The organism is Rossellomorea oryzaecorticis, from assembly GCF_038405515.1.
Classification (GTDB): domain Bacteria; phylum Bacillota; class Bacilli; order Bacillales; family Bacillaceae_B; genus Rossellomorea; species Rossellomorea oryzaecorticis_A.
This window is the reverse complement of the sequence record NZ_JBBYAF010000001.1, coordinates 1-57,472: the sequence shown is the minus strand read 5'-3', so window position 1 is coordinate 57,472 and position 57,472 is coordinate 1. Positions and strand designations below refer to the sequence as shown.

Here is a 57,472-nt window from a genome sequence, read left to right as displayed (position 1 = left end):
GGTCAGCGAAGTACTGAGCTTTGATCGGGCGGTCGGTGAAGCGCTGGAATTTGCGGAGCTTGACGGCAATACCATGGTCGTCGCAGTGACAGATCATGGAAACAGCGGCTTGACCCTCGGGAATGGCGATACAGATAAAACATATAAAAATCAGCCAATTGAAACATTCATAAAACCATTGAAAAAAGCTGAGTATACGGTAAAAGGCGCTACTTCTCAATTGAAGGATGACCGTTCGAATTTAAAAGAAGTGTTGAATTCCTACGGGCTTTCTGGTTTGAGCAGGAATGAATATTGTGCCATGGAAGAAGCCAATGATGCCGAGGACTTGGAGAATGAAATGGTCAAGCTGATGGCGAAGCGGGCGAACTTAGGGTTCTCCACTCACGGTCATACCGGTGAAGATGTTTTCTTATATGCGTATGGACCGGGGAAGCCAGCCGGGTTGATCGAAAATACAGAATTACCTGGGATCATGGCAGAATTTCTTGGGTATTCACTTGATTCCGGACCTTTTTCTGATTGGTATTTGGACGGAAAGAAATTTTTCAAAGACCGCGGTTATAAGGTTTTGATTGATAAACGGGATGTTGATAATCCTGAGTTGGTTGCGACGTTTGGTGATGAGGAGCTTCGTTTTCCGGAGAATAAGAACTATTATCTGAGGAACGGTGAGGCCGTAGGGTTGGAGAGTGTGAATGTTCACAGCGGCGGGACTTTTTATATTCATTGGGTGGAGTAGAGGTATTTGAGGTTGGGTGGTGGTGCTTGAGTGCGGGTGCCTGGCTCGAATTCGCTGTTTTGAGCCTGGCTCGATTGTGCCGATTTGAGCCTGGCTCAGAGTAGAGGTATTGAGCCTGGCTCAAATCACTCCGGCACGCCACGTTAAAGTGTACCTGGTACACTCCCCTACCAAATATCCCTCCCCACCTTTCGACATTTCCCGAGAAATATCTCCACAGCCATTCCCGAACTTCCGCACTTTTCCCCTCTCTTATTCCATTCCCCCCTCCTTTTACGTTATAATATAAGAATGCGATTTTATAGATGGGAGAGATTGTTGGATGGCGATTCGAATTGAAGAATTGAATGATAAATTGATTCCGATGAGTCGGTCGATACAGGGTGAGCTGAACCCCGGGACTGACGAAGGACGTAATATTGTCTCAAAAGGGCTTCTTTTGTTTCGTCAAAACCTGGTCTCGAATGTAAAGGTGCGCGAGGAGGAAGCAAGCGCCGATGTTCAGGACGTCACGCCTGTTTCGGTGCGCCTTGATTTACAATTTCCTCTGCTGAGTAAGTGCTCATGCCCATACTCAGGCTGGTGCCGGCATCAGATGGCCGTATTTTTCATGATTTACAACAAGGTGGCCCGTGTCAGTGAATGGATTCAGGACTGGCGCAGCCAGGAAAGCTCTCCCGCTTCGGTTACAGATGACAAATCTTCACTGGAAGATTTATTGAAGAAACACAGCAGCACTGGTGCCCTCCGGAAAGCCAGTGACTTATTGCAGGAACGAAAAACACGAGGTGATTCGCCTGACGAGTGGTGGGAGTTTTTCGAGACGCTTTTAAAAAATGACGATTTGCAGCTTCTCGAACGACAGCCTTATCTGATGGACGTCATTATGCAGAATATCTACAAGCGCTTTAGAAAAGAAGCACCATTTGAACGTGAATGGAAGCCTCTTTATCAGCTGTTCGCCACCTTCTTTCTCACGCTGAAAGTGGATTTATTTATACAAAATAGGGGCCTCGAATTGAATCGGGAGCAGTATGCCCTGTTCGATTATCTATTGGATGAAATGGAGGACGCGGTCGAGAAGCTTTCCGTACATGCGATGCCGTTCAGCTTCGACCCGTTCATTGCCTTCTTAAAAGAAAAGTCAGCAGGGATGACTGAGGACCCAGCACATAGTACTACGATCAAAGCCGAGGTGTACCGCTTCATTTGGTACTATCTGTTTAAACAAAAGGCTTGGCGGCGTGATGAAGTAAGTCGATTGGAGGCTTCTGATACGCTTGATGATCCATTCATCAAAATTGCCCTGCTTCATCAATATCTGTTGCTTGATGATTTGGAAAAAGCAGAGGAAATGGTTGAACGGATTGGAACGGAGCTTGTCGTTTATTCAGAGTTCTGGCTGGTGAAATTCGTGCTGTCGAAAAGATACGAAGCACTGCTGCTTTTGTTAAAGGCGATTTTAAAAAGGCTTCCGTCTTATATCGAAGAGCGTGAACATTATGAAGCGTCAAGCTTCGTCCGCTGGTTCGTCCGCAAGCTTCCGACAGAATGGCTGATGGAAAGGGACCCTGCATTTTTAAGGGAACTCCTGCTCTCGATGCTACCGTTCAGTTACTACAGCTACACAGAGTTTCTGCTTAACTCGAAATCCTATCGCGAATGGGTGGAGCTGCAGAAATACATGGGCTACTCAATCCCTGAAATGGAAAACATGGGCCTGCCTCAGGTGTACAAAGAGTCACCTGAGCTCGCACTGCCGCTCTACTATAATGGAGTGACTGATGCGATCGAGCAGAAAAACCGTGACAGCTACAAGTACGCTGTCCGCTATATGAAGAAGATTCGGACGATTTATAAGAAGCTGAAGCAAACGGATAAATGGGATGCTTATCTTGAGTATACCCTTGAAAAATACAAGCGATTACGTGCGTTTCAAGAAGAATGCAGAAAGGGAAAGTTGATTGATGCTTAAACTGTCTTCCGTGAAAATCAATGTAGACGCAACTAAATATGAAGACCGTTTCTATCTGACTGCGGAAAACGGTGATGGTGACCTGCTGCAGCCTTCAGAGTGGATGAGCCAACTGTTCCTTTGGCATGAAGACACTCACTACGGGACGCTGCTTAACGACACGATCGTAAGCGACGGGCTCGTTGTGTCTCAGTGGCAGCTTCTTACCCTGCTTGCACAGGAACATTTCAGCGGGATGGTCGATTGGGACTGGGACGAAACCGGCCAGGCCTGTAACGCCATTGCGCCCGTCATTTATGAAGCGATCGAAGCCGGACGCTGGCTCCCCCGCTTCCAGGAATGGCAGGAAAAAGGACTCCAGTTCCACATCCCCGATGAAGTCTGGGAAAACTTTAACGAAGAATTCTGGCAGGAGGACCTCCCTGAAGGCCCGTCCCTCGCCGCTTTAACGCAGCAGTGGTTTGAAGGGTCGCTGAATGAGGCGATGGCTGCCGGCGGATCCGATGCGATGAAGAGGATTCAGAAGCTGAAAGAAAGTACGCTCACTTCCGAGGAGCTTCATGCTTATTTTGATGAGAAGCGCTGGAGTGAGTGGATCCGCGGTGAAGAGGATGAGGAACTGCCGTTTTCGATCGGTCTACGGATCTCGGAGCCTCTCGATGAGGATGAAACGTGGCAGCTCGAGACGATTTTACGGGACCGCAAGAAGGCAAAGCGGGTTATTTCATTAGCGCAAGATACTGTGCCGCCTTCCTGGAAAGGTCATTTGCCTCAGGTGCGTGAAGAGCAGGAACGCTGGCTGAAGATGATGCCGATGCTCCGTGACAGCGACGGCAATTTGACCGATTCCCTCAGCGAGCATGATGCGTGGGATTTCCTATCGGTTTTGAGTGAAAAGCTGATCGACCTAGATATTGAAATCCTCCTCCCTTCCTGGTGGGAAGCGATGAAAGATGCACAGGTGTTGGTGAAGGCTAAGTTGAAAAATACGGACACCAGCTACCGGCCGTCGTTTGTCGGCTTGAATGCCATGCTCGATTTTGACTGGCGCCTGTCCATGAACGGGGTCAATTTATCAGAAGATGATTTTAATAAGCTGGTAGATGACCAGCGGAGGCTGGTGAAAATCCGCGGTCAGTGGATGAAGCTGGACCCGGCGATGATCCGGCGCATCCAGCAGATGATGACGAAAGCGAAACAGGAAGGCATCTCGATTCAGGATATGCTGGAGCAGGAACTGCTTCCGCGTGATGACGAGGATGATGCGGCAGAGGATGATGACGAGCACGATCCGTATAAGTACGCCCGGATTCAGCTTGAATTGAACCGTTCGTTAAAGAAGCTTGTCAGCCAGCTGACGAATGTATCATCGATTCCTTTAGTGGATACGCCTGAGGCATTCCACGGGGAGCTTCGACCGTATCAGCAGCTCGGTATGAGCTGGATGCTCTTTTTACGGAAATTCAGTTTCGGTGCCTGCCTTGCCGACGACATGGGGCTTGGTAAAACGGTTCAGCTGATCACATACTTACTTCATGTAAAGGCTGAGGAGAACCCTGAGACACCGGCTCTGATCATTGCTCCTACTTCCGTGCTTGGGAACTGGCAGCGTGAAATTGAGAAATTCGCTCCTGATTTGAAGGTTCATCTTCATTATGGATCTTCTCGTGCGAAAGAGGAGAAATTTTCTGAGCGGACCGCAGGTATGGATATCGTCCTGACCTCATACGGCTTGTCTCACATCGATTTTGATGAGCTGTCCCAAGTTGAATGGAGCTCGATCTCCCTGGATGAAGCACAGAACATCAAGAATGCGAATACAAAACAATCCCGTGCCATCCGCAAGCTGGAAGGAAAGCATCATATCGCGCTGACTGGAACGCCGATGGAAAATCGCCTCTCAGAGCTTTGGGCCATCTTTGATTTCCTGAACCATGGATACCTCGGTGGATTCACGCAGTATCAGAAAAACTATATTGCACCGATCGAAAAAGACGAGTCTCAGGAAAAGGTCCGAGAGCTTCAGGCAAAAATCAAGCCGTTCCTGCTGCGCAGAACGAAGAAGGATCCTGAAGTCGAGCTTAATCTTCCCGAGAAAATCGAGCAAAAGGAATACTGCAGCTTAACGGCTGAGCAAGCCGCACTCTATGAACAGCTCGTGCAGGAAACATTGACGAAGGTCGAGACGCTGAGCGGGTTCGAACGTAAGGGCCTGATTTTGCAAATGCTGAATCAGTTGAAGCAGCTCTGTAACCACCCTGCTCTCTACCTGAAAGAACCTGCGCCAAGGTCGATCCTGACCCGTTCCGAAAAAATGCAGAAGCTGAAGGATATCGTGGAAACCGCCCTGGAATCAGGCGAGGGTACCTTGATATTCACCCAGTATATTTCAATGGGTGAAATGATTCAGGAAGTCATGAAAAAGGAATTCAATGTCGATGTTCCATTCCTGAATGGAAGCATGCCCAAAGGAAAACGCGATCAACTCGTGGAACAATTCCAAAACGGTGAATTCCCGGTCTTCCTTCTTTCCCTGAAGGCCGGCGGAACCGGATTGAACCTGACAGCCGCCAACCACGTCGTCCACTACGACCGCTGGTGGAATCCCGCTGTGGAGAACCAGGCCACCGACCGTGCGTATCGGATTGGGCAGAAGCGATTCGTCCATGTCCATAAGCTGGTGTCATCAGGGACGCTTGAAGAGAAAATCGATGCGATGCTTGAGAAGAAACAGGCATTGAATGACGAAATTATCAGAAGCGACCAGTGGGTTACCGAATTGTCGGATCAGGATCTGGAGTCGTTGTTGGTGTTGGAATAGATTTAGTGGTAGACCCCCTTTCTTTTAATATCCCGTTCGGTTAAGGTGGAGAAAGCGATAATAAACCCCTGAATTAACAATCAAAATCACAATGAAAAAAGCCGTCGATTTCACACTAGAAATCACGGCTCTTTTCTTTGATTAAAACAGAGCTGTCTATAATAGAAAAATTGAAATGTGACTTATACAATCTTTTCCCTGTTAGTAGGACCAGCCACTTTGTAAACTAATCTTTAAAGATAGGCTCTTAAGCCTATCTCTTGCTGATTGCTTGCCAGCCGTTTCTCTTAGCGTTTCACAGGGTGATTAGGTTTATTAATATCAATTACACCATTGTCTACTGGATCAGTTTGATTCCCACTGACCCCAAGGTGGTATTCCCAACTCCCCCACACCGGAGTTCCTTCTCCCGTGTAACGCGGGTCAGTTTCATGAACAATAAGGTAGAAATACTTTTCACCCGTTTCCATGTTAGTGATGTGATTGATCATCCATCCACTGTCTAGATAAGGGTCTCCTCCAAAGTCACCACGATATTGAACGTTATAATGATAAACGCCATTCTCTTCAGTATACTTGCCTGTTACATCTCCCACTGGAATACTGCCATCATCTGTCTGGTGACCAGGAACGATGGTACTCTTAGCCGATACACCCGATACCAGTAAACTCATTGCAAAACCTATACCCAATGTAGCTGTTAATAATTTCTTCATGTTAAAAGTTCCTCCTTCAATAATAAATAGAAAATTCACTTATAGCTCTAATTATGTATGATTCATGATGATGGTCATAAGATTAGTTTACAAAGGGATGCACCAATACTACCACAAACAGAAAGAATATTTTGTCAATTTTTGTTGTATTTCACTTTTAAATTAGTAATAAAGGCTTACATGCTAATATTTCCTTTCTATTTGCATTTTAGATTGAGTAAGAATAGTTTTCATGGAAGTAGCTCACCTCCTTGTGAGAAAAGTCTGTTCCAGCAATTGATTGGAGTGCAAGGCGAAGACTCCTATTAGAGGGAATGGCTTTGTTCATAGGCAGGTTATAAGATGAATTGGCCACGAAGACGTTCTTTGCCTTCTTGGTCGATTTGGGTTATTCAATATGCCTCTATACCCCTCCAACTAAATTAGACAGTCCCCCCCTTGACCGAGGAGGCTCACTGGTCACCTACGTAAAGCGAAGTCTTGCACGAAAATCAACAGCGGTGATCAGCAGAACAAATCCACAAAACTGCTACTAAATTAGAATAATTCTTAAAAGATCATATATTTCTAAAATGGATCGTATTTTTCTCGAATGGATCATAAAATTTGAAAACGGATCATAAAATTTGAAAACGGATCATAAATTCCGGAAATGGATCATAAATCCCCAGAACGGATCATAAACTAGGGTTCCCCTCCGTTTGCCCTCTCTCCCACCCTATTAAACAACCGATTCTTAACGCAAAATTCCCCTTCTCCTCAAAAAAATCCACAAAAAAACAGCCGGCTCCCAAGGAAACCGACCCTACATGAAGACATATTGGGGAACTTACAAAACTACTTCACTACTTACTTACAATAATCTATTTCTAACGAGGTATGTTAGAGGGATGACGCGGTGACATGATGACAATTGGACTTTGAGACAAATGCTTATAGGTTGGACAGAAATTATAACGAATAGGGTGTACGTTTGAAGAATTCTAAGTTGGAGACATATGCGAAGGATTCCTTAAGATGTGGTTTGCAGGACAGCTTTCGGGTACTCGTAGCCTTGTTCTAGGGCGGTGACCCGTTGTGAAAGATAGAAATTCTCGACATTGGCCCTTGCTACTTTTTTGATCAAATCTTCATTCAATTTTTCCAGTCGATCGATTCGTTGTTCCAGGGATTCCAGCGTTGCCACTTGCTTCCCTCCCTTCTTTTAAAATGGCAGTTCAACCGGTTCTTTCTTCTCTTCCCTTTCAGCCGGCGGTTTCGTATCAAGGAACCGAATCGATTCCGCGACTACTTCCGTGACGTAGATCCGCTTTCCTTGATCATTTTCATAATTGCGGGTTTGAATCCGGCCCGTGATTCCGACAACCGAGCCTTTGCGGCAGTATTTCTCCGTGTTATCCGCAGCCTTATTCCAAATCTTACACAATACGAAATCTGCGTCGGTTTGTCCCTGCTGATTTTTAAACTGGCGGTTCACGGCAACCGTTACATTGAGGACCGATTTGCCTTCCGTCGTCTTCCTTGCTTCAGGATCTTTGGTCAGCCTGCCCACCAGGGTTACTTGATTGATCACCTTCGTTCAACACTCCCTTCTCTTTGGAATGATTTCATCTTACACCTCTCCTTTCAGGCTTGTAAAATGGCAAATTTCTTAAATTTGGAGCCCAAACTGCCTCAGATTAGGCAAATTCCCCTAGGGAGATTTCCTATTTTCACATTAAAAAAAGTTCAAATATTCGAAATTTAACTTTTTTGACACTTTTTCTTATTAGGGATTCTTTTCTCACTGTGATATAATTTTTTTAACTAAAACCTATTTATAGGAGATGTTCGTTCATGAAAACCTTTAAAGTGATTTCACTTCAGGTAGTTGATAATGATGAACTCCAGGATTTCGAAATTGAGGACGGTCTGATCATCAATAAAGAGGATGAGAAGAGTACCTGGCTCGTCGAAACATATATGCCGCAAGATCACATTGAGTTTTTCCAAAATGCCCAGCAGAAAAAAAGTGATTTGGAAATACAGGTCGTGATCTCCCATAAAGCCAATGATCCTGCTGCTTTCATGACATCCATACGCTGCATCAAGAAAATGGACGGCCGCATGAGTATTTTATTTGAAGGGAAATTAAAGAAGCAGCGTAACGAATATGCCGAGCTTTTATTGGATGACTTGCTGCAAAGAGGATATTCGGGTGACGAACTGATGAAAGAATTCCGGGAAAAAATGGTGTCTAAGCCGCGCATTCCGGCAACGTCAAAGCCGAGCGTCTAATTTCTAAGTGAATAAGCAAACTTCCTATAGAGTAGATGTTGACCTTTTGTTATAATAAGATTATCGAAACGATTTTATAGGCAGGTGTCCACCATGATCGGGGAAAGAGTGAAAAAATATAGACAGGAAAAAAGAATGTCTATGACAGAGCTGGCTGAAAAAGCTGGGGTTGCTAAGTCATATCTAAGCTCCATTGAGCGCAATATTCAACAAAACCCATCCATTCAGTTTTTAGAAAAAGTCTCTGCCGCTTTGGGTATTCCGATGGACGCTTTATTACATGATGAATCCGCGGAAACTGCAGTCGATCGCGAGTGGATCAAGATTGCAGAGGAAGCGATGGATTCAGGTATAACGAAGGAACAATTTCGTGAATTTATCGAATTTAATAAATGGAAATTAGGTAATAAATAAAGTCTTGCAAGCGGGTTGCAAGACTTTTTAAATTTACACGATTTTATATTCGTTAGCTGCTTTTTGGCTATGACTTTGTAAATATTCTCTAATATCTTTTTTTGAAATTCCTGCATCCAATGCTTGTTTGACTAGTTCAATCCATTCTAAATCCAGTTCACGCTTATCCAATTACATTCCTCCCAAAATACAAATATGTATTTCAGGCAATCCAGCCATCTTAGTCGTCCAATGTGCACTTTTTCTATGTAGGTTCCCTAATCGCACGCATTTTCTTACCTTAGATCTGTGACTTTGCGTCCCTACCTTTCAATAGGTTTGCCTTTGTCTGACTAATCACTTGGAACTATTCCCATTATACTAATGAAAAACTTTAAAAACTGTAGTTTTTTGTCTTTTCTGACAATTAATTATACACTTTTTTCCTACATAATTAGTTATGTTTTGACAGGAGTATACTTTATTACTCAAGATTATCTCCTTAAAAGAAAGAACAGAGGAAACTCGTGTCGAATTACCACGAATATTTATTACTATATTGATTGCGATAAGCCTCTAATTTCTTTTTTAAAGGAAGGACTTTGTCATTAATATTCTGGAAGGTATTGGAGTCATAAAAAGATTGATCAGTCAGGTCATGTCCGCATGATGGGCAAATCCATTGACCAGTTTCGGTACTGCTAAAGGAAGATCTTGTGCACCGTGTACATACTTTTTTATACATAATTATTTCACTTCCTTGTAAACTTTTAGAATATCGCTTCTTCTTTTTTTACTGTAGAAATAGAGAGTTACTCCACTTGTAAAAACAGCTACCCCCAATAGCAGGATCTTATAGTACTCCGTTCCGGTAACAGGAAGTTTTGGGCCATCTACGGGGAGTACCCCGCCTAAGGTACCTTCTACAAATACTTTAAATTGAAATTCGCTGTTAAGTCCTTGAAAATCGTTACCAAGCTCGAATGGTACCTCGACAGTGAAAATGAGGATTTCTGAAGAAGATGTTTTTAATTCACGCGACTCCAGCTTATGAAAATCTTTTAATTTACCCTTAAACAGACTACCCTTATTATCGCTCACTTCTAAACGCAGCTCGTTATAAAATTTTCCTGAGCCAGTAATAAATTTATTAGTGAAAAGGTAGGTGAAATCCTGAGTTCCTTTATTTAGCACAGTCAATTGTTTCGTGATCTTGTCGCCGGGTTTTAAATTACTAATATTAAAGAAGATTTTATGAGGGCTGGTTGAGATATCTAACTCTTTCTGTTCAATATAATGATCTTGCTCAGCTTGATATATATTTGGAGAGAAGATGAGGAAGGCTATGAAGAGAATGATTACTTTTCCAAAAAAATGTTTCATAGTAATTCTCCTTTTTTTAAAGAGAAGTAAGGAGAGGTGTTCTCCTTACTCCCTGATAAATAATTAGTTTGTTTGTGAGTTTGCTTTTTTGTTAGTCTCTACAACACCATTTTTCATATCGCTGTCCTTTACATTAAGACCTCCCCATTGACGTGCTTCGAATTGGAATGTAATGTCTGCAGAGTCACCTTGGAAGATATTTTGATCATGTGTCCCATCTGAATTTGTATCATCATTACTTTCTACAAATTCAATTTTTATTTGTAGATTATCATCATCCCCAGGAATAACTGGTAAACCAGTCCATTTATCCGGATTGATGGTAGATACATTTAGTCGGTCTGAATTATCATCTATATAAACTTGGTTAATACTGTTATAAACAAGAGTTTTGGCTGCACTAATCATAGCGTTGGTAGCACCATTATCAATTTTATGTTGATCTCCTGCAACTGAATCGGATGCTAAATAAAAATCAGCTAAGGTTACGTTTGCTGTACTCGGAATGATATCTAATGGAAAACCACCCGCTCCACCTTCAGCTCCAACTTTAATTACCGATACTTTGAATTGCTGTAGATATTCAATTGCAGTATTATCTCCCCATGTGTCAGTATCACCATATCCTGCATCTTCTACTGTATCAGGAGCATAGTTTTCAAATTCAACCCCTTCTATTGACATAAGAACATCCTTAATCGCTAGGCTTCCAATATTGTCTAACTTGATTGTTCTTGTCATATGGTCGCCTGGCTTTAAATTAGAAATCTTAAAATCAATTGGACCATTACCAAGCTGCTTAAGATCCAAGTTTAACTCCCCTGCTCCAACTTTCGCTTGCACAGACTCAATATCATTAAAAGCAGCCCAAGTACCAGTACCAATTAATGATAGTCCCATTACAGCGGACATTGCTCCTAAACCTAATCTCTTTTTAATACTCATTTATATTCTCCTCCTATTGTTTGATTAATAAAATATCAGGCTATTTATTCAGAAATGTTATTAGAACGATCTTGGCCAGGCATTTGTGTAGCTTCAAATACGAATTTCAGGTTTGAGCTTTCGCCTTGGAATTTGTTTTGTTGGTGTAAGCGGCTACCCGAAAATGGAGTTGAATCCTCCACAAACTCTACCTTAACCTCATATGTTTTTTGAGAATTAGGCCCCGCTGCTAGACCAATTTCTTGATCGGTTGAATCTGTTAGTTCACCCACACCGGTTCCACTTACCAATTCCTCTAATGTTCCATCATAGACTGACTCTGTTTCTCCTTGAGGTGTAATTGTAATTTTAAATTGGGATAAGAAATCTTCTTGTGAATTTGTTGTATCCACTCCTGGGAACTTAGAGGCCAAATCTAATTCATCCTTATCTTCCCACTTATTCGGTCCTTCTTCCATTGTTGCATGTACGTTAATCTGGTTAATATCTAATGAACCATTATTGCTCAATACAAGTTCTTTTGTAAAATAATCCCCTGGCTTTAAATTTTTCACTACGAAGTCCATTGTAGTTGCTTCACCGACAACAAGATCCAACGTCCCTGCAGCAAACGTATTGGAAGTTTCCTCCACGTCATTAAACGCTGCCCAAGTTCCTCCACCAATCAATGACACACCAAGTGCTCCAGCCATGATGCCTAAGCCCATTTTCTTTTTAATACTCATCTAAAATTCCTCCCTAATAGTTTTCACCCTTGAATTGGGTATGTATGTGAACCCTTGAAAAAGGGACTCAACCTAAGAAACGATTTTTTCTGCGTCTTCTGGCTTTGCTGCTTCTTTCATTTTGGTTTCAAGTTCTTTAATCGCTTGGCGAATGGTCCAGCCTGCGTAACCAAGAAGAAGCACGCCTGGAACAATCAATAAGATGCCTGTTCCCAATGGAGAACTTGCCCATTGTAAGAAGTAGCCGATTAATGGAATGGTGAAGCCGCTGTATTTCGCTACGATGTTTTGCGATAGGACCGGGTTGGTGTCAGCATCCTGATTGTTATCTCCTTGTGTTCGATAAAAAGTATTGTCACCTTGCTTAAGAACTTCTATGATTCTATGAGTAACTACATTGGCTTCATCCTGCTGAAAGGTGATTACATCACCTTTCTTGAGATTTGTAGGGTTTTCTAACTTTTCTACAAGAATAAGAGATCCAGTTTTAAATGTCGGCTCCATTGATCCGGATAAAACTGTTTTTAGTTGATAACCAAACAATTCGGGTTCTCCTCCTGATGCCCTTGAAGACATCACAATGATGATCATTGTTAGTAAGAAAATAAACATTACGCCGTAGAGAATATTCGAAGTCCATTTCCACCATTTTGTTTTTGTCATTTTACTCTTCCTTTCCTCCATCTTTTGTACTTGGTTCTGTTGGTGATGTGCTACTCGTTTGTTCCTCTTCTGTTTCAGGGTCAGGTTCGACAGGTGGCTCTACTTCCTCATCCTTTTTATCATCATCTGCATTATCCTGACCCTCTGACTCTACTTCACTAGAAGGAGGCTCTTGGGCTGGTGCTTCTTGTTCTTCGGTTGTTTCTGTATCAGGAGTAATAGGGATCCTTTCTTCTTTTGTTTCTGTTTCACTAGGTGAAATTGTTTCATCCTTATTGTTTGATGTATCTTCAGAGGATTCTTGTTTTCGTTCTTCTTTTGGTGTTGCAAGTGGTTCTACACAATCTTTAACTTCGATAACCCCTTCATTCCACATATAAGAATATCCTTGTTCATCCGGTTGATTGTCCCCGGGGTGCCCGAGTGGTCTTTTTACTCTAAATTGATACTTACCATTTTCAGTTATTTTCTCTGAAACGAGTCTAGCAGTTCGATCTGATTGATTTATCTCATTTTTTGAAATGACCCCTGAATCGATTGCCTCCCCTATTGGTGTTTTACTTTTGGATACTTTAAATACTTCATACACCCATGTAGAGAAAATAATTTTATTTTCCCCTCTTGAAATATCAGCGAAAATCTTTCCGCATTGACCGCCTTTTTGCATTCCATCGAAACTTAAAGAACTTTTATCCCAGTCATCTATGTACCAACTTACATGGAGTGAGGCATCCTGTTCTTCAACATCATTGAATGCTGCATTTGTAAACGAATTAAGCTGTAGTGCAGATATCATCATGAAGTACCAGATCGTCAATATTTGGAATGCAACAAGAAAAGATCTATACCTACTCTTAAACTTTTTCAATCTAGTCACCCGCATGTTATCCCCTCTTCTTTAATGGATAATTATCTGGCATTGTTTTTTGCAAAGTACTTTTTGTTCTTTTTAAAGAACTCATAAGGCAAGTATATGGGATTTAAATACAGGAAAAAAGTCTCAAATTACTCCAAATGTTCTATAAAACAGTATGAATACGTTCTTTATTTCGAAATATCTCTGTATTTCTCACTATTTTGTTTTTTATAAAATACGAAATGTTCTATATAATGAATAAAAGGAACAAGGAAGGAATGAGTGAATTGGTAGGTGAATTATTAAAGCATTATCGAGAAGATCGAGGGATGACAATCAATGAACTTTCTCAACAAGCAGATATCTCTAAATCTTATATAAGCTCCATAGAAAGAGGATTACAAAAGAATCCCAGCATTCAAATACTACAAAAGCTGGCTGATAGTCTTAATATTTCACTTAATCAATTATTGCCAAAAAACTATGATAAAGAATTCTTCATTGATGATGAATGGCTGCAATTAGTTAAATTGGCAATTGATGAAGGATTAACAAAACAAGAATTTCTAGAATATATTCAATTTGTTCAATTTAAAAGGAGAAATTCAAATTGAAGTTTAACTTTTTCAAACTCATGAGTTTTTTCTTATTATTTGGAGGGTTAATATTACTGGGATACTCGGGCTATCATTTAATGAATCAGAAAATCCAAGAAGATAAAGCGTTGCAAGAGGCTAAAGAAGTTGTTAATACTTCTAGAAAAAAAAGTAATCTCGAAACAACTAATGCAGTTTCATATCATTATTCTAAAGGTGATGTAGTAGGAATTCTCACAATCCCTAAACTAAAAAAAGAACTGCCGATAATTGAAGGAACGGAAGAAGAAGAATTGGAAAAAGGAGTCGGTCATTATTCTGAAACCAACTTACCCGGTCAAAAGAATCGAATTTTTCTAGCAGGTCATAGAGACACAGTCTTCAAAAGCATGGGGGAAATTGAAAAAGGAGACACACTCAGTATTCAGATGGAATCTGGGACTCATCAATATGAAGTATTTGAAACGTTTATTGTCAAAGAAACCGACCTTTCAGTGTTACAGCCGACTTCTCCTGAAGAAATACTCACTTTATCTACCTGCTATCCCTTCGAATACTTATCAAGCACAGAAGAAAGATACATAATCAACGCCCGTAGAATTAATTAAGCGTAGAAGCACTTTGCCTCTACGCTACTTTTATTACTCGTCCTTATTATCCGCATCCTGCATATCGATGTCGTCTTCTACTGCATCTTCTTCAGGCGTGTTTGGATCTTTTGCTGGATCTTTGTCATTTGGAGTGTTTTTATCTTCTTCTGCAGGCTCTGTGTTATCGTTCATGCCGTTGTCTTCTTCCATGTCCATGTCGCCATTTTCTTCAACACCATTATCCTCCGGAGGCGGCTCCTGATCGTTCATGTTACACCCAACAAGAAGCATTGCTGCCATTGCTGACCCACTTAGGATCGATACTAACTTTTTGCTCATGATGTATAACTCCTTTCTACACTTGGATTGTTTGATGCAAGACCGTTATTTATGGTCTTTCGTGGTTAGCATTCCCTGAAAATTAATTTACTTGCATGGTTGTGATTAGTTTTTGAATTTTTGTTGGTAAAAGTATTCCCCTAAAACACCGCGTTATTTTACCTTTGAATGCCGCTTTTGATTTCCGTGCAAGACTTCGCTTTCCGCGGGCGGTTGGTGAGCCTCCTCGTCGCCGCGCTCCTGTGGGGTCTCACCTAACACGCTTTTCCCGCAGGAGTCTTCGTCTTGCACTCCAATCAAAAGCTGGAACCAGTTAACACCAACAAACAGTACAAACAAAAAAACCGGCCCCTCAGTGACCAAAACGTCACCTCGAAACCAGTTTCCCAAAAATCCTATTCTTCTTTCTCACCAAGTGCAAACATCATTTCCAGCTCACACGCCACTTCTCCGTCAACCGTTGCGATGCCTTTTCCTTTGCCGATTACGCCTTTGAAACGAATCATTTCGACCTCAAGCTTCAACTGATCTCCAGGCTTTACCTGACGTTTGAAGCGGCATTTATCGATACCGGTAAAGAAAGCCAAGCGGCCGCGGTTTTCTTCTTTCTTCAACATCGCCACTGCACCAACCTGGGCCAATGCTTCAACAATCAGGACACCCGGCATTACAGGGTAGTCAGGAAAGTGTCCGTTAAAGAACTCTTCATTTGCGGTTACATTTTTGATTCCAACCGCTTTCTTGCCTTCTTCGACTTCTAAAATTCGATCCACCAGCAAAAACGGATAGCGATGTGGAATGATTTCTTTGATTTCATTAATATCAAGCATCTTTTATGTACCTCCTGTAATATCTAGCCTTCCTTCATTGTACATAAATCCCGGGAAGATTGGAATAGCAGACAAAGGCCCGCCCTTTAGTGCATTAACACACTGAGGGACGGGCCTTCATAACTTATTTCTTCATCACTATATCAACTATATGCTGCCAGGTTTCTTTTTTGAAAACATCAGCCGGGTTGCCGTCCCCGATGACGCCGTAGCCAATCATGGCTCCGAGAGCAAGACTGGCCGCAAGAAAGAGAATAACCAGGAGGATTCTGAGCCAGATCGGAAGCATCCGTACGCGTACCCAGCGTTTGGGTGCTGCTTCTTTTTTCGGCTTGTCCTTCTTCTCAGCTTTCATTGATTCTCTTGTTTTCGCTTCTTGTACCAGTTCTTTTTCACTCATAGCTTAAGACTCCTTTTAGCGTATACCATTCACGAGGCCCATCATTTGATCTGCAAGCGATATTGAACGCGACTGAAACTGATAGGATCGTTGAACATTCAGCATATCTGTCATTTCTTTTCCGATATCGACGTTTGAGGATTCAAGTGAATTCTGTACCATTGAGATGCCGGTTCTGGCGCCGCCGGTCAAGTTGGTCAGCACTTCATCCTCACCGACTCCCAGCTGGTCAAAATTCTCAGGAAGACCTACTAGGTTACTTCCATATTGACTTAAGAATTGAGGTTTTTCAATGGAAACTATTCCTAAATCCACTTGTGATTCTTCACCATTCGGCGCTGAAATCGTGAGCACCCCGTTGTCCCCCAATTCAAAATTGGAGGCTTCCTCAGAAAACGTGATGAAATTATCATTCTCATCGAGGACAGGATGGCCGTTTCCATTCACAAGCATCGACTCGCCGTTCCCCATCGGGCTTACAAAGAACGCACCATCCCTGGTGTACCGGACAGCATTCGTATCTCCATCCTGAGAAAGGACCTTAAAGAACTGCCTGTCACTGGTCAATGCCAAGTCAAGCGACCGTCCTGTGGATTTCAGCGAACCTTGAGATAAGATCAACTGAGCCTGGGAAAGCTTCGCCCCCGTGCCCGCTCTTATTCCAAGTGGTGTAAGTCTGCCGATTTCCATGTCAGTCCTTCCCTGATTACGGACGTTTTGCACCATTAATTCAGAGAAAGTCGCCTCTCTCCGTTTGTAGCCGGACGTTTCCGCATTTGACAGGTTCTGGCCGATCATATCCATTTGTTTCTGCAATTGGCCCAGCGTATTCGTCGCTGTTATCATTGTCCGGTTCATGTCAATTCCCCTTTATTATAAGGTATTTCACGTTGGATGACTATCCGTTTACCCGCCCGATCTCATTTGCAGCTTTCTCCATGCTGCGGTCGTAGGCTTGAAGCACTTTCTGGTTTGCCTCAAATGCTCGGTATGCTGTCATCATGTCTGTCATTGTGCGGGAAGCGTCAACATTAGAGCGCTCAAGAAATCCCTGCTTTGTTGAAAAAACGACACCGTCTGCTTCATAAGCACTCTGAAGCGGTTCATTTCCTTCTGTTGCAAACAAGCCGTCTCCCTGCTTGACCATAAGGTTCGGATTCTCTGAAAAACCGATTCCAAGCCTTGCCGCAACCGCATCTTCCACAAGTATTTCTCCCGTATCTCCGACCTCAAAATCGTCGGTTTCCAACTGGATCCGCTCGCCATTCTCATCCAGCACATAATATCCGCTATTCGTTGTCAAAAAGCCGTTTCCGTTCACTGTCAGATTCCCGTTCCGAGTGTATCTGGGTCCATCCGGGCCTTCCACTGTCAAAAATACCGAGCCCGCCGCACCGGTTTCTTCATCCAATGGCATATTCCCATTCAGTAGTGCGATATCGGCCTTTCTGCCCGTTTCCTGCAAATCGCCCTGTAAAAAGTTCGGTGTGGTTTCCTGCATATATACGCCGGTATTTATTGGACCGACTTTTTGATTAAAAGGAATGGAAAGCTTCTTTTCAGTCGGGACCTGAGCCGAGTCCAACCGCTCTAAAAGCATTTCTGGAAAAGCACGCATCGATGCCTGGTCAGCCTTATATCCAGGAGTATTTGCATTCGCCATATTATTGGTCAGCATTTCTGTTTTACGCTGCTGCGCAATCATTCCGGTTGCCACTGTATAAAAACCACGAAACATACTTCCACCTCTTTACGAATTTGCTCTTCCATCCTACTATCGGACGAATTGGACTGCTTTTTATAAAAACCTCTATTATTCCAAAAAGTTCCTGTGACGTTAACCGATTTTTCTGCGTGCAATTCGATCAATGTTTTCAAGCATCAACCCTGTACCGATTGCCACACAGTCCATTGGGTTTTCCGCTTTAAAGACAGGGACTCTCAATTCTTCTGCAAGAAGCTGATCCATGCCGTGTAATAGAGCGCCTCCGCCAGTAATGATTACTCCCCGGTCGATGATGTCTGCTGAAAGCTCAGGAGGGGTTTTCTCAAGGACATTTTTAGCTGCTTGAACAATGACGGCAACTGATTCTTTGAGTGCTCCCTCAATTTCCTTAGAAGTCACTGTAATCGTACGAGGCAGCCCCGATACCATATCACGTCCGCGGATGTTCATTTCGTTCGTAAACTCTTCTTCACCTTCACGTTTGCTTGAGAACACTGTCCCGATATTGATCTTGATATCTTCCGCCGTCCGTTCACCGATCAGAAGCTTGTACTCTTTTTTGATGTAGTTCAGGATTTCCTGGTCAAATTTATCCCCGGCCATCTTGATGGACTGGGCCGTCACGATATCCCCCATCGAAAGGACTGCAACATCCGTTGTTCCGCCGCCGATATCGACAACCATATTCCCTGTCGGATTGAAAATATCCATTCCGGCACCGATTGCAGCGACTTTAGGTTCTTCTTCAAGATAAATTTTCTTTCCGCCGCTCTTTTCAGCTGCTTCCCTGATCGCTTTCTGCTCAACACTTGTAATGTTTGTCGGACAGCAGATCAAGATTCTAGGCTTCGATAAGAAACCCTTTACATTCAATTTATTGATAAAATGCTTCAGCATCGCTTCGGTTACATCGAAGTCTGCAATAACGCCATCCTTCAGAGGGCGGATTGCAACGATATTTCCAGGAGTACGCCCCACCATGCGGCGAGCCTCTTCACCGACTGCCAAGACCTTATTTGTATTTTTATCGAGAGCCACCACCGATGGCTCATTTAAAACGATCCCTTTTCCTTTTACGTGGATCAGGACATTCGCTGTCCCCAGGTCAATACCAATATCTTTCGCAAACATTTCGTGTTACTCCCTTCTTCAATACCACATCATTTATATGTCAGTTATTTATCGGTTTGTCATTACGTAAATACGATAAGGCAAAACTTTCACCTAATATATTATTTTACCACAAATGTGTCGAAAGAACGTATTCTTTGTCAAAAAAATGTATTATTATTGTTATTTATTTGAAAATATATTTTGTGTTGATGTTTTTTGTTACAGGGGCATTAATTTGTATGGCCATTGATTGACGCTGTTGATTTCCGTGGAAGACTTCGCTTTCCGCGGGCGGTTGGTGAGCCTCCTCGTCGCTGCGCTCCTGCGGGCAGAAAAGCGGAAGGGCTTTGTTCAGAGGCGGGTGGCATAAGGCGAATCGGCCACGAAGGCGTTCTTTGCCTTCTTGGACAAGTTGACTTATGACATATGCCTCTAAGCCCCGCAGCTAGACAGGTCTCACATTAGTCGCTTTTCCCGCAGGAGTCTTCGTCTTCCACTCCAATCAACTGCTGGAGAGGGTTAATATAATTATTAACTACTATCACTACCTTTGTTGACTGAGCGCTCGGTCAAACAATATTCTACTTAAAGAACGGTGCCTGGCACAAAACAGGCGATTTGTGCCTGGCACCGCTTTTCAATTGTACATCCTTTATAACTTTTCACCCCACAAAAATAAAAATACACCAAGCGCAACAATGCGTAGCTTGGCGTATTTTGATCAGCTGTGGAGCTCTTCTTTTTTGTATTTTTGCTTTGTGGCTTCTCCACCTCGTAGATGACGAATTGATTTATGATAATCAAGTATCGTTTTCACTTCATTTGCAAGCTCTGGATTAATTTCTGGCAGTCGTTCTGTTAGATCCTTATGAACAGTACTTTTGGACACGCCAAACTCCTTCGCAATGACACGAACAGTTTTCTTCGTCTCCACGATATACTTGCCAATCTTGATTGTTCTCTCTTTGATGTAATCGTGCACACCACTCGACCTCCCTAAATTGGATGTGAGAAGTGTGAAATGAGACTCGCTATATCATCAATGAAATAGTACAGACCGCTCATAGCGGCAGAAAGCTTATTTAATGCCACGGCTTCCTGATCTTACAACGTATGAACAGATTCTTCGGCTTTATGAAGTAGTAAAATGACGATTCCTCACCTCAAACACTCTCTATTTTGATAGGTTTGTATCATTTTATTAGCCGAGGTCCCCATATATGCACAAAAAAGACAATAAGGACAAGGTTTGGAGTGAATTTTCTGAAAATAAATCAGGCATATGCTTATTTACAGTGCCACACTCAATCCAGTCTGATCGAGCCTGGCTCAGATTCCACATTTTGAGCCTGGCTCAATAACAGAACATTGAGCCAGGCACCATCTCTCTCGGGGCAAAAAGCGGGTCAAGGTATCTGTCCCCTCGCCCCCGCCATCAATTCCGCCCCCTGCTTACCCGCAGCAGTTCCCCCCACGTATCAACCTTGCGATCACGGAGAAGCTCCAGCAGTTCCACAAACAAATAAGCTGTCGTCAGGGCGTCATTGACGGCACGATGCCGCGGGTACATCCGGGTGCCGAAAACTTGAGCATATCGCTCCAAGTCGCGCATGTCATAGGAAGGCGCCAGGAATCCGATGAGGTTGAGTGTATCGATACTTTGAGCCATTTTCAGGTTGGATCCTATTCTTTTCAGTTCGCTCTTCAGAACGAGCTCGTCAAAGCTTACGTAGTGTCCCGCCAGGCAGTCCGCTTTATTTTCACGCAGGAAATCAAAGAAATTGCAGATAGCTTCTTTTGCTGGAGGGGCTTCTTCGACATCCTTCGACTGAATCCCTGTCAATTCGGATATTTCCTGAGAAATAAGTCGATTTGGGTTCGAAAATGTTTGAAAGGTCACTTTGTCTTTAACGCTATAACCCTCCACTTTTACAGCACCGATTTCGAGGAGTCTATCTTCTGCGTTGACCCGGAATCCCGTCGTTTCAGTGTCAAACACAACGAAGTTTATGTCTTCAATTTTCCGGTTCATCGGAATCGAATCATATTCCAAGGGACACGTCATTTTCTTTTTAGAAAAAATGAATGTATTCACTTCCCTTCTATGCCAAAGAATAATGTGCGAGCATCATATTTTGGAATTCCCTGATCGTCTTTACACTGTGGTAGAGGTTTTCTTTTTCCCTCGTCGATAAAGTGGAAAGCTGAACAGTGTCCCCCTGCTTATTTCTCTTTAGCTCCATATACAGTTTCATCATTTCCTCAAATGCTTCTCTCAGGTCATCACTAAATCCAGGAGAGATTGATCCTTTCACCACTAAGTACTCTATTTTCTCAAGTGTTGAACCGGTAGTATTACCGTGGGCAAGATTCAAGATTTGCATAGCATGATGAAAGGGGAAGAGGATTTCTTTTTTCATTGAAAATTCCTTTCGCTGCATCCCCAGCAGGGAGCGGATCGATGAATGCAGAACGGGTACAGGTTTTGTTTTTTCAACCTGAGCCATTCTTACCAACAGAATTTTCGAGCTTTTTAACTGACGGCGAATGGTATCGTTAAAAGCGTCATTCAATTCCTCATCCCCGTCCAGGAATCGGAATGAAAAGAAGTTTTGTGCCTTTAACAGCGTCTCCTCAGAAGAGCGAACAGACCACTGCCTTGCTCTTTCTTCCCATTTATGCAAACTGCCTCTCCACGACGGCTCCGAGGACATCATATTGCCATCACACCGTCTCAGTCCAGCTTCCTCAAGCTTCTCCACCACTTTTTCGGAAAATAGCCTGAAATACTCTTCCGACTGCTCTCCTTCTTTTTCATAAACAAGGAAATGATCCTGGTCGGTCAGCATGAATTGTTCTTTTCTGCCGGCAGATCCCATTACATAAAAGGAAAAGCTGCACGGCTTGACTTTCCCTTCCCTATCAAGCTCCTCTTCCGCTTCTCTAAGGACCCTTCGATATAACCGGTCCAAGAGCCCTGACATAAAGTCCAATATATGAAAGGCAGGGGCATGTGCTTTCCATAGATGATGAAAGACCGGCTCGATGGTTGGTTTTATTTTATCAAGCGGGAATCCGTGATCATCAAGTTTATGCGTACTCGTCAAGGCACCAGTATGATTTGCCTTCATCACATCGTACAGGGTGATGATTCCCGCTAGCTTCCCCCTATCTGTTACGGGCAGATGCTTGATCGAATGGTCCAGCATCTCTGCCAGGGCTTCGTACAGATACGCATCCTTGCCGATGACGACAGGGTGGGCTGTCATCCCTTCCTTTACCTCATTGGTGAGGGGGATGTCCCCGGCAATGTATCGCGAGACGATATCCCGTTCAGTAAGGATACCGGCAATCCCTTTATTATCAAGCACCACAACCGAGCTCACCCGATTCACACCCATGATACGCGCCGCTTCCTGAACTGAAGCTCCAATATTCACGGTAATCACGTTATCAATCATGATATCTTTCACTCTTTTTAAAATGGTCGAGCGCTCTTCAAGGCCATAGGATGCACCGACCTGCTTTGATAAAGAGTAATAGATATCCTGAAGCCGCTTGGACGTTTCGTTCAATAAAAACTGTTTCAAGTGAGGATCTTCCCAGAACCCTTTCAATCCGCTGTATGGGACGAGGCAGAGCATGCTTTTTTCTTTCGCCTTCACCTCTACAGAAGCATAGAGCCCATCCTCCATTTCTTCCTTCTCCATAAAAGAATAGAGGGATGACAGACCGACGATCCCCCCTTCGGAAATGACTTCAAGAACTTCTTCTTTTCCATCCATTTCTTTCGGGACGATGACCTCTACTTCCCCTTCGACGACAAGGTAGAGTCCGCTGCGATTTTCATAGCTTTTCAGAAGTGTCTGGTCTTTGACCGAGGTTACTTTTTTACATCGTGAAAAAAGGGAAAGAGCTGTACTACGCTCCATCCCCTTGAAAAAGGGATGAAGCAGTACAGCTTCTTGAAAGATATGATCAGGATTTGAAGTTGACATCATCGTCCACCCAAATTTCCCCGTTTTTGAATGTCATTTGCTCTGGATAGCGAAGATCCGTAACCTCATCCTGAAGCTTTTGATCAGGCGCCTTCGTCATCAAGGATACGACGATATTGGCAATAAATCCGGCTGCTGCCCCGAAGACCCCTGCCCCTGTATCAATGATTCCGAATACGTTGACTCCGGCTCTCGCCATGAAGATATAGGAAAGCGTCACCGCTAATCCGACCAAGAGACCTGCAATGACACCTTGTGCGTTCGAACGCTTCCACCAGACTCCGAGAATGAGTGCAGGGAAGAAGGTACCGGACGCAAGTGCGAATGCCCACGCAACGATCTGTGTGATAACTCCCGGAGGATTGAGTGCCACTATTCCCGCGGCAAGCGTTGCGAGTACGATTGTCCAGCGCGCTACGGCAAGACGGTTTTTCTCCGTCGCATTCGGTCTGAATACGCGGTAGTAAATGTCATGTGCGAATGAAGAGGAAATCGCGATCATCAGTCCGCCTGCAGTCGATAAAGCCGCAGCCATCGCACCGGCTGCAACGAGGCCGATGACAAACACGCCAAGATTTGCGATTTCAGGTGTTGCCATAACGACGATATCATTGGAAATGACAATTTCTTTCCATTGTAAAACGCCGTCCCCATTCGTATCCGCTACCTGCAGCTTTCCTGTATCCACCCAGGAAGCCGTCCAAGCCGGCAGCTCACTGATCTTACTTCCTGCAACCTTCGTCATCAGGATAAAACGTGAGAACGCTGCATAAGCCGGAGCCGACAGATAGAGAAGTCCGATGAAAAGAAGTGCCCATGCCCCTGACCAGCGAGCCGCTTTCATCGTTGATACCGTATAGAAACGGACGATAACGTGCGGAAGACCCGCTGTCCCGGCCATCAATGTAAACATAAGTGCAAGGAACTGCCACTTCGTCCCGTTCGTAAATGGCGCAAAATACTCCGATACCCCAAGTTCCCGGTCGAGTTCACCGATCTTCCCGACAAGTTCACCGTATGAAATCCATGGAGCCGGATTCCCCGTGATTTGCAGGGACATAAATATGATTGGAATCAAATAAGCAATGATAAGGACGATATACTGTGCAACCTGAGTCCAAGTGATTCCCTTCATACCGCCGAATGCGGAATAAAATGCGATCAGTACGACCCCGATGAGTGTTCCCACCTTGGCGTCGATTTCAAATAGACGTCCGATAACGACCCCGGACCCTGACAGCTGTCCGATGGAGTAGGTGAAACTGATAATGATCGTACAAAGCGCGGCAATGACGCGCGCCGTATGACTGTTATAACGGTCTCCGATGAACTCAGGAACCGTGTAGCGTCCATATTTACGCAGCTGCGGTGCCAGTAAGAAGGTCAGTAACAAGTAACCGCCTGTCCAACCCATTATGTAGGCAAGTCCGTCATACCCGAGAATCATGACCGTACCGGCCAGTCCAATGAAGGAAGCTGCACTCATCCAGTCGGCCCCGATGGCCATACCGTTGAAGACTGGCGGTACACCGCGTCCGGCAACGTAGAAGTCCGATGTCGCTTTCGCCTTGTTGTAAACCGCTATCCCGATATACAATGCAAATGTTGCAAGAATAATAGCTGTTGATACGATAAACTGTACATCCATTAACCGATTTCCCCCTTATATGCGCTTCTCTATTTCTGTTTCCTCTTAATATTAGAAATTAATGATCCAGCGTTTTCCCATAACTTATCTGTTCATTCTTGCTTTCATCTATTCCATATTTCCGGTCAATGCGATCAGACACGACGGCATTCACATAAAGCAGGATAATAAAGATCAGAATGGACCCTTGTGCTCCCATGAAATAATGGAACGGGAATCCATTGAATGTAATCGACGACAAACTTTCAGCGAAAAATACCATGACGAATGAACTGATGAACCAGATGACAAGGTATAAGGCCATAAAACGGTTTTTCTCTTTAAAATACTGATCCGCTTTTGCACGATCAATTTTCTTCATATATATCCCCCTTTTTATCTTAAACTGAAGATGAATTTCACTGTTTCAAAAAATGGCATCGGGACGAGAGCGATTTGAATGATAAAGTACACAAACATGGTTAAGAACGGCAAAACTAAAAATACAGCCCTTTTTTTCTTTATCGCGAAGACGATGCTGGCTCCCGTGATCAGAAGCAACGTGATGAAATAAACCAATCTTTCACCTCCTATTATGTAAACGTTGTCATCAATAAATATAAAATATTCTGAAATTTTATTCGTGACCTCATTATCATTTATGTGGAAAAGCTTTTTCAATAAAGAAATTCCGACAATGACTCTTTTTCACGCATGAAAATTCTTTATCTGTTTTACAAATATAAGAATTTTCAATAAATTATTACGTTATCATGTTATGAGGACTGATTAAATCATTCTACTGACATAATGTATGTATGTCGAAGTTAGTCGAAACTTTTCTCGTTAGGAGATTTTCCATTTGTACGTCTGCTTATTTTCAAATCGAGGTCACTGAGCCGCTGGACTCGTCCCAAAAGGCCCATAACGCAAAAAACTGACCGGCGTTGGCCGGTCAGTCCGTTTATTATTCTTGATCTTCTTTACTTGTATCAGCGTTTGATTCTGCATCTTTATCTTCTGCATCTGCATTAGACTCTTCGTCTTTTTGCTCAGCGTCAGATGGGTTTGCGTCCTGCTTTTCTTCGGCCGCTTCACCTTCAGCACCTTCTTCAGCTGCTGCGTCTTCTTTCGCTGCATCCTCTTGTGCCGCTTCTGGCTGATCGCCGGAAACCTTCTGCTCATCAAGCTTTGCTTCTTGAAGAGTGGCAAGAGACTTATTGAAATAATTGATTGGATTGACTGCTACATTGTCTTTGCGGATTTCAAAGTGTACGTGTACACCTGCATCTTCATTGAATAAAGATTTTCCGGCTTTTGCAATTTCTTGACCTTGATCCACGACATCCCCGACAGCTACTTCAAAATCTTTTACTGATTGGTAACGAGTGACAATACCCTTACTGTGTTCGATTTCGATTGTGTTGCCCAGTAATGAATCTTCTTGAACCTTTGTGACTGTTCCACTCATCGCAGCAAGTACTTTGAATTCTTTTCCAGCCTTCGAGATATCGATCCCTTGGTTTGGATAGTACATGTTGCCATAGACGACTAAAGCGGCTTCCTGTTCTTCGGCAGAAGTTTCAGCATCGTAGAAGTTTTTTTCGATGACTGTGTCTTCCGGACTTGAAACAGGCATTACGAAGTTTTCCAGTGAACGATTGACTTCTTCAGCAGGCTGATTGAACTCGTTATCAGTAGGAACATCATAGCTGTAATCCTCGGCATTCTCGTTCGCATCATTTCCTGCCTGGTACCACAGAATCCCTGTGATAATGATTGCTGCACTTGCTAGATAGATTGCTGGGTATGCCCAACGTCTTTTCAAAAATTTTGGAGAAGTGTATTTCTTTTCTTCCTCTCTCATTTTCATCACCTCAGCAATCATTCTGAACAGAATTCTGAAAATATATACACATGTCCAAAAAAATTTTTAATTCTTATCTTTCGACAAACATGAATGAAATATGTATATAAGGTCAAACTTTTTTCTCGAATCTTCATAGAACTGCAATATTTATGGGGTGGGTGAACCGTTTTCACGTGATACAATGAGTAAGTATTTTTCCTATTAATATGAATTGAAAGGACGATAGACTGTGAAAACATTGCTTAAATACGCCCTTACAGCTGCGCCTTTTCTATATATGATGCTGATCTGGATCCTCTCCAGCAACCCCGATGATGCGGTCATCCGCTTTCCTGATAGCTATTGGGATCGTTTTATAAAAGAGTCTCTCCACTTAATTGAGTTTGCGATACTTTATGGATTGTTTGTGCTGGCACTGCTGGCGAACGGCTTGCTCCGTTACTCATTTAATTTTACTGTGGCATTGATCGCGATCTTTTATGGATTTGTCGATGAGATCCACCAATCATTCGTTCCATACCGGTCGGCGACGATGATTGATGCAGCGAAGGATTTGATCGGGGTGACCGTTTTGTTCTGGGTAGTGAATCGGACATATTTCAGGAATCCGGATCATGTGGTGACTAGGTGTATGAAGAGAATTGAAGGGTTTTTCAATTAAAAAAAGATGGATTTCCCGAGTTGGCGGGAATCCATCTTTTTTTGCTTGGTTTAGTGGGCGGCTGCACCTGGTACAGAGGAGAGGATTTGTACCTGGTGGAAGAGCCTTGATTTGTACCTGGTACAAATCGGGCAGCGTGTGCCTGGCACAATCCGGGTTAATTGTGCCTGGTACAAACCAGACCATTTGTTCCTGGCACAAACCGGTCCCTTTGTTCCTGGCACAAAACCGCCTATCTGTGCCTGGCACCAGCCACCCAAGCAATCGGGCACCGGAGAATCCCAGCATCAATCCCTACCGCTGCGCCGTCACCTTCTGCAGCAGTTTATCAGAAGTCGTAATATCCACGCCTTTATAATAGTGGGTCACGATTTCTTTATAATCCTTCCCTTCCTTCGCCATCCCATTGGCGCCGTACTGGCTCATGCCGACTCCATGCCCGTAGCCTTTTGTTGCGATGACGATGTGATTGTCTTTTAGGTACCAGGAGAAGTCAGATGATTTAAGCCCCAGCATATCTCTTATTTCACGGCCTGTGAATGACTTCCCGTTTATATCGACATTTGCGACTCGTTTTCCTTCTGTCCGGGAGGTGATCGTGCCGACTGAGCCGTCCTTCGATAATTTAACACCCAGTTTTTTCTCAAATTCCGTTATAGGAATGATTTTTTGATCGGTGAACTTCGGCGAGTTCTCATCCCACGGGCTTTTCACACTCCGCAGGTATGGGATTTCATTTTGCCAGTAGGCTTCTGAGTTTTCCGTATATCCGTTACTGGTCGAGAAGAAGGCTGCTGTGATCGGTTTACCGTCGAATGTCAGGACCTGCCCCTTCGTTTCCAGTACAGCTTCTGTAATCTTTTCAAGCTTCCATTCAGCTTCTGGACCCCAGAGGACTGTTAACTCGGATGGATTCTTGAATACTTGATGTGATATCGTATCGGTGACGTCCGCTCCCTCTGGTATAGATGAATCTTTTGTCATCATTTTATTGACGATGAATGTCCGTGCTGCAAGCGCCTGTGCCTTTAATGCTTCTTTTTCAAAATCTGCAGGCATTTCACCAGCTACCACTCCTACTACATACTGCTCTAATGGCAGCTTCTCGATCACTTTCTTGCCTGACCGGTAGACAGCCACCTCAACTGAATCCGCGAGCTCCTCGATCCCGGGAGCGCCCTCCAGTTTCTCATTTAAGTTGGTTTTTTCTTTGTCCGATGAAAACGGAAGCACTAGCAGAGTGGGTACGATAAAGATGATGCAAATGAAGATTGAGAAGACGATCAGTACTGGTTTTAAATGCGTCATGTTCGCTGCCTCCAATGAAAGATTAAATAGGATAGTGCCTATGCACACTTCTCCATTCTTTTTCATATGTATGGTAGTGGACAAGCTTTTATGATTGAAATTTGTTTGGTTTTGACTGAGATTTTATTTGGTCTTTGTCTTCGATGCTGAGTTGAAAATAAAATGGTGAAAGTTGATGGTAAAGAGAGGAAAGTTGAAAATAAAACAGCTAAAGTTGATCGGAAAACGTGAAAAGTTGAAAATAAATCGTCCTAGTGTAAAGATTCCCAGTCTAGTCGATCAGTCAATCTCATTAAAATGTTGAACCCGATAGTTTAGAGAATACGTTTTTTAATGAAATTGAGTAAAAAAACGTTTATATTCCTAAAAAAATCTCTTTACTAATAAAAAATAGCAACCATTTATAAAATAGATACATCAACAGACACCAATAATCTCATTCTGGAGCAGGAAATTCAGATTTGAGCCGGTCACGTCTGTCCCTTGAACAGCTTTATTATCGATAATGAACATTTTATTATCGAAAACGTGAGATTTATTATCGAAAACCACTTTTTATTATCGAAACCGTTTTTCCCATTATCAAAATTCCAGGGTTATTAATGAAATTATCCGTTTCAAGTTGATTTTCAAACACTATTATCGATAAAGCAGGTTTATTATCGAAATTAAAATCAAAACCGAACATCAACCACCACCCAGGACCCAATCCACCACATACTCCCCACTAACACACAAAAAAGGCAAGCTTCCCAATAAAGAAAGCTTACCATTTTTCATTCTATATGTTATGCGTCTTTCAGCATGCTTTGATCTGAAACAGTTGTATCGGTTTCTTCCATTTCCTTTACGCGCTCGATGTCAGCACCGATGCCCGCAAGTTTCTGGTGGAAGTTTACATAGCCGCGGTCCAAGTGCTTGAGTTCGGTTACACGTGTGTATCCGTCAGCGACCAGGCCGGCGATGGACAACGCAGCTGCTGCGCGCAGGTCCGTTGCTGCTACTTCAGCACCTTGAAGCGCAGTTGGGCCTTGCATGATGACAGAACGGCCTTCAATCTTGATGTCGGCTCCCATGCGGCGGAATTCTTCCACGTGCATGAAGCGGTTTTCGAAGACTGTTTCTGTGAGTACACTTGTACCCTCTGCTGCTAGAAGAAGAGCCATCATTTGTGACTGCATATCCGTTGGGAAACCAGGATGAGGCATTGTTTTGATATCGACAGATTTCAGTTTATCTGGGCCGATGACACGCAGGCCTTCTCCTTCGTCAATGATAGTTACGCCCATTTCTTCCATTTTTGCTACTAAAGAAGATAAATGTTCCGGAATCGCACCTTTTACAAGGACGTTTCCTTTTGTGATGGCCGCAGCCACCATGAATGTTCCCGCTTCGACACGGTCAGGAATGATGCTGTGCTCTACACCGTAAAGTCGTTCAACACCCTCGATGCGGATCGTTCCAGTTCCTGCGCCTACTACGCTTCCACCCATTTTATTGATAAAGTTTGCTAAGTCGACGATTTCAGGTTCTTTTGCAACGTTTTCAAGGATTGTCGTCCCGTCGGCAAGGGCTGCTGCCATCATGATGTTCTCGGTGGCACCCACGCTTGGGAAATCGAGATAAACCTTTGCACCCTTCAATCTTCCGTCAATTTCTGCTTCGATGAATCCGTTACCGACCTTTACTTTGGCTCCCATTGCTTCGAAGCCTTTCAAGTGCTGGTCAATTGGTCTTGAACCGATGGCACATCCGCCTGGCAGTGCCACACGTGCTTTACCCGTACGGCCAAGAAGAGATCCCATTACAAGTACGGATGCACGCATTTTGCGAACATATTCGAATGGGGCTTCTACAAATAACTCCCTTGATGCATTAACGACAACTTCATCATTATGAAACTCAACATCTGTATTTAAATGACGTAATACTTCATTAATCGTATATACATCGGAGAGTGGTGGTACATTTGTAATTTTACTATTTCCTTCACTTGCTAATAATGTAGCAGCGAGAACAGGTAAAACGGCATTCTTTGCTCCTTCAACTTGCACAGTACCGCTTAAACGCTGACCGCCGCGGACGATAATTTTTTCCAAGAGTATTCCCCTCCGCGTCCAATTTCTCTATATTAATATTCAATCGTCAGGATGGGTGTGCCAAGAACAAAGGTTGTCTTGGTGCCCATTCCACTTTTCCGTAGACCTAGTTGTATGTTCATTTCGCTATTTTTTGTTGGTATTGACCGTGACATTTGCTTCGAGTAGGCGGAAACGGAATGGAAATCTTCTTCTTCCAGAGATTCCGTTTCGGTTGCGTCAAGAATCGACATCATTTCGACGGCCTGATTCGACAAAACTTCCTCAAGCGTATCATTGAATTCGCCTTTTATACAAGAGAAAATCAAAGGTTTAGTAGTAAAAATGATTTCCATGTTTGGGATAAACTGTTTCTTGAGATATCTTGATGTATTTTCTCCCATCGATTCCTGATTTCCACGGATCTCATACATAACGTACGAAACCGAATGTGCATTTCCGAGGGTATGTTGAAGCTTAATTGTTTCTTCCCCGTGAGAAGTCTTGCGAGTCCCCACAACAATTACCTCTTCACCCTTCTCTTCTGTCATCCAGTTGAAATCAGAAAAAGTTTCTTGCATATTCTTACTATATTGGGCAAATCCTTTATTCGTGAAGCTTTTTACATTTTCTCTTGCATATAGAGACCATTCAGTAACTTCACCGCTCGTTTGAGAAATGGCTTCATCAAGCTTTTCGATGTCTAATAATTGATTGGCTTCGATAGTGTTCTTCCCATTTATGACAGGCAGGAAACCTATTCCAACAAAAAAGATTAATAAAATGTAAAAATACCGTCCCATTTTGCATTCCTCCCCTTAGGTAAAAGTCTTTCCTTTACCAGAGAGAACATACTTATAAAATGTCGTCATCTTTTTACAATTTTTTGTTGTGGGACTACCCTTCATGCAATTGAAAACTGTTCTGCATCGAGTGAAGAATTTTTCAGATGGTCTTCTTTAAAAAGCAGCTTGATCCAATTCACAATTTTAGTGGAGATTACTTGTCAGAGGTAAAAAACAATATTCTTTAAACCTGCAGCTTAGTTATTCCGGTGAAAATGAAAGCGGATTCAGCTTGAAACTTTTTCACAAACATGCAAACACAAAATTAATATTACTCAAAACAGGCCTCAATGAACACATGCAGGAAGTCCTATTTTTTGTAAAAATTTTGTCTTGCATTTTTAATTTGTTATGTTCTATCCCATCTATCTTCATATATACATGGTCATTTCGGCTTCGCACTGCGAAAAAAGCCTCATTGAAAGAATGCCGGCAGCTGCTGTGACCATAGATAGTAATCGAGCAGGAATCGGCTGACGGCTGATCCGATCGCAATCGTCAACAGGATGAATAACAATCTCCCTTGAGCGACCCGATTTTTTTTCAGCAATTTATCAAGCTGAATTGCCTGCAGCGACCAGAATGTCACCGCGAATACAGATAAATGCACGAGCATACTGATCAATGCCTGTTGGCTGAAGCTTTCCACCATAACGTTTCTCTCCAATCAAAAAAATTCCGCGCACATAGCCCATTTTATCACACACATGCCGCTACGGGATAATGAAATCAGAACAAAAAGCGGAATATTTTGTTCCAATTACATCCACTCAAAAAAACACCCTTTCCCATGAAGGAAAGAGTGTTCTTTTTATTAGAAGTTACGTTCGGAAACGTTAATTCTGTTCATGGCACGCTTCAGGGCAAGTTCGGCACGACGGAAGTCGACGTCATCCTGCTGTGCCTGCATGCGGCTTTCAGCACGGCCTTTTGCTTCTTTCGCGCGTTGTACATCGATAGCTTCTGCCGTTTCGGCAGTCTGTGCTAGAATTGTCACTTGTTCAGGACGTACTTCTAAGAATCCGCCACTGACAGCTACAAGCTCAGTGTTACCGCCTTTTTTCAGGCGTACAGCACCGATTTGTAGTGGAGCAACCATCGGAATGTGTCCAGGTAAGATTCCAAGCTCACCGCTTTGAGCTTTCGTGCTCACCATTTCCACTTCTGAATCGTACACTGGGCCATCGGGAGTGACAATATTGACTTTTAATGTCTTCATTTTCTTCCCTCCTGGTCCCTAATTATACCTCTACGCCCATTTCTTTAGCTGCAGCTAATACGTCCTCGATCGGACCTACTAGACGGAATGCATCTTCTGGAATGTGGTCGTATTTACCGTCAAGAATATCTTTGAATCCTTTTACCGTGTCCTTCACTTGTACGTAAGAACCTTTTTGGCCTGTGAACTGTTCTGCAACGTGGAAGTTTTGAGATAAGAAGAATTGTACACGGCGTGCGCGTGCCACTGTCAGCTTATCATCATCAGAAAGCTCATCCATACCAAGGATGGCAATGATATCTTGTAATTCTCTATAGCGCTGTAATGTTTGTTGGACATTACGTGCAATTGTGTAGTGCTCTTCCCCTACAATTTCAGGAGAAAGTGCACGTGAAGTCGATGCAAGTGGATCCACCGCAGGGTAGATACCCATCTCAGAAAGCTTACGCTCAAGGTTTGTCGTTGCATCAAGGTGAGCGAATGTTGTTGCAGGAGCCGGATCCGTGTAGTCATCGGCTGGTACGTAGATCGCTTGGATCGATGTAACAGAACCAACGTTTGTAGACGTGATACGCTCTTGCAATTGACCCATTTCAGTCGCAAGTGTCGGCTGGTAACCAACGGCAGATGGCATACGGCCAAGTAGTGCCGATACCTCAGAACCTGCTTGCGTGAAACGGAAGATGTTATCGATGAACAGAAGTACGTCTTGACCTTGCTCATCACGGAAGTACTCAGCCATTGTAAGACCCGTCAAGGCAACACGCATACGTGCACCAGGCGGCTCGTTCATCTGTCCGAATACCATCGCTGTTTTCTTGATAACGCCAGAGTCGCTCATCTCGTGGTAAAGGTCATTACCTTCACGCGTACGCTCGCCGACACCTGCGAATACAGAGATACCGCCGTGCTCTTGAGCGATGTTGTTGATAAGCTCCTGGATTAATACAGTTTTACCAACACCGGCACCACCGAATAGACCGATTTTACCACCCTTGATGTATGGAGCAAGTAAGTCTACTACTTTGATACCTGTTTCAAGAATTTCTACTTCTGTAGAAAGTTGATCGAATGTAGGTGCTTGTCTGTGAATCGGATCGCGACGGATTCCTGCTGTCAGCGGCTCGTCTAAATCGATTGATTCACCAAGGACGTTGAATACACGACCTAACGTTACATCCCCTACTGGTACAGAGATTGGCGCTCCTGTATCGAGTACTTCAGCTCCACGTTGTAAACCGTCCGTAGAAGCCATCGCAATCGTACGTACAGAATCATCACCTAGGTGAAGGGCAACCTCTAATGTAAGTTCAGCTCTATCTGCAATTTGGACCTTTAATGAGTTGTAAATATCAGGAAGTTGGCCATTGGCGAACTTGACATCAACAACGGGACCCATTACTTGAAGAACGTGTCCTTTGTTCATCTCTTTCCCTCCTAACTAGCTTTGACGACAAAACTATGGTTTTACCGGAATTGACCGGTTACGTTTTCTATTCCAGTGCAGCTGCTCCGCCGACGATTTCCGTGATTTCTTGGGTAATCGCAGCTTGACGTGCACGGTTATATGAAAGTGTAAGGTTATTAATGATATCTTTTGCGTTATCGGTTGCGTTCTTCATCGCTGTCATACGAGCTGCGTGTTCACTCGCTTTACCATCAAGCAAAGCTCCGTAAATCAGGCTCTCGGCGTATTGTGGAAGCAACACTTCAAGAATTTCTTCAGCATTCGGTTCAAACTCATATGAAGTAAGACTGCTTGAAGAAGCTTCAGATTCAAGGTTTGTCAAAGGCAGAACCTTTTTCTCTGTTACATCTTGTTGAATCGCACTTACGTAGTGGTTGTAGTACATGTACAGCTCATCATACGCACCATCAGAGAACATGCTCACTGCTTTGTTCGCAATCTCCTTGATGTCTGCAAAGTTAGGCTGATCAGGTAAACCTACAACACCTTCTACGACGTTATAGCCGCGCTTTTGGAAAAAGTCCTTTCCGACACGACCAAGTGCAATAATCGCAAATTCGTCTTCTGAGCTGTGACGCTCTTTAATCGCATTACTTACAGCACGAATGACACTGCTGTTATAAGCCCCCGCCAAACCGCGGTCAGACGTTATGACCAAGTAGCCGGTTTTCTTTACGGGGCGGGAGACTAGCATCGGATGTGATGCATCCGTGCTGCCCAGGGAAATAGAAGCGACCACTTCCTGAATTTTCTCCATGTAAGGAACGAAAGACTTTGCGTTCGTTTCAGCACGGTTCAATTTCGCAGCAGATACCATTTCCATTGCTTTCGTAATTTGACTTGTTTTCTTCGTAGACGTAATACGAGTTTTAATGTCGCGTAACGATGCCACTGGTTCTCACCACCCTTTTATAATGTTAGCCATCAGATTGAACGATCATGGTTATCACTCATATAAGCCGGTGTCCTTTTTAAAAAGAAGCACCGACCTATAAGCGATTACTCAGACTTAGCAAATGTCTTCTTGAATTCTGTGATGGCTGCAGTCATGGCAGCATCTTCAGGAAGACCTTTTGTCGTACGGATAGTATCTAACAGTTCAGTGTGGTTGTGATCTAACCAGCTTAGGAATTCACCTTCGAAACGGCGAACGTCTGTAACTGGGATATCGTCTAAATGACCTTTCGTCAATGCGTAAAGGATCATGACTTGTTTTTCAACTTTAAGCGGTTTGTTAAGATCCTGCTTCAGTACTTCTACTGTACGCGCACCGCGATTCAGTTTCGCCTGCGTTGCTGCATCAAGATCTGATCCGAACTGAGCGAATGCTTCAAGCTCACGGTAAGCGGCTAAGTCAAGACGCAATGTACCGGATACCTTTTTCATCGCTTTGATTTGTGCGGATCCACCAACACGTGATACGGATAAACCTGCGTTGATCGCCGGACGAACACCGGAGAAGAACAGGTCAGATTGTAAGAAGATCTGTCCGTCAGTGATGGAGATAACGTTTGTCGGGATATAAGCGGAGATATCCCCTGCTTGTGTCTCAACGAATGGCAGTGCCGTGATCGAACCGCCGCCTTTTGCATCGCTTAATTTCGCTGCACGCTCAAGTAAACGGGAGTGCAAGTAGAATACGTCACCAGGGAATGCTTCACGACCTGGAGGACGGCGTAATAATAGGGAAAGCTCACGGTAAGCAGAAGCCTGCTTGGAAAGATCATCATAAACAACAAGAACGTGCTTGCCGCTGTGCATGAAGTCTTCACCCATTGTGATTCCCGCATAAGGTGCCAAGAATAGCATTGGAGCTGGTGAAGCAGCAGATGCTGTTACAACGATTGTGTAATCTAACGCACCGTGCTTACGTAATGTTTCTACCGCGTTACGTACAGTAGATTCTTTTTGACCGATCGCAACATAGATACAGACCATGTCCTGGTCTTTTTGGTTAAGGATCGCATCGATCGCAACAGATGTTTTACCTGTTTGACGATCTCCGATGATTAACTCACGTTGACCACGGCCGATCGGCACTAGAGCGTCAATCGCTTTGATACCTGTTTGAAGCGGCTCGTGTACGGATTTACGATCCATAACACCAGGTGCTCCGCTTTCGATAGGACGTGTTTTTGTTGTTGCAATCGGACCTAGCCCGTCTACAGGTTGTCCAAGTGAGTTAACAACACGACCTACAAGTTCTTGTCCTACTGGTACTTCCATGATACGTCCAGTACGACGAACCTCATCGCCTTCACGAATGTCACTGAATGGTCCGAGAATGATGATACCTACGTTGTTTTCCTCTAAGTTTTGTGCCATACCCATGACACCGTTAGAAAATTCAACAAGCTCTCCAGCCATGACATTGTCGAGGCCATGAGCACGAGCGATACCGTCACCGATTTGGATAACTGTACCTACATCGCTTACTTTCATCTCAGACTGATAGTTTTCAATTTGCTTTTTTATCAGCGCGCTGATTTCTTCCGCCTTGATGCTCATGAATTTCACCCCTCATTTATACGAAAGTTAACGAACTAGTTCACGTTCAAGACGATGCAACTTCCCTGATAGGCTTCCGTCGAAAATACGGTTGCCGATTTGGACCTTAAGTCCGCCAAGTAAGTTTTCGTCTGTCACATTCTCAATTCTTAATGATTGTTTGCCTACTTTATTGGCAAAAGATGCGGAAACGGCTTCTCTCTCATCTTCTGTTAATGGACGCACTGAATAGACTGTTGCTTCTGCGATTCCTCTTTCTGCATTGGAAAGCTCGATGAACTCATTGGCAACGCCTTCCACCTGATTGATACGATGACGATCAGTCAGAAGTAAAAGGGTATTCAGGACTGGTAGAGAAGCGGATGAGAATGCTTCCTTTATAAGTCCCTTCTTTTTATCCAAAGAAAGCTTTGGATTGCTGAGAAGGATGTTAAGTTCTTTGTTTTGTGTAAAAACAGACTTCACTACGCGAAGCTCTTCTTCAATCGCTTCTAATTGGTTCTGTTCTTTGGCAATTTCGAAAAGAGCTAACGCATAGCGTTTTGCGACTGTAGAGTTGCTCATCGCTCTTCTCCTGCCTCTTTAATGTAGTCATTGATTAATTTCTGTTGATCAGCTGCTGACAGTTCCTTCTCGATCACTTTAGATGCGATCATGACGGATAATGAAGCAACTTGCTCACGCAGAGCAGTCATAGCCTGCTCTTTCTGAGTTTCGATTTCACGTTTAGCAGATTCTTTCAGGCGCTCACTTTCCTGACGAGCGGCAAGAATGATCTCTTCACGCTGCAGATCGCCCTGCTTCTTAGAGTTTTCAATCAGCGTTTGCGCTTCTTGACGAGCCTCTTTAAGAAGCTGACGTTGTTCTTCTAAGTGTTTGCTTGCTTCGGCACGGCTCATTTCAGCCGCTTCGATTTCGCCTGCAATATGATTCTCACGCTCTTGCATAATGCCCATCAAAGGACCCCATGCATACTTCTTTAGTAGCGCAAGCAGAACCAAAAACATGACAAGCTGGAAAAGGATATCTCCACCGTTGAAGCCACCAGCTCCAAGGACAAATGCGTTTGTAAGCACGCGATTTCACTCCCTTCAAGAGTCAATACTTTCATTAGAAAAGCATGTAAACTAACGGCAAGTTATTGCCAGGACATTCAAGATCAGTCGTCCATTGGACATGGACATAAAAGGAATGGCGAAGGTTCTTTTGGAAGGACTTCGCCATTTTGAACTCAAGACTTGCTATTATTGACCCATTACGATGAATGCGATAACTACCGCGATGATAGGAATCGCCTCTACTAGTGCAACCCCGATGAACATTGTTGTTTGAAGCATACCACGTGCTTCCGGTTGACGAGCGATACCTTCAACTGTACGAGATACAATAAGACCGTTACCAATACCTGCACCAAGTGCTGCTAAACCAATTGCTATTGCTGCTGCTAAAAGACCCATTCTAAATTTCCTCCTTTAAATGTATGAAAAATGTTAGTAGTTTTGTTCAATTTTGAACAGGGTATATATTAATGGTCGTGGCTGACTTTATGAGCCATATAAACCATCGTTAACATAACGAAAATAAATGATTGGATCGCGCCGACAAAGATTGAGAATGCCTGCCAAACGATCGTCGGGATGATTGCTCCCAATAGTCCGGCTGCCCCGGCGTGCGCCAAGCTCCCCACCAGTAATGCAAGCAGGATTTCCCCGGCATAGATGTTTCCGTAAAGACGAAGACCAAGTGTCAAAGTGTTCGCAAGCTCTTCAATAATCTTCAGCGGGAATAAGAACGACATAGGTCTGAAGAAATCTTTACCGTATTCACCGAAGCCTTTCATCTTGATACCATAGTAATGCGTTAACGCGACAACCATGACTGCCAGTGTCATCGTGATAACAGGATCAGCTGTTGGTGATTTCCACCATAGCTCGTGGTCAATGACTACCGAAAACGGAAGCCCAAGCATGTTTGAAACAAAAATGTACATAAGCAAAGTAAGTCCAAGGATATGGAAACGACCACCTGTCTTCCAATCCATATTACTCTTCACAATGTTTTTGACGAAGTCCATGACCCACTCCATGAAGTTCTGCACTCCGGTTGGTTTCATGGCCAGTCTCCGAGTCGACAGAACGGCTATCAGGAAAACAACGGCACTTGCCACCGTGATCATCAATACGTTCGCCAGGTTGAATGTCAACCCCAAAAACTCGGCTGTAGGATTTTCATGATGCAATGAAATTCACCTCTCTTCCCCGCTAATTATGAGATTTAAGCTGCTGGGTAAAATAATCTATCATAATGACAATATAAATTGTCATTAATCCAATAATGACGCTCAGGAGATGAAGATGTTCAGGATATTCCATTGCAACGATCACTGCAAAGGCGGCCCCCGCCATCCGTGAAAATGTCCCCAAAGACCGAACCTTCTGTCCAGCTGCGACTGCATCACCAAATCGTACGGTCCTCCTCATGATTAACCAATGGCTAAACAAGCTGATACTTGTCCCCAGAATAAGCCCAAGAAATATAGACTGATAGGAAGTGAAACCCCAACCGAGGACGTAAAAGGAAAGGAGGAAAAATATGTACTTACGATGCCGGTTAAACACTTGCTGAAGTTCTGGCATTTACATTAATCTCCCGAATTGAAATGTTGGACTGTTTGGAGCATGGTGTAGATTCCTGTTGAAAGCCCAAGGAGTAGTCCAATGATTAAGAAAAGTGGTGTGGTACCCCATATTCCATCAAGCCATCTTCCGCCGAAGATCCCCATTAATATAGATCCGACCAGCTGAGAAAGAATAGCAGAATATAAGACCATCGCTTGATACGGGCGTCGTTTATCCTGACGCATTTGGCATCCCCACACATATTATTTAGTGGAAAAACACAGTGATGGGTTAAATGAAAGAAAACCGTTTTCACAAGTGTTCAAGGGTTGTGAAAACCTTATCATTTTATACCCTTTGTAAGCATACAATAGGGTCATTTCCATGTCAATGCGTTCAAGTTAAAAAGTTCACAACCTTGCCACGCGTTCCCGAAACGTTCACATTTTCATCATAATTTGCAGAAAATTGGTGAATATTGCACTTTTCATCCGAAAAAATCAAGGACCCATCCCTCATTATAAAGAAGTTCCTTTTTACTAGAAACCCTTCAATTTAATGTAAATATATCCAGTTCATTTAGAACTTCTGCAAATTAAAAACCTGAGTCATATGAAAATGGCCCAGGTTTTTTTCAATTATTTTGTTCCAAACAAACGGTCGCCGGCGTCCCCTAATCCAGGAACGATGTAGCCTTTTTCATTCAGCTTTTCATCAAGTGCCGCAATGTAGATGTCTACATCAGGGTGCTCTGCCTGAATCGCTTCTACCCCTTCAGGACATGCCACTAAACACATGAATGTGATGTTTTTCGCACCGCGTTTTTTCAGGGAGTTGATCGCTTCAACTGCTGAACCGCCTGTTGCAAGCATCGGATCTACCAGGATGAAATCACGCTCTTCCACATCACTTGGAAGCTTTACGTAGTATTCGATTGGTTTTAGAGTTTCCGGGTCACGATATAAGCCGACATGTCCTACCTTTGCTGCCGGAATCAATTTAAGGATGCCGTCGACCATGCCAAGACCTGCACGCAGAATAGGAACGATCCCTAATTTTTTCCCTGTAAGTGTTTTTGCATTCGCTTTGCTTACCGGTGTGTCGACTTCGATGTCTTCAAGCGGAAGTTCACGCGTGATTTCGAATGCCATCAGCGTTGATACTTCATCGACCAGCTCGCGGAATTCCTTTGTACCTGTGTTTTTATCACGGATGAAGGTTAATTTATGCTGGATTAATGGATGATCAAATACATATACTTTGCCCATTCGACTCTCTCCTTTTGGTTTTGATTTATGTAAAAATTGATAGATACTGTTTTACATCTTTGACTATTGTACATAAAAGAGGTTTTAAGAGCAATAAAAGTTGGGAGGTGTAATGAAATCGTTATGTTTATGGTTAGTTTTTTTAAAAGCGGCTGGGTGTGGACCTCTTAATGCCGCTTTTGATTTCCGTGGAAGACTTCGCTTTCCGCGGGTGACCCGTGAGCCTCCTCGTCGCTGGCGCTCCTGCGGGGTCTCACATTAGTCACTTTTCCCGCAGGAGTCTTCGTCTTCCACTCCAATCAACGCTGGATTCAGCTCAAAAATTCTAGTATTGCATTCTATTTAGTTTTGTAACCAACTTTACCCGTTACATTTAAATAGGCAATCAACCTATCTTATTAATTACAACCAAAGTTATTTGCTATTCCTCTCAATCTATTACCTCTATAAAAAACCTCCCCAAAAGATCGAGTCTTCTGAGGAGGTTTCTTCTATTTATTATCTTTCTGGATATAGGGCAAATCTGCTTGTTAGGTTTGTTACGCGTTTGCGTGCTTCTTCGAGCTTGGTTTCGTCTTCGTGGTTTTTTAGGGTAAGGGCCATGATGGACGCGATTTCGTCCATTTCTTCCTTAGCAAAACCGCGGGACGTGACAGCCGCTGTTCCGATACGGACTCCGCTTGTGACGAACGGGCTTTCCGGATCGAATGGGATTGTGTTTTTATTGACCGTGATACCGATATCATCAAGTACTTTTTCAGCAATTTTACCAGTTAACCCTAGTGAACGAAGGTCGATCAACAGCAGGTGGTTATCGGAACCGCCTGAAACGAGGTCGATGCCTTCTTTTCCTAAGCTTTCACCGAGACGGGCTGCGTTGTCGATGATGTTCTGTGCGTATTCTTTAAAAGAATCCTGCAGAGCTTCACCGAATGAAACAGCTTTTGCAGAAATGACGTGCATCAACGGACCGCCTTGAAGTCCAGGGAAAATAGACTTGTCTATCTTCTTGCCGAACTCTTCCTTACAAAGGATCATTCCTCCGCGTGGACCGCGTAATGTTTTGTGAGTCGTTGTCGTCACGAAATCCGCGAAAGGAACCGGATTCTGGTGAAGGCCGGCAGCCACAAGACCTGCGATGTGAGCCATATCCACCATCAAGTAAGCTCCCACTTCATCGGCGATTTCACGGAATTTTGCGAAATCGATATGTCTAGGATATGCACTTGCACCCGCTACAATCAGCTTCGGCTTGTTTTCCAATGCTTTCTGACGAACATCTTCGTAATTGATTAAGTGGCTTTCTTTATCGACTCCGTACTCGACGAAGTTATATTGAATTCCACTGAAGTTTACCGGACTTCCGTGTGTCAAGTGTCCGCCGTGGGATAAGTTCATCCCGAGAACTGTGTCCCCCTGCTCAAGGATTGTGAAGTAGACTGCCATATTGGCTTGCGCTCCTGAGTGAGGCTGCACGTTCACATGCTCTGCTCCGAACAACTTTTTCGCACGATCACGAGCTAAGTTCTCCGCTACATCGACATGCTCACACCCGCCATAATAGCGACGACCTGGGTACCCTTCTGCATACTTGTTGGTGAGAACCGAACCTTGTGCTTCCATAACGGCTTCACTGACAAAATTCTCAGATGCAATTAACTCGATTTTCGTACGTTGACGCTCTAATTCATCTTGAATCGCTGCATAAATTTCCGGATCTTGCTTGGCAATCTTACTCATACATATCCCCCTTTTATTCATCGGCCCATTCTAAGCTGCGCCATCTTGATTCATTCAATTTCATTCTATCATGATTATGGAGAACGCGAAATAATAACGTGTGGGTAAATTGGAATGTTCGTGTTTTGGGGTGAATCAGGGGTCTAAACGCTGACGCGGGGTGGATTGTGTACCTGGTACACAAGGCTTCGAGTGTACCTGGTACAAACGGTAAAAATTGTACCTGGTACAATCCGTTCCAAATGTACCTGGTACACAATCAAAGGCCCGCCCCTCGATGCGTTAAAGCATCAAAGAACGGACCTTGCCTCAAACCTATCCTGTTCTTTATTCATACACGGCCCGCACGCCGCCAATCAGCTTCGGCCGGGTCATTGCAAGCGTAACATGCGCCCCGCCGAGACTCTTCTGAGACACTCTCACCGGGACCGCCACATGCTTCAGCTGCATGCCGATGAATGTGTCGCCGATATCGATACCGGCATCCGCTTTTATGAACTCCACCATGACGGGATCCTTAAACGAGCGGTAAGCATGGGTCGCCATGGCACCGCCGGCGGACCGTGCAGGAATTACCGTCACTTCATCCAGGTTCTTTCGTTCAGCCGTTTCCCGCTCCAGGACGATCGCCCGGTTCAAATGCTCACAGCATTGAAAGGCAAGTGATACCCCGGCAGAATCAGCAAACTCTTTTAACTCACTGTAAATCATCTCAGCCACTTCAAATGTTCCGGCTGTCCCGATTCGTTCACCGACGACTTCCGAGGTCGAACATCCTACCACAAAAACCTGTCCTTTTTTCAATGAAACTTTTTCCTTGAACTCCGTCAGTATACTGCGAAGCTGTTCCTGTAATTGAGTGATTTCCATGAAATCCACTTCCTATTATTTGTCTTCGTATGCCGTGATTTTTCCAACTCGATTTGCGTGGCGTCCGCCTTCGAATTCCGTTCCCAGCCAAGTTTTTGCGATTTCGCGGGCGAGCCCTGGTCCGATGACGCGTTCACCCATCGCCAGGATATTGCTGTCATTATGTTCACGTGTCGCTTTCGCACTGAATACATCATGGACAAGCGCACAGCGAATACCTTTCACCTTATTGGCAGAAATGCTCATGCCGATGCCTGTACCGCAGATTAAAATGCCGCGGTCAAACTCACCGCCCGCTACCTTCTCAGCCACTGGTACGGCATAATCCGGATAATCCACTGAAGTTCCGCATTCACAGCCAAAATCCTCATATTCCAAGCCTAATTCTTCTAGTAATGATTTGATTTCTTCACGAATATTTACCCCGCCGTGATCTGAAGCAATTGCGATTTTCATCCATCGTCACTCCTATTTTTGACTAGTGTTTGTTTCTTTTATTTTGACATACCCATTAAAATAGATAAAGTTTTTCAGCTTAGGAAAAAAGTCGTCTTTCACATGAGCCCACCCACGATTTGAAGGCCCGTCCCTCGGTCCTTTAACGCGGTACCGCACGATGGGACGGGCTTTCATCTGCTCAATCTAAAATAGCACGGACCCTGGGCCCATGCTATTCGAAAATGAGTTTATAAATGAAAACGGGTGATGGTTCCTTTCAGCGATTCGGCCTGCTTCTTCAGGTTCAACGCCAATTCCTCGACATCCACCATAACACCAGCCTGTTCGCGCGTCGCTTCCGATACTTCTTCCGCACCTGCGGAGGTTTCCTCTGCGATTGCCGCCACTTCCTGGGATTGCTGGGATGTAAGGCGGATGCTCTCCATTTGTTTGTCGACAAGACCGGAAATTTTTTGGACCGAATCTGCCACTTCATGTATGGTGTTCGTCATCGTTTCGAAGACTTCATTTGTTTTTGAGCCTTTTTCAGCTTCTTTGTTGGCTGTTGTTACCTGGTTTGTAATCTGCCCGACCACGTTTCCGACTTCCGTTTGAATATTTTTAATCAAATCAGAAATGCCCTGAACCGCTTTGCCGCTTTCATCCGCAAGTTTACGGACTTCCTCGGCTACGACGGCAAATCCTTTTCCGTGTTCACCCGCCCGTGCCGCTTCAATAGAAGCATTCAGTGCGAGTAGGTTCGTCTGATTGGCAATATCCCCGACCAATTGAATGATCTGCTCCACTTTTTTCGCGTTATCTTCCAAGCGGCGGACAACGACAAGTGAATCCTCATTTCCTTTCGCGAGCGTCGTGATCCCTTCCACTAACGAATGAATAACCTCTTTGCTGCCCTGAAGCTCGGTGACCATGTTTTTAGAAAGCTGTTCGGAAGACTTTGAGTGATTCTGGACTTCCTGGGCGATTTGAATGACGTCCTCTACCGATTCAGCGGTTGTCTGGATCGCCATCGCCGAGCTTTCGGCACCGGCCGATATTTCGCTGATCGTTCTTGAAATTGAATCCGCTTGCTGTGAAGCGATTTCAGATGCCTTCGATAAATCCACTACATTTGAATTTGTTTTTGTGAAATTCTCCTCGATGCTCGACACCATATCCCGGAGATTATGAAGCATGCGATTGAACGCGAGTCCGAGCGCACGGATTTCATCATCCGACTTCGGCACTTCCACTTCCACCGCGATATCTCCTTCAGCCGCCTTAAGCGCAGCCTGTTCGAGACGCTGAAGCGGTTTGACGATGAATCCCGCCGCAAAAAAGGCCAGCACACCCGACCAAAACACACCCATGCCAAGCGTCACACTCGTAAATAATAGCTCATTCACATCCGGCGCAAAGGTCGGCTTGATAAAATAAATAAAAAATGCCGAAGTTGAATACGTGACCAATGCCAAAATCGTAATAAAGAATACCAGTTTCTTTCTAAGACCGGACTTATACCCTCTCTCTTTCCCCATCCCTTTTCTCTCCTCAAAATATCAATCTTTTTCTAGCTTGTTGATCAATTGCTCAATCAGCGTGTCCAGCTCCCTATATGTATGTCTGTAGATGTCGACACTTCCTCCAAAGGGATCGGAAACGTCCATGTCTTCAGGATTCTCAAGCACATATTCCTTTAAAGTGAACACTTTATCGGAAGCCTCAGGATACTGATCCATGATCGCCCATTTATGATGAGCGGTCATCGTAAACACATAGTCCGCCCAGTCAATGTCCTTTTTTCGAAGCGTGCTGGATTGGTGCTCATGTTTTATATCGTTCTCTTCCAGAACTTCTTTAGTCTGAAATGAAGCATCACTTCCATCCATCGCAAAAACGCCCGACGATTTCACCTCAAACCGCTCAGCACCTCTATGGCTCAACACCGCCTCCGCCATCGGACTGCGGCACGTATTACCCGTACAAACAAACAAGATCTTCATCATCTCATCCTCCTTACAACCTATTATAAAATAATTTCCAATTCCCTTATAGGGCATTCACAAAGAATACAAAAAGAAATGTGGAATGGCTTTGCTCAGAGGCGGGTGGCATAAGACGAATCGGCCACGAAGGCGCTCTTTGCCTTCTTGGACCATTTAGCTTATGTCTCGATCCTCTAGCCGCCGGAGCTGGACAAAAAGAAATGTGGAATGGCTTGCAAAAACACAAAAAAGCCCCACCACATTAAAGCAGTGAGGGACGGGCTTTTAGCGCTTTAAAGCAGTCTGGGACGGGCCTTGAACTTCTTCAAATTCTTATTCTATCAATCTACAAAGGCAGCAAAAGCTTGATTCCGAAGGCGAAGAGGATGCTGCCTCCGAGGGCTTCGCTGTAGGTGCCGAGGACGCCTTGAAATTTTCTTCCGAGCAACAGGCCGATCCACGTCAGGAGGGTGGCCGCCACTCCGAAGCAAACGAGCGCCGCAGCTGTCCGTGCACCAAATATACCCAGGGTCAAGCCGACCGAAAAACTATCTAAGCTTACACTCAGCGCAAAAAGCAGGAGTCCGAAACCTACCGGAGAAATCAGTGTCGTTTCTTCCTCTTTAAAACTGGACATGAACATCTGAATGCCAAGGACAATCAGGAGGATGCCTCCTGCGTACGTGGCAAACGATCCGAAGGCGTCAGACAGAAATTTTCCCGTCATCATCCCCAACAGAGGCATCCACACGTGAAAAAGCCCGACCGTCAATCCTATGTAAAAAATCTGTTTTAAACGAAGCTGAAACATTCCCATCCCGATTCCGATCGAAAAGGCATCCATTCCAAGAGCAAATGCCATTAACATTAAGGTAATCATTTCTCCGATAAGTGTCGTCATTTCTTTTCCTCCTATGGACGTGCCTTCAAGAAAAACTTATGCACGTCCAAAGAGAAATAGAATGAGAAAAAATTGATTCAACGAGCACATCAACGAAGAAACCCCTGCAATTCGCCTTCAACACGAATCAGCAGAGGTCCTGGTTTTCACAATCCATCTATAGGAATACCCTTACTTCTTACATTGATCAACTCTTAATCACCCGGTACCCCGCCGCTTTATGAAGCCGGTTCATGATCGCAAGACCGACTCCTTCTTCAGGGAACATCTCGGCAAAAATGATATCCACATCACGGTCGTTGAATGCCCGCAGTGTGTCGTACAGTCCATGGGCGACCGTATTTAAATCGTCCCTCCTGCCAACGGAAAGCACGACATCTGCACGATAGTCATCCACAAATTCATCGGTGGTCAGCACACCGGCTTTTAATCCCTCGCTCTTTTTCTCATCTACGAGCTTTTGCACGTCACCCCTCGTTCCATCGACCAGATAAACGGGAGCGTCGGGAGCATAATGCGTATATTTCATCCCGGGGGATTTCGGCGCGCCCTTTCCTTCTTTTAAAGAAGGATCGACGCCGACTTCTCCGACCACTTCCTGGAGCTGCTCTTTCGTCACCCCGCCTGGCCGCAAGATGACGGGGACAGATCCAGTGCAATCGACCACAGTGGATTCCACGCCTACTCCTGTTTCCCCGCCATCTACGACCCCGATGATCCGGTCCTCAAGGTCATCGATCACGTGCTGGGCCGTCGTCGGACTCGGCTTTCCTGAACGATTCGCACTTGGCGCTGCGATCGGAAGCCCCGACTCTTCAATAATCGCAAGTGCGACGGGGTGGTCCGGCATCCGGATTGCGACCGTATCGAGCCCGGCCGTCACCTTTTCAGAAAACACTCCATCTTTTTTATGAAAAATAAGGGTCAACGGTCCCGGCCAGTATGCAGAAATCAATTTTTCCGCCGCTGCCGGGATTTCTTCCACCAATTCTTTTAATTGAGTTTTATTTGAGATGTGGACAATCAGTGGATTATCGGAAGGTCTGCCTTTTGCTTTGAAAATTTTATCCACGGCCACATCACTTTTTGCATTTGCTCCAAGTCCATATACCGTCTCTGTCGGAAATGCAACGACTTCGTTTTCGCGCAAAATCCGAGCTGCATCCACAATTTGTGGATAACTTTCTTTATTATCCACATCATTTTCCACAATCCAACGTTTTATCATGTCATTCGTCCACCTTTTTTCATCAAGCATACATCTATTCACATTCATGTGGATAAACATTGAATTATCAAGTGTTCCACAATCATACCCTTTTGAAAGTATAAAAGAAACCTAGTGAATTCTCAAGTATTGTCCACAAAACGTGCATAAGCTGTTCACTACTGTGGATAACCCTGTGGACGAGTGTGAATAATTCTGAAAAAAGAGACATTTATACCAGTACGCGGGTTCAGAACGTTTTTTGTCGAATCCACACACAAGAAATCCGGATCTTTTTGTAGAAAAATGATCCGGCTCATGGAATGAACATCCCTTATTCATATACTCGCAGGTTTGTCGAAATTTCTGCGATACACCTACAATTGAAGGCTCATCGTCAGCAGGTTATCCACTGTGGATAACTGTTTGGCATGAACGAAATCTTTCAGTTCATACACAAACGACTTCGGTTCCTGTTGAAAACCTAATACTTCAAAGAAATTCAGTGAAGCTCTGCGATTTGTAATCAAGTACAGTTGTGCTAAATCTTTTTCTTTTGCCAGTTTGAAAATCTCCTGGAAGAGGCTAAAGATTTCTTCGCTGTCAAATGCAGGAGTGACGACCAGCGAACGAAGCAGACCGGTTCTGCCTCTCATCTCGATTCCCAGTGTCCCGATCAGATTCTTTTCCTCATCCTCCACAACCAGAAAGCAGTCGATCGTGCTTTTTACTCCTTCCGTGCTCAATCCCGCTTTAACAAGAAATCCAATCACTTTATAGATATCCTCATGTGTTGCCTGCCTGATGATTTTCGTCATTTTTTCTTCCTCCCTTTTTTCTAGCATCTTTACTCTTAATTTATGAGAGGGAGGAAGGATTAGAACTAGTTTTTAGTAGATTTGTTTTTTTTAGTAGAAGGTGTCTGCCCTAATTGTTCCGTATGTTAAAAGAAGCAACTCTTTTGAACACCGCTTTTGATTTCCGTGGAAGACTTCGCTTTCCGCGGGTAGCCCGTGAGCCTCCTCGGTCGTGCCTCCCTGTGGGGTCTCACATTAGCTACTTTTCCCGCAGGAGTCTTAGTCTTCCACTCCAATCAACCGCTGGAACGGGTTAGAAGCAACGACAAGCTATTTTAGAACAAAAAAATAAGGATCCACCTTAAAGATGAAACCTCACGTTTTAATTAAATAACCCTTTTACTAAGTCGACTACGAAGAATCTGACCTCTACTTCTTCTTGGTCGCCTTCTTCTATGAAGACCTGTTCGTTTACCGGCTGTTGTTTCTCTGTCACTTCTTCATTTGAATGAAAGTCTTCGATTAGTTTGTTCTCTTTAGCTAGGGAAGCTTTTGATTTTTCTGTTTCAAGGGCTTCTTCCACAACTTCTGTTTCTTCTGATGCATCCTGTGCAATTTCCACTGTGTCTTCCTCAACTTCGGTCAACATTTCTTCGGAAGAGATCTCTGTTGCCAGTTCGTCTTCCGGATCCACTTCTGTCACTACTTCTCCGCTTGCTTCGACCGTGGTTTCAAAGCCGGGGCTTCTTACTGCGTTTCCTGTTGAGAAGTCCAGGAAGCATAGCGGCGGATAGAGGACGCACCACCAGTTTGCCCCTTCACCTTTTCCGAGTGTGATCAGGACCGCTTCGTACTCACCTGCCGGATAGAGATATTGTCCGTACAGTTTTGTCGGGAACTGAACTTTGCCGAAATCGATTTCTACGGTTTGATTTAGCCCCTCAGCCGCCACCACTTCTTCTGCAATTTTCTGAAGCTCCGGCAGTCCCGCTTTGATGATGTTCTTGGCTTCTTCCTGTGATGTGAGACTGCCGACCCATTCTGTAATCTCTTTATTTACCTCGTCACGCACTAACCGCTTCACGTTTTGGTCTTTCTCTAAATCACTATTTGCCAGGATGCGGAGGCGAATCGCTTCCTGAGGAATGACCATCGGCTCCTGTGCTGTGATTTCCTGTTTCGGAATATATAAACTTAAGATTGTGCCTAAAGTAAGAATTAGAATATAAGATAATACCGCGTGTTTTGTTTTCATTTTCTCTCCACCTTCCCCTCAGTAAAATAGTCTGGACAAGGCGGGGAAATCTTAAACTAGTAAATTGATATTTTTTTGGGAAGTTTGAAGTAACTTTTAGAAAAACCCATATAGTGCTGATAATGCCGCTTTTGATTTCCGTGCAAGACTTCGCTTTCCGCTGGCGGTTGGTAAGCCTCCTCGTCGCTCTGCTTCTGCGGGGTCTTACCTAACTCGCTTTTCCCGCAGGAGTCTTCCTCTTGCACTCCAATCAACGCTGGATAGGTCCTAGAATGTAAAGACACTTTCTTTCTCAAAAAAATTCAAAGTCAATGCACCGTACTTCTTATCTAGTATTCTATGAAAAACTTAATCGGACAACTAAACCATAATGTGTTGTTTTTATAGCATTAAAGCCCTTCAGCAAAACCATATCTGGCAATTCTTAATATTAATCAACGCCCATGGTTTTGCTTTTCAATTAATTCATTCCATAAATCATCCCATGAACGATTAAATTCTTTCCATTGACCGTTCTTTAATATTTCTACTACTTCACCTTTTCCTGATATAAATTCAATGGTTCTATCATCGTCTTTGTATGTGATGATTGGCAGTTCAATTTTGATTGAATTAATTTGAGGGTGCTTCTTTAGAAATATTTCGTAATCAGAAGCATCATCAGCGCCTTTTCTTACTTCATCGCCTATTAATGAATAGCTTGTCGAACCCTCTAATTCTACTGCCAAATTCCTTTGTTGATACAAAGTCTCAAATATTTCGTCAAATGTAATGACTTTTGTTTCGGTTGTCTCTTTTTTATTGTTGTGGAATGAATACAGTTTAGCATGAGCCACTATATCCGATATATTCGCCAAAATGATGATTAGAATGACCACACCCAGTATGAGACTCATTTTTTTCATAGATTTGTCCCCCATTTTATCGGGATTTCTGCATCTCTCCCTAATATCTCAATTCGCTATCCCGCTCCGGTTGTTAGGTTTATTTTACCATATAATGTTATAAATCCTTGTGCTTTATCTAATAGACTAAGAATTCACGTCAAATATCAAATAAAAAAGCACCCTGATTCACACGATGACAAATCCCGCTGTCAGGTTGTGATTCAGAGTGCTTCTTCATTCTATTTCCTCCAGCAAAACACCATCCGGTCCTTGCCATTAATATCAAACACAATTTCCGTCTCTCCCTCAGGAAACGTCCCGCGCAGTAAGTCTGCAACGGTCTCACCCTGGCCGGCACCGACTTCAAATCCGATCAGAAATGTGTCGTTCATGACGGCCGGCAGCTCATCCATGAAACGCCGGTACAGATCATAACCGTCTTCGCCCCCAAATAAAGCGAGCTGCGGTTCATGGTCGACGACAACTTCCGACATCGTTTCACGGTCACCTAAAGGAATGTATGGCGGATTCGACAACATGATGTCGAGCTTCAACCCCTTATTCACCAACGGCTTCAGAAGATCTCCCTGGTAAAAAGTGATTTCCGCCCCCAGCCGCTGACTGTTTTCCTTTGCCACAGCCAGTGCTTCCTCTGAAATATCCACGGCCATCACATCAAGCGGCCAATCCGTACTTTCAAGCTTCAGCGTTGCCCCAATCGCCCCGCTTCCGGTGCCGATATCGGCGGCACACAGCGAACTACCGCGACTGAACAGCCGTTTCATTTTTTCAAGACCATAATAGATCAACTCTTCCGTTTCTGGCCTTGGAATCAGCACATGCTCATTCACCTTGAATGACCGGCCGTAAAACTCTTCAAATCCAATGATATGCTGAATCGGCACACCTTCTGCATGATTCCGTATCCCCTCCTGGAATTCTTCCCATTTTTCCGGGGGGACCGGACTCCGCTGTTCGGCAAGCAGTGATGAACGGGATAAGCCGAGCAGGTGACGCAAATAAATTTCTCCGGCATTTTCATCACGATTATGTTCACTTAAAAAAGAAGAAGCCCACTTCAGGGCTTCAAAAACGGTCACGTTCATTTTACACTTCTTCCATTCTTTCAAGAAGCTTGGATTGGTCTTCGATGATCAGTGCATCGATGACGTCATCCATCTTCCCTTCAAGAATCTGGTCAAGCTTTTGGATCGTCAGACCGATACGGTGGTCGGTTACACGATTTTGCGGGAAGTTGTACGTCCGGATACGTTCAGAGCGGTCACCGGTCCCAACGGCAGACTTACGGTTTGCATCGTATTCAGCCTGTACTTCACGTTGGAATTTATCATATACGCGGGCACGCAATACTTTCATTGCCTTCTCTTTGTTCTTGATCTGCGATTTTTCATCCTGACACGAAACCACTACCCCTGTTGGCATGTGAGTCAGACGGACAGCAGACATCGTCGTATTGACAGACTGTCCCCCTGGTCCGCTTGACGCGAAAGTATCCACGCGGATATCTTTATCATGGATATCGACTTCGACTTCTTCCGCTTCCGGTAGACATGCCACTGTTGCGGTCGACGTATGGATACGGCCGCCGGACTCGGTTTCAGGAACACGCTGTACGCGGTGTGCCCCGTTTTCGTATTTCATTTTTGAATACGCGCCGTTACCGGTGATCATGAAGATAATCTCTTTATAACCGCCAACACCTGTCGAATTCGCTTCCATCACTTCGATTTTCCAGCCCTGGGCCTCCGCAAAGCGGCTGTACATGCGGTATAAGTCACCCGCGAATAGAGCGGCCTCGTCTCCACCGGCTGCTCCGCGAACCTCCATGATTACGTTCTTGTCATCATTCGGGTCTTTCGGAATCAATAATATTTTCAAACGCTCTTCCAGTGCATCAATCTGCTCTTCAAGCTCGGATACTTCTTCTTTTACCATCTCTCGCATATCAGCATCAAGCTTCTCATCCAGCATCGCTTTCGCCTCTTTATACTGCTGGCTGATGTCTTTATATTCGCGGTAGGCCTCTACCGTCGCTTGAATATCTGATTGCTCTTTAGAATATTCTCTTAGCTTCTTTGGGTCATTCACAATTTCCGGATCACTCAACAGTTCATTTAACTTGTCATAGCGATCTTCCACTGCTTGTAAACGATCGAACACAGCTATTCACCTCAATTTTAATCCATAACAGTCTAATTATATTATATGGCGTGGGTAAAAACAAGAAAGTTCGGATTGGGGCTGTCCTGCATTATGTAAAATTAAAAATACTCTTTAAACACCGCAGTTGATTTCCGTGGAAGACTTCGCTTTCCGCGGGTAGCCCGTGAGACTCCTCGTCACTGCGTTCCTGCGGGGTCTCACATTAGCTAATTTTCCCGCAGGAGTCTTCGTCTTCCACTCCAATCAACTGCTGGAACCATTTCATATCTTCAATCGTTACTTTAAATTTAATCAACAAATAAAAAGGCAAGCAGAAACCATCTTTCTACTCGCCTGCTTTATTTCTATTATCTCTCCGTAATTTTCACATTCACATTAAAACGAGGCAGGGCTTTCTGTAGCTTTTTCTTTAATTTTGCTTCCTCTTTGCCTGTTTCTTCTGCTGTCATTTCTTCTTTTGTATGTGCAGTGACCCACATTTGTTCACCGTTGATCCAGACTTCATCCGCTTTAAAACGGGAGTACTCATTCACAACTTCCCGCGCTTTGTCTTCATTGACGCCGATCGTTGTAGATGTGTTTTCCATATTGTTTGTAAGGTTCGGGACGTTGGGGTTCTGATTCATACTTTCCCCGTCATTCACATTTTTCGGGTCATTGTCCATATGAGGCTTGCGGGTATCAATAAATTGCGTACCTCCGCCATCATTATGTCTTCCGTACTCCGACTCTTTGTTCACACTGCCGCAAGCCGTGGCAATTATGAAAATCACCGTAAAGAACAGAGCAAGCATTATCCTTTTCATCATGCCAAAAACACCTCCTGATATTACGTTTTCCTCCAGGAGAATCGTTATACGAGGTGAATTTTGGCTTTTCATCCTGATTTGAATGCTTCAGAGATAGGATCTGATTACGATTTGAAAACCAGAAAGAGTATTCTTGCCGAATTTCACGTTAATCTTGCCGAAATCCTACTTTTACTTTCCGGTTTGAGTAATATTCTTGCCGATTTAACACATATTTTTGCAAAAACGCATTTATTTTTGCCGAATAACATAAATTACCATTCGAACCTTCTCATTTCCGAAAAATTCTCTCGCAAAAAAGCCGCCATCCCATCAGGATAGCGGCTTTTCAATCATCAAATCAACTATTACATTCCCTTCACCATATCAGGCGACACACTAAGCCCCTTTGGAACTTCATGATGATGGCGGCATCTTGGTTCGTAGGCTTCCGATGCACCGACGAGGATGACCGGGTCGTCGTAGCCGGCCGGTTCCCCATTGATGAGGCGCTGTGTCCGGCTTGCTGGAGAGCCGCAGACGGCACATACCGCTTGAAGCTTGGTCACTTGTTCTGCAATGGACATGAGTTTCGGCATCGGTCCGAATGGTTCGCCGCGGAAATCCTGATCGAGTCCGGCAAGGATCACGCGGTACCCGCTGTTCGCAAGCTTCTGCACGACTTCCACAATGCCTTCGTCGAAAAATTGAACCTCGTCAATAGCGACTACATCCACCTGGGGATTCAAGTCCTCAAGGATGACAGCCGATCCCTCGACTGCCTTTGCAATGACCGAGGTACCATTATGAGATACGACGGATTCATCGCTATAGCGATTATCTAATTTTGGCTTATACACAGCAATTTCCTGCTTTGCAAATTGAGTTCGTCTAACCCGGCGAATAAGCTCTTCTGATTTACCAGAAAACATGCTGCCGCAAATGACTTCTACCCAACCGGTTTGTTTCATGACATACACGAAAGCGCCTCTCCTTTCTAACCCCTTATTATGAAAAAGCGGCCTTCAACGCATCCTTATTTGCTTTCAAAAAGGACACCTGCCGCTGATTATCTATTATAGTAAGCATTCCTTTATGTACGGAAAAAATGCTCCAAAATCGCGAATTTGACAGAAAAAAAGAGGCACAGTTCTTATCAAAAAAACCGCCTCAATTTTTGTCTTTACTGAGAAAAGCGCAAGCGCCTTGTTCAGCCCCGACAAGCGTTGGAGGGCCGACCAGTGAAGTCGTTTTTTGACTTCAGTGGGCGGACCGAAACGTCTCGAGGGGCTAGGCGCTGAAGCTAGCCATTTCTCAAATATAAGAAACACTATCTTATATTACAATAAAAAACAGGCAAGCAGAATTTCCTTGCCTGTTTTTATGCAGTGAAGAGAAGGTTCAAAGAGTCCGACTCTTCCTGTTCATATGCTAGGCACACAAACCGAAAGGACGGAAGACTCTTTGATCTTCTGATTCTTCATTATTGTTGTTGATTTTTAAGACCGTATTTTTTGTTGAAACGGTCAACACGTCCACCTGCATCAGCGAATTTCTGACGGCCTGTGTAGAATGGATGGCATTCAGAACATACCTCAACGCGCATTTCTTCTGCTACAGAACCAGTTTCGAATTCGTTACCGCATGCACAACTAACTTTGATCGTGTTGTACTTAGGATGAATTGCTGATTTCATTACTTTCATCTCCTTCCGCCCTGAATCATCTGAAACAGAGTAATTTATTACGAAGATATATGCGATATGAGCATAAGCATGGTAGTAATAGCCAGCCCCTTACCGCATCCAATTTTAAAAACACATTGATATCATTATAACAAGGACATGCCGGTTTTGCAACCTAATAAATTGGAAAACGGCACCTCAAAAATTCGTTACGAAGAATAGATTAACGCTTCTTCGCTTCCTCTGTCAACACTTCGAAAAACTCATGATTCGTTTTTGACTGTTTCAGCTTGCGCATAAGTTTTTCAGCGAAGTCATGCTGATCGGACATGGCTTTACGGATTGCCCACAACTTATCAAGGTGATCCTGCTCGATAAGAAGTTCTTCCTTACGCGTACCGGAACGGCGGATGTCGATCGCCGGGAAGATACGTCTTTCAGCAAGAGAACGATCAAGATGGAGTTCCATATTCCCTGTTCCTTTGAATTCTTCATAAATGACATCATCCATACGGGAACCTGTGTCCACCAATGCCGTCGCAAGGACCGTCAAGCTTCCGCCTTCTTCAATGTTACGCGCAGCACCGAAGAAACGCTTCGGTCGGTGGAATGCAGCCGGATCGATACCACCTGACAATGTCCGTCCGCTTGGCGGGATCACGAGGTTATATGCACGAGCCAGACGCGTGATGCTATCCATCAGGATGACAACGTCGCGCTTATGCTCAACCAGACGCATCGCACGTTCAAGAACAAGCTCGGCCACTTTAATGTGGTTTTCAGGAACCTCGTCAAAGGTAGAGGAAACGACTTCCGCATCCACTGAACGTTCGATGTCGGTCACTTCTTCAGGACGTTCGTCGATCAGAAGGATAATCAATTCCGCTTCGGGGTTATTTGTTGTGATCGAATTCGCGATTTCTTTCAGAAGCATCGTTTTGCCGGCCTTAGGCGGTGCCACGATCAGACCGCGCTGACCGAAACCGACTGGTGCCATCAGGTCCATGATACGTGTTGAAATTCTGTTCGGTGTTGTTTCCAATGTGATTTGACGGTCAGGATATAAAGGAGTCAAAGCAGGGAAGTGAACGCGTTCCTTCGCTGATTCCGGCTCTTCACCGTTGACCATTTCCACATGCAGAAGTCCGAAGTAACGTTCGTTTTCTTTCGGAGGACGCACCTTACCGGACACTTTATCCCCGTTACGAAGATCGAAGCGGCGGATCTGTGACGCAGAAATATAGATATCCTCCGAGCTTGGAGAATAGTTGATCGGTCTTAAGAAACCGAAGCCTTCTGATTGGATGATTTCAAGGACACCTTCCATGAAAAAGAAGCCTTCCTGCTCAGCTCTCACTTTCAAAATGGCAAAAATCAGTTCTTTTTTTGTTAATTTACTATAATAAGAAACTTTGTATCGTTTAGCCAGCTCATATAGCTCTTTCAGCTTCATATTTTCTAAGCTGGAAATTGTTAACTCTTCCATTATGACACCACGCTTTATTAATTTGGTTGCTGCTTTGAATAAGTGAATTGAATTCAGGCGATTTGCACGTTGTCTTGTATACCCTCCCAAGGGACAAAACAATCTATGTAAAATTACCCTGTAAATAAAATGAAGAAATGTTAGTTGAAGCATTAAAAAGAGAAAGCTGATAAGAAATGCGCAAGCGCCTTGATCAGCCCCGACAAGCGTTGGAGCTTCGATTGGTGAAGTCGTTTTTTGACTTCAGCGGGCGGAGCGAAACGTCTCGAGGGGCTAGGCGCTGGAGCTGGACATTACTCAAATTCAAGTAATGTTTTCTTACAATTCGTAAAAACCTTATCTATTTTAACCATACTTATCGAAAAAGCGCAAGGTACCCTTTTCAACTGTTGATAACTATTCATTACTTTTTCGTTTTTTTGTAATTTTTTTATGTGAGAAAAACAGGAAGGTATTTATCACCTGTGAAGGGTAGATGTGGGTGATAAGATGTTGAAGGAGAAAGGCTTGCCCTTCCCCTTCGCTATCTTTATGAAGATTTCTCTTTTTTTATTATTTATATTCTTTGTTATGAGACTAGGCTTTGTTACACCGCTTTTGATTTCCGTGCAAGACTTCGCTTTCCGCGGGTAGCCCGTGAGCCTCCTCGTCGCGTTCGCTCCTGCGGGGTCTCACATTAGCTACTTTTCCCG

The 57,472-nt window shown here is 44.0% G+C and carries 62 protein-coding genes, 1 pseudogene and 1 riboswitch (1 of these 64 cut by a window edge); of the genes and pseudogenes, 9 read left to right on the top strand and 54 right to left on the bottom strand.

Going from position 1 to position 57,472, the window contains the following annotated elements; genetic code table 11:
- From AAEO50_RS00315 to AAEO50_RS00305, 3 genes are all read left to right on the top strand, one after another.
- On the top strand, positions 1 to 742 hold the 3' portion of the coding sequence (locus AAEO50_RS00315) for an alkaline phosphatase (RefSeq protein ID WP_341979205.1). 872 nt of this gene lie to the left of the window's left edge; only the last 742 of its 1,614 coding nucleotides appear in the window; the start codon falls outside the window, past its left edge; the stop codon is at positions 740 to 742.
- Between the two features lie 322 nt (positions 743 to 1,064).
- Complete coding sequence (locus tag AAEO50_RS00310; RefSeq protein ID WP_341979202.1) at positions 1,065 to 2,717, top strand: SWIM zinc finger family protein; 1,653 nt, start codon at positions 1,065 to 1,067, stop codon at positions 2,715 to 2,717.
- On the top strand, positions 2,710 to 5,538 hold the full coding sequence (locus AAEO50_RS00305; protein WP_341979200.1) for a DEAD/DEAH box helicase: 2,829 nt from the start codon (positions 2,710 to 2,712) through the stop codon (positions 5,536 to 5,538). The genes AAEO50_RS00310 and AAEO50_RS00305 overlap by 8 nt, the downstream gene beginning before the upstream one ends.
- A 287-nt stretch (positions 5,539 to 5,825) precedes the next feature.
- Here AAEO50_RS00305 and AAEO50_RS00300 read toward each other — a convergent pair whose 3' ends face one another.
- From AAEO50_RS00300 to ssb, 3 genes are all read right to left on the bottom strand, one after another.
- On the bottom strand, positions 5,826 to 6,254 hold the full coding sequence (locus AAEO50_RS00300) for a hypothetical protein (protein WP_341979198.1): 429 nt from the start codon (positions 6,252 to 6,254) through the stop codon (positions 5,826 to 5,828).
- 1,012 nt (positions 6,255 to 7,266) lie between these two features.
- Positions 7,267 to 7,440 carry a hypothetical protein gene (locus AAEO50_RS00295; RefSeq protein ID WP_341979196.1) on the bottom strand — a complete coding sequence of 58 codons (174 nt, stop codon included), beginning with the start codon at positions 7,438 to 7,440 and terminating at the stop codon, positions 7,267 to 7,269.
- A gap of 18 nt (positions 7,441 to 7,458) precedes the next feature.
- On the bottom strand, positions 7,459 to 7,827 hold the full coding sequence (ssb, locus tag AAEO50_RS00290; RefSeq protein ID WP_341979194.1) for a single-stranded DNA-binding protein: 369 nt from the start codon (positions 7,825 to 7,827) through the stop codon (positions 7,459 to 7,461).
- 263 nt (positions 7,828 to 8,090) lie between these two features.
- On the opposite strand from ssb, the gene AAEO50_RS00285 reads away from it, so the two are divergent.
- Both AAEO50_RS00285 and AAEO50_RS00280 read left to right on the top strand, forming a co-directional pair.
- A complete protein-coding gene (locus tag AAEO50_RS00285) occupies positions 8,091 to 8,531 on the top strand; it encodes a YwpF-like family protein (RefSeq protein WP_341979192.1) in 441 nt (146 codons plus the stop codon).
- Between the two features lie 93 nt (positions 8,532 to 8,624).
- Complete coding sequence (locus AAEO50_RS00280) at positions 8,625 to 8,945, top strand: helix-turn-helix domain-containing protein (RefSeq protein WP_341979190.1); 321 nt, start codon at positions 8,625 to 8,627, stop codon at positions 8,943 to 8,945.
- A 33-nt stretch (positions 8,946 to 8,978) separates the two neighbouring features.
- Here AAEO50_RS00280 and AAEO50_RS00275 read toward each other — a convergent pair whose 3' ends face one another.
- The 6 genes from AAEO50_RS00275 to tapA form a co-directional block, all read right to left on the bottom strand.
- Positions 8,979 to 9,116: an anti-repressor SinI family protein gene (locus AAEO50_RS00275; protein ID WP_341979188.1), complete on the bottom strand. Its 138-nt coding sequence runs from the start codon at positions 9,114 to 9,116 to the stop codon at positions 8,979 to 8,981.
- 31 nt (positions 9,117 to 9,147) lie between these two features.
- A riboswitch (cyclic di-GMP riboswitch) is annotated at positions 9,148 to 9,278 on the bottom strand.
- 393 nt (positions 9,279 to 9,671) lie between these two features.
- Positions 9,672 to 10,307, bottom strand: coding sequence for a TasA family protein (locus AAEO50_RS00270; protein WP_341979187.1), 636 nt, complete (start codon positions 10,305 to 10,307; stop codon positions 9,672 to 9,674).
- Positions 10,308 to 10,370: 63 nt separating this feature from the next.
- A complete protein-coding gene (locus AAEO50_RS00265) occupies positions 10,371 to 11,252 on the bottom strand; it encodes a TasA family protein (protein ID WP_341979185.1) in 882 nt (293 codons plus the stop codon).
- Positions 11,253 to 11,296: 44 nt separating this feature from the next.
- Positions 11,297 to 11,977 (bottom strand): TasA family protein, encoded by a 681-nt coding sequence (locus AAEO50_RS00260; protein WP_341979183.1) that lies wholly within the window; start codon positions 11,975 to 11,977, stop codon positions 11,297 to 11,299.
- A 72-nt stretch (positions 11,978 to 12,049) separates the two neighbouring features.
- On the bottom strand, positions 12,050 to 12,640 hold the full coding sequence (gene sipW, locus AAEO50_RS00255; protein WP_341979181.1) for a signal peptidase I SipW: 591 nt from the start codon (positions 12,638 to 12,640) through the stop codon (positions 12,050 to 12,052).
- 1 nt (position 12,641) lies between these two features.
- The gene (tapA, locus tag AAEO50_RS00250) at positions 12,642 to 13,517 is read right to left on the bottom strand and encodes an amyloid fiber anchoring/assembly protein TapA (RefSeq protein WP_341979179.1); all 876 of its coding nucleotides are present in this window, start codon (positions 13,515 to 13,517) and stop codon (positions 12,642 to 12,644) included.
- A 257-nt stretch (positions 13,518 to 13,774) separates the two neighbouring features.
- On the opposite strand from tapA, the gene AAEO50_RS00245 reads away from it, so the two are divergent.
- Positions 13,775 to 14,110 carry a helix-turn-helix domain-containing protein gene (locus tag AAEO50_RS00245; protein WP_341979177.1) on the top strand — a complete coding sequence of 112 codons (336 nt, stop codon included), beginning with the start codon at positions 13,775 to 13,777 and terminating at the stop codon, positions 14,108 to 14,110.
- Between the two features lie 80 nt (positions 14,111 to 14,190).
- Entirely contained in the window at positions 14,191 to 14,700 is a 510-nt protein-coding gene (locus AAEO50_RS00240) for a class D sortase (RefSeq protein ID WP_341979175.1), read from the top strand.
- 33 nt (positions 14,701 to 14,733) lie between these two features.
- Here AAEO50_RS00240 and AAEO50_RS00235 read toward each other — a convergent pair whose 3' ends face one another.
- From AAEO50_RS00235 to AAEO50_RS00170, 14 genes and pseudogenes are all read right to left on the bottom strand, one after another.
- The gene (locus AAEO50_RS00235) at positions 14,734 to 15,021 is read right to left on the bottom strand and encodes a hypothetical protein (RefSeq protein ID WP_341979173.1); all 288 of its coding nucleotides are present in this window, start codon (positions 15,019 to 15,021) and stop codon (positions 14,734 to 14,736) included.
- Between the two features lie 82 nt (positions 15,022 to 15,103).
- A pseudogene (locus tag AAEO50_RS00230) lies at positions 15,104 to 15,321 on the bottom strand (hypothetical protein).
- A gap of 95 nt (positions 15,322 to 15,416) precedes the next feature.
- The gene (fabZ, locus tag AAEO50_RS00225) at positions 15,417 to 15,851 is read right to left on the bottom strand and encodes a 3-hydroxyacyl-ACP dehydratase FabZ (protein WP_341979171.1); all 435 of its coding nucleotides are present in this window, start codon (positions 15,849 to 15,851) and stop codon (positions 15,417 to 15,419) included.
- A gap of 124 nt (positions 15,852 to 15,975) precedes the next feature.
- Positions 15,976 to 16,251 carry a DNA-directed RNA polymerase subunit beta gene (locus tag AAEO50_RS00220; RefSeq protein WP_341979169.1) on the bottom strand — a complete coding sequence of 92 codons (276 nt, stop codon included), beginning with the start codon at positions 16,249 to 16,251 and terminating at the stop codon, positions 15,976 to 15,978.
- A 15-nt stretch (positions 16,252 to 16,266) separates the two neighbouring features.
- Entirely contained in the window at positions 16,267 to 17,109 is an 843-nt protein-coding gene (locus AAEO50_RS00215; RefSeq protein ID WP_341979166.1) for a flagellar hook-basal body protein, read from the bottom strand.
- 40 nt (positions 17,110 to 17,149) lie between these two features.
- Positions 17,150 to 17,989, bottom strand: coding sequence for a flagellar hook-basal body protein (locus AAEO50_RS00210; protein ID WP_341979165.1), 840 nt, complete (start codon positions 17,987 to 17,989; stop codon positions 17,150 to 17,152).
- Between the two features lie 99 nt (positions 17,990 to 18,088).
- Complete coding sequence (locus tag AAEO50_RS00205) at positions 18,089 to 19,108, bottom strand: rod shape-determining protein (RefSeq protein WP_341979163.1); 1,020 nt, start codon at positions 19,106 to 19,108, stop codon at positions 18,089 to 18,091.
- A gap of 703 nt (positions 19,109 to 19,811) precedes the next feature.
- A complete protein-coding gene (gene spoIIID, locus AAEO50_RS00200) occupies positions 19,812 to 20,072 on the bottom strand; it encodes a sporulation transcriptional regulator SpoIIID (RefSeq protein WP_032086905.1) in 261 nt (86 codons plus the stop codon).
- 453 nt (positions 20,073 to 20,525) lie between these two features.
- Positions 20,526 to 21,155, bottom strand: coding sequence for a 3'-5' exonuclease (locus AAEO50_RS00195; RefSeq protein WP_341979156.1), 630 nt, complete (start codon positions 21,153 to 21,155; stop codon positions 20,526 to 20,528).
- Between the two features lie 37 nt (positions 21,156 to 21,192).
- A complete protein-coding gene (locus AAEO50_RS00190; protein ID WP_341979154.1) occupies positions 21,193 to 23,088 on the bottom strand; it encodes a DUF294 nucleotidyltransferase-like domain-containing protein in 1,896 nt (631 codons plus the stop codon).
- The gene (locus tag AAEO50_RS00185) at positions 23,069 to 24,736 is read right to left on the bottom strand and encodes a sodium:solute symporter family protein (RefSeq protein ID WP_341979152.1); all 1,668 of its coding nucleotides are present in this window, start codon (positions 24,734 to 24,736) and stop codon (positions 23,069 to 23,071) included. The genes AAEO50_RS00190 and AAEO50_RS00185 overlap by 20 nt, the downstream gene beginning before the upstream one ends.
- A 58-nt stretch (positions 24,737 to 24,794) precedes the next feature.
- Positions 24,795 to 25,097, bottom strand: a complete 303-nt coding sequence (locus AAEO50_RS00180; protein ID WP_341979150.1) for a DUF4212 domain-containing protein — start codon at positions 25,095 to 25,097, stop codon at positions 24,795 to 24,797.
- Between the two features lie 14 nt (positions 25,098 to 25,111).
- A complete protein-coding gene (locus tag AAEO50_RS00175) occupies positions 25,112 to 25,294 on the bottom strand; it encodes a hypothetical protein (protein ID WP_341979148.1) in 183 nt (60 codons plus the stop codon).
- A gap of 388 nt (positions 25,295 to 25,682) precedes the next feature.
- Complete coding sequence (locus AAEO50_RS00170) at positions 25,683 to 26,543, bottom strand: M23 family metallopeptidase (RefSeq protein WP_341979146.1); 861 nt, start codon at positions 26,541 to 26,543, stop codon at positions 25,683 to 25,685.
- Positions 26,544 to 26,814: 271 nt separating this feature from the next.
- Here AAEO50_RS00170 and AAEO50_RS00165 point away from each other — a divergent pair, with 271 nt between their 5' ends.
- Positions 26,815 to 27,246 (top strand): VanZ family protein, encoded by a 432-nt coding sequence (locus AAEO50_RS00165; protein WP_341979144.1) that lies wholly within the window; start codon positions 26,815 to 26,817, stop codon positions 27,244 to 27,246.
- A 294-nt stretch (positions 27,247 to 27,540) separates the two neighbouring features.
- On the opposite strand, the gene spoIID is transcribed toward AAEO50_RS00165, so the two are convergent.
- The 28 genes from spoIID to AAEO50_RS00025 form a co-directional block, all read right to left on the bottom strand.
- Positions 27,541 to 28,554, bottom strand: a complete 1,014-nt coding sequence (spoIID, locus tag AAEO50_RS00160; RefSeq protein WP_341979142.1) for a stage II sporulation protein D — start codon at positions 28,552 to 28,554, stop codon at positions 27,541 to 27,543.
- A gap of 788 nt (positions 28,555 to 29,342) precedes the next feature.
- Positions 29,343 to 30,653, bottom strand: a complete 1,311-nt coding sequence (gene murA, locus AAEO50_RS00155; RefSeq protein ID WP_341979140.1) for a UDP-N-acetylglucosamine 1-carboxyvinyltransferase — start codon at positions 30,651 to 30,653, stop codon at positions 29,343 to 29,345.
- A 32-nt stretch (positions 30,654 to 30,685) separates the two neighbouring features.
- On the bottom strand, positions 30,686 to 31,435 hold the full coding sequence (locus tag AAEO50_RS00150) for a YwmB family TATA-box binding protein (protein ID WP_341979138.1): 750 nt from the start codon (positions 31,433 to 31,435) through the stop codon (positions 30,686 to 30,688).
- A gap of 457 nt (positions 31,436 to 31,892) precedes the next feature.
- A complete protein-coding gene (locus tag AAEO50_RS00145; protein WP_341979477.1) occupies positions 31,893 to 32,129 on the bottom strand; it encodes a DUF1146 family protein in 237 nt (78 codons plus the stop codon).
- A 162-nt stretch (positions 32,130 to 32,291) separates the two neighbouring features.
- Positions 32,292 to 32,696, bottom strand: coding sequence for a F0F1 ATP synthase subunit epsilon (locus tag AAEO50_RS00140; RefSeq protein ID WP_341979136.1), 405 nt, complete (start codon positions 32,694 to 32,696; stop codon positions 32,292 to 32,294).
- 22 nt (positions 32,697 to 32,718) lie between these two features.
- Positions 32,719 to 34,122 (bottom strand): F0F1 ATP synthase subunit beta, encoded by a 1,404-nt coding sequence (gene atpD, locus AAEO50_RS00135; protein WP_175990024.1) that lies wholly within the window; start codon positions 34,120 to 34,122, stop codon positions 32,719 to 32,721.
- A 67-nt stretch (positions 34,123 to 34,189) separates the two neighbouring features.
- Positions 34,190 to 35,056, bottom strand: coding sequence for a F0F1 ATP synthase subunit gamma (locus AAEO50_RS00130; RefSeq protein ID WP_341979132.1), 867 nt, complete (start codon positions 35,054 to 35,056; stop codon positions 34,190 to 34,192).
- Between the two features lie 107 nt (positions 35,057 to 35,163).
- The gene (gene atpA, locus AAEO50_RS00125; protein ID WP_341979130.1) at positions 35,164 to 36,672 is read right to left on the bottom strand and encodes a F0F1 ATP synthase subunit alpha; all 1,509 of its coding nucleotides are present in this window, start codon (positions 36,670 to 36,672) and stop codon (positions 35,164 to 35,166) included.
- Between the two features lie 27 nt (positions 36,673 to 36,699).
- The gene (locus tag AAEO50_RS00120) at positions 36,700 to 37,236 is read right to left on the bottom strand and encodes a F0F1 ATP synthase subunit delta (protein ID WP_341979128.1); all 537 of its coding nucleotides are present in this window, start codon (positions 37,234 to 37,236) and stop codon (positions 36,700 to 36,702) included.
- The gene (atpF, locus tag AAEO50_RS00115; protein WP_341979126.1) at positions 37,233 to 37,748 is read right to left on the bottom strand and encodes a F0F1 ATP synthase subunit B; all 516 of its coding nucleotides are present in this window, start codon (positions 37,746 to 37,748) and stop codon (positions 37,233 to 37,235) included. Before atpF ends, AAEO50_RS00120 begins: the two co-directional genes overlap by 4 nt.
- 168 nt (positions 37,749 to 37,916) lie before the next feature.
- Positions 37,917 to 38,129: a F0F1 ATP synthase subunit C gene (atpE, locus tag AAEO50_RS00110; protein ID WP_191162676.1), complete on the bottom strand. Its 213-nt coding sequence runs from the start codon at positions 38,127 to 38,129 to the stop codon at positions 37,917 to 37,919.
- Between the two features lie 68 nt (positions 38,130 to 38,197).
- On the bottom strand, positions 38,198 to 38,911 hold the full coding sequence (atpB, locus tag AAEO50_RS00105; protein WP_341979122.1) for a F0F1 ATP synthase subunit A: 714 nt from the start codon (positions 38,909 to 38,911) through the stop codon (positions 38,198 to 38,200).
- Positions 38,912 to 38,933: 22 nt separating this feature from the next.
- Positions 38,934 to 39,308, bottom strand: a complete 375-nt coding sequence (locus AAEO50_RS00100; protein ID WP_341979120.1) for an ATP synthase subunit I — start codon at positions 39,306 to 39,308, stop codon at positions 38,934 to 38,936.
- A gap of 5 nt (positions 39,309 to 39,313) precedes the next feature.
- Positions 39,314 to 39,535 (bottom strand): AtpZ/AtpI family protein, encoded by a 222-nt coding sequence (locus AAEO50_RS00095; RefSeq protein ID WP_341979118.1) that lies wholly within the window; start codon positions 39,533 to 39,535, stop codon positions 39,314 to 39,316.
- A 393-nt stretch (positions 39,536 to 39,928) separates the two neighbouring features.
- Positions 39,929 to 40,558, bottom strand: coding sequence for a uracil phosphoribosyltransferase (upp, locus tag AAEO50_RS00090; protein ID WP_334216932.1), 630 nt, complete (start codon positions 40,556 to 40,558; stop codon positions 39,929 to 39,931).
- Between the two features lie 498 nt (positions 40,559 to 41,056).
- On the bottom strand, positions 41,057 to 42,298 hold the full coding sequence (gene glyA / locus AAEO50_RS00085; RefSeq protein ID WP_341979114.1) for a serine hydroxymethyltransferase: 1,242 nt from the start codon (positions 42,296 to 42,298) through the stop codon (positions 41,057 to 41,059).
- A gap of 327 nt (positions 42,299 to 42,625) precedes the next feature.
- Complete coding sequence (locus tag AAEO50_RS00080; protein WP_341979112.1) at positions 42,626 to 43,168, bottom strand: TIGR01440 family protein; 543 nt, start codon at positions 43,166 to 43,168, stop codon at positions 42,626 to 42,628.
- A 15-nt stretch (positions 43,169 to 43,183) separates the two neighbouring features.
- Positions 43,184 to 43,624 (bottom strand): ribose 5-phosphate isomerase B, encoded by a 441-nt coding sequence (gene rpiB / locus AAEO50_RS00075; protein ID WP_341979110.1) that lies wholly within the window; start codon positions 43,622 to 43,624, stop codon positions 43,184 to 43,186.
- Positions 43,625 to 43,854: 230 nt separating this feature from the next.
- Positions 43,855 to 45,144 carry a methyl-accepting chemotaxis protein gene (locus AAEO50_RS00070; RefSeq protein WP_341979108.1) on the bottom strand — a complete coding sequence of 430 codons (1,290 nt, stop codon included), beginning with the start codon at positions 45,142 to 45,144 and terminating at the stop codon, positions 43,855 to 43,857.
- Between the two features lie 21 nt (positions 45,145 to 45,165).
- Positions 45,166 to 45,609 (bottom strand): low molecular weight protein arginine phosphatase, encoded by a 444-nt coding sequence (locus AAEO50_RS00065; protein ID WP_341979106.1) that lies wholly within the window; start codon positions 45,607 to 45,609, stop codon positions 45,166 to 45,168.
- A 328-nt stretch (positions 45,610 to 45,937) separates the two neighbouring features.
- On the bottom strand, positions 45,938 to 46,492 hold the full coding sequence (locus AAEO50_RS00060; RefSeq protein ID WP_341979104.1) for a manganese efflux pump MntP family protein: 555 nt from the start codon (positions 46,490 to 46,492) through the stop codon (positions 45,938 to 45,940).
- 187 nt (positions 46,493 to 46,679) lie between these two features.
- Entirely contained in the window at positions 46,680 to 47,720 is a 1,041-nt protein-coding gene (locus AAEO50_RS00055; RefSeq protein WP_341979101.1) for an L-threonylcarbamoyladenylate synthase, read from the bottom strand.
- Positions 47,721 to 48,076: 356 nt separating this feature from the next.
- Positions 48,077 to 48,517: a hypothetical protein gene (locus AAEO50_RS00050; protein ID WP_341979099.1), complete on the bottom strand. Its 441-nt coding sequence runs from the start codon at positions 48,515 to 48,517 to the stop codon at positions 48,077 to 48,079.
- A gap of 361 nt (positions 48,518 to 48,878) precedes the next feature.
- Positions 48,879 to 49,751, bottom strand: coding sequence for a stage II sporulation protein R (spoIIR, locus tag AAEO50_RS00045; protein WP_341979097.1), 873 nt, complete (start codon positions 49,749 to 49,751; stop codon positions 48,879 to 48,881).
- Positions 49,752 to 50,185: 434 nt separating this feature from the next.
- Positions 50,186 to 50,656, bottom strand: a complete 471-nt coding sequence (locus tag AAEO50_RS00040) for a hypothetical protein (protein WP_341979095.1) — start codon at positions 50,654 to 50,656, stop codon at positions 50,186 to 50,188.
- A gap of 221 nt (positions 50,657 to 50,877) precedes the next feature.
- Positions 50,878 to 51,744, bottom strand: coding sequence for a peptide chain release factor N(5)-glutamine methyltransferase (prmC, locus tag AAEO50_RS00035; RefSeq protein WP_341979094.1), 867 nt, complete (start codon positions 51,742 to 51,744; stop codon positions 50,878 to 50,880).
- Between the two features lies 1 nt (position 51,745).
- Positions 51,746 to 52,819 carry a peptide chain release factor 1 gene (gene prfA, locus AAEO50_RS00030; RefSeq protein WP_341979092.1) on the bottom strand — a complete coding sequence of 358 codons (1,074 nt, stop codon included), beginning with the start codon at positions 52,817 to 52,819 and terminating at the stop codon, positions 51,746 to 51,748.
- A 350-nt stretch (positions 52,820 to 53,169) separates the two neighbouring features.
- The gene (locus AAEO50_RS00025; RefSeq protein ID WP_341979090.1) at positions 53,170 to 53,631 is read right to left on the bottom strand and encodes a hypothetical protein; all 462 of its coding nucleotides are present in this window, start codon (positions 53,629 to 53,631) and stop codon (positions 53,170 to 53,172) included.
- A gap of 60 nt (positions 53,632 to 53,691) precedes the next feature.
- On the opposite strand from AAEO50_RS00025, the gene AAEO50_RS00020 reads away from it, so the two are divergent.
- Positions 53,692 to 53,952, top strand: a complete 261-nt coding sequence (locus AAEO50_RS00020) for a hypothetical protein (protein ID WP_341979088.1) — start codon at positions 53,692 to 53,694, stop codon at positions 53,950 to 53,952.
- Between the two features lie 26 nt (positions 53,953 to 53,978).
- On the opposite strand, the gene AAEO50_RS00015 is transcribed toward AAEO50_RS00020, so the two are convergent.
- From AAEO50_RS00015 to rho, 3 genes are all read right to left on the bottom strand, one after another.
- On the bottom strand, positions 53,979 to 54,590 hold the full coding sequence (locus AAEO50_RS00015) for a thymidine kinase (protein WP_341979086.1): 612 nt from the start codon (positions 54,588 to 54,590) through the stop codon (positions 53,979 to 53,981).
- Positions 54,591 to 55,093: 503 nt separating this feature from the next.
- Positions 55,094 to 55,306, bottom strand: coding sequence for a 50S ribosomal protein L31 (gene rpmE, locus AAEO50_RS00010; RefSeq protein ID WP_219165479.1), 213 nt, complete (start codon positions 55,304 to 55,306; stop codon positions 55,094 to 55,096).
- Between the two features lie 211 nt (positions 55,307 to 55,517).
- Positions 55,518 to 56,780 (bottom strand): transcription termination factor Rho, encoded by a 1,263-nt coding sequence (gene rho / locus AAEO50_RS00005; RefSeq protein WP_341979082.1) that lies wholly within the window; start codon positions 56,778 to 56,780, stop codon positions 55,518 to 55,520.
- Positions 56,781 to 57,472: the final 692 nt, after the last annotated feature.

Coding starts and splice junctions, on each gene's coding strand:
- AAEO50_RS00310 (WP_341979202.1), top strand. CDS start 1,065: ATGGCGATTCGAATTGAAGAATTGAATGATAAATTGATTCCGATGAGT.
- AAEO50_RS00305 (WP_341979200.1), top strand. CDS start 2,710: ATGCTTAAACTGTCTTCCGTGAAAATCAATGTAGACGCAACTAAATAT.
- AAEO50_RS00300 (WP_341979198.1), bottom strand. CDS start 6,254: ATGAAGAAATTATTAACAGCTACATTGGGTATAGGTTTTGCAATGAGT.
- AAEO50_RS00285 (WP_341979192.1), top strand. CDS start 8,091: ATGAAAACCTTTAAAGTGATTTCACTTCAGGTAGTTGATAATGATGAA.
- AAEO50_RS00280 (WP_341979190.1), top strand. CDS start 8,625: ATGATCGGGGAAAGAGTGAAAAAATATAGACAGGAAAAAAGAATGTCT.
- AAEO50_RS00270 (WP_341979187.1), bottom strand. CDS start 10,307: ATGAAACATTTTTTTGGAAAAGTAATCATTCTCTTCATAGCCTTCCTC.
- AAEO50_RS00265 (WP_341979185.1), bottom strand. CDS start 11,252: ATGAGTATTAAAAAGAGATTAGGTTTAGGAGCAATGTCCGCTGTAATG.
- AAEO50_RS00260 (WP_341979183.1), bottom strand. CDS start 11,977: ATGAGTATTAAAAAGAAAATGGGCTTAGGCATCATGGCTGGAGCACTT.
- sipW (WP_341979181.1), bottom strand. CDS start 12,640: ATGACAAAAACAAAATGGTGGAAATGGACTTCGAATATTCTCTACGGC.
- AAEO50_RS00245 (WP_341979177.1), top strand. CDS start 13,775: ATGAGTGAATTGGTAGGTGAATTATTAAAGCATTATCGAGAAGATCGA.
- AAEO50_RS00240 (WP_341979175.1), top strand. CDS start 14,191: ATGAATCAGAAAATCCAAGAAGATAAAGCGTTGCAAGAGGCTAAAGAA.
- AAEO50_RS00235 (WP_341979173.1), bottom strand. CDS start 15,021: ATGAGCAAAAAGTTAGTATCGATCCTAAGTGGGTCAGCAATGGCAGCA.
- fabZ (WP_341979171.1), bottom strand. CDS start 15,851: ATGCTTGATATTAATGAAATCAAAGAAATCATTCCACATCGCTATCCG.
- AAEO50_RS00220 (WP_341979169.1), bottom strand. CDS start 16,251: ATGAGTGAAAAAGAACTGGTACAAGAAGCGAAAACAAGAGAATCAATG.
- AAEO50_RS00215 (WP_341979166.1), bottom strand. CDS start 17,109: ATGAACCGGACAATGATAACAGCGACGAATACGCTGGGCCAATTGCAG.
- AAEO50_RS00210 (WP_341979165.1), bottom strand. CDS start 17,989: ATGTTTCGTGGTTTTTATACAGTGGCAACCGGAATGATTGCGCAGCAG.
- AAEO50_RS00205 (WP_341979163.1), bottom strand. CDS start 19,108: ATGTTTGCGAAAGATATTGGTATTGACCTGGGGACAGCGAATGTCCTG.
- AAEO50_RS00195 (WP_341979156.1), bottom strand. CDS start 21,155: ATGACGTGTCCCTTGGAATATGATTCGATTCCGATGAACCGGAAAATT.
- AAEO50_RS00190 (WP_341979154.1), bottom strand. CDS start 23,088: ATGTCAACTTCAAATCCTGATCATATCTTTCAAGAAGCTGTACTGCTT.
- AAEO50_RS00185 (WP_341979152.1), bottom strand. CDS start 24,736: ATGGATGTACAGTTTATCGTATCAACAGCTATTATTCTTGCAACATTT.
- AAEO50_RS00180 (WP_341979150.1), bottom strand. CDS start 25,097: ATGAAGAAAATTGATCGTGCAAAAGCGGATCAGTATTTTAAAGAGAAA.
- spoIID (WP_341979142.1), bottom strand. CDS start 28,554: ATGACGCATTTAAAACCAGTACTGATCGTCTTCTCAATCTTCATTTGC.
- AAEO50_RS00150 (WP_341979138.1), bottom strand. CDS start 31,435: ATGGGACGGTATTTTTACATTTTATTAATCTTTTTTGTTGGAATAGGT.
- AAEO50_RS00145 (WP_341979477.1), bottom strand. CDS start 32,129: ATGGTGGAAAGCTTCAGCCAACAGGCATTGATCAGTATGCTCGTGCAT.
- AAEO50_RS00140 (WP_341979136.1), bottom strand. CDS start 32,696: ATGAAGACATTAAAAGTCAATATTGTCACTCCCGATGGCCCAGTGTAC.
- atpD (WP_175990024.1), bottom strand. CDS start 34,122: ATGAACAAAGGACACGTTCTTCAAGTAATGGGTCCCGTTGTTGATGTC.
- atpA (WP_341979130.1), bottom strand. CDS start 36,672: ATGAGCATCAAGGCGGAAGAAATCAGCGCGCTGATAAAAAAGCAAATT.
- AAEO50_RS00120 (WP_341979128.1), bottom strand. CDS start 37,236: ATGAGCAACTCTACAGTCGCAAAACGCTATGCGTTAGCTCTTTTCGAA.
- atpE (WP_191162676.1), bottom strand. CDS start 38,129: ATGGGTCTTTTAGCAGCAGCAATAGCAATTGGTTTAGCAGCACTTGGT.
- AAEO50_RS00100 (WP_341979120.1), bottom strand. CDS start 39,308: ATGCCAGAACTTCAGCAAGTGTTTAACCGGCATCGTAAGTACATATTT.
- AAEO50_RS00095 (WP_341979118.1), bottom strand. CDS start 39,535: ATGCGTCAGGATAAACGACGCCCGTATCAAGCGATGGTCTTATATTCT.
- upp (WP_334216932.1), bottom strand. CDS start 40,558: ATGGGCAAAGTATATGTATTTGATCATCCATTAATCCAGCATAAATTA.
- glyA (WP_341979114.1), bottom strand. CDS start 42,298: ATGAGTAAGATTGCCAAGCAAGATCCGGAAATTTATGCAGCGATTCAA.
- AAEO50_RS00080 (WP_341979112.1), bottom strand. CDS start 43,168: ATGGAAATCACTCAATTACAGGAACAGCTTCGCAGTATACTGACGGAG.
- rpiB (WP_341979110.1), bottom strand. CDS start 43,624: ATGAAAATCGCAATTGCTTCAGATCACGGCGGGGTAAATATTCGTGAA.
- AAEO50_RS00070 (WP_341979108.1), bottom strand. CDS start 45,144: ATGGGGAAAGAGAGAGGGTATAAGTCCGGTCTTAGAAAGAAACTGGTA.
- AAEO50_RS00065 (WP_341979106.1), bottom strand. CDS start 45,609: ATGAAGATCTTGTTTGTTTGTACGGGTAATACGTGCCGCAGTCCGATG.
- AAEO50_RS00060 (WP_341979104.1), bottom strand. CDS start 46,492: ATGACGACACTTATCGGAGAAATGATTACCTTAATGTTAATGGCATTT.
- AAEO50_RS00055 (WP_341979101.1), bottom strand. CDS start 47,720: ATGATAAAACGTTGGATTGTGGAAAATGATGTGGATAATAAAGAAAGT.
- AAEO50_RS00050 (WP_341979099.1), bottom strand. CDS start 48,517: ATGACGAAAATCATCAGGCAGGCAACACATGAGGATATCTATAAAGTG.
- spoIIR (WP_341979097.1), bottom strand. CDS start 49,751: ATGAAAACAAAACACGCGGTATTATCTTATATTCTAATTCTTACTTTA.
- AAEO50_RS00040 (WP_341979095.1), bottom strand. CDS start 50,656: ATGAAAAAAATGAGTCTCATACTGGGTGTGGTCATTCTAATCATCATT.
- prmC (WP_341979094.1), bottom strand. CDS start 51,744: ATGAACGTGACCGTTTTTGAAGCCCTGAAGTGGGCTTCTTCTTTTTTA.
- AAEO50_RS00025 (WP_341979090.1), bottom strand. CDS start 53,631: ATGATGAAAAGGATAATGCTTGCTCTGTTCTTTACGGTGATTTTCATA.
- rpmE (WP_219165479.1), bottom strand. CDS start 55,306: ATGAAATCAGCAATTCATCCTAAGTACAACACGATCAAAGTTAGTTGT.
- rho (WP_341979082.1), bottom strand. CDS start 56,780: ATGGAAGAGTTAACAATTTCCAGCTTAGAAAATATGAAGCTGAAAGAG.